The sequence below is a fragment of the Enterobacter cloacae complex sp. EB5 genome, assembly GCF_031432835.1.
Lineage (GTDB): Bacteria > Pseudomonadota > Gammaproteobacteria > Enterobacterales > Enterobacteriaceae > Enterobacter > Enterobacter hormaechei_C.
Genome location: NZ_CP133860.1, coordinates 1,257,883 through 1,315,553 on the forward strand (window position 1 = coordinate 1,257,883; position 57,671 = coordinate 1,315,553).

At 56.2% G+C, this 57,671-nt stretch carries 53 protein-coding genes, 1 pseudogene and 1 other annotated feature (2 of these 55 only partly in view); of the genes and pseudogenes, 15 read left to right on the top strand and 39 right to left on the bottom strand.

Annotation, left to right across the window (positions count from 1 at the left end):
- Positions 1-576 carry the final stretch of an autotransporter outer membrane beta-barrel domain-containing protein gene (locus tag RHN82_RS06030; RefSeq protein ID WP_057057036.1) on the top strand. 2,454 nt of this gene lie to the left of the window's left edge, so the window shows 576 of its 3,030 coding nt (coding positions 2,455-3,030); its start codon lies off the left edge, out of view; the stop codon is at positions 574-576.
- A gap of 48 nt (positions 577-624) precedes the next feature.
- On the opposite strand, the gene RHN82_RS06035 is transcribed toward RHN82_RS06030, so the two are convergent.
- The 10 genes and pseudogenes from RHN82_RS06035 to RHN82_RS06080 all read right to left on the bottom strand — a co-directional run.
- Complete coding sequence (locus RHN82_RS06035) at positions 625-858, bottom strand: YgdI/YgdR family lipoprotein (protein ID WP_003856439.1); 234 nt, start codon at positions 856-858, stop codon at positions 625-627.
- Positions 859-1,040: 182 nt separating this feature from the next.
- Positions 1,041-4,265: a carbamoyl-phosphate synthase large subunit gene (gene carB / locus RHN82_RS06040; protein WP_047051357.1), complete on the bottom strand. Its 3,225-nt coding sequence runs from the start codon at positions 4,263-4,265 to the stop codon at positions 1,041-1,043.
- Positions 4,266-4,283: 18 nt separating this feature from the next.
- A complete protein-coding gene (gene carA / locus RHN82_RS06045) occupies positions 4,284-5,432 on the bottom strand; it encodes a glutamine-hydrolyzing carbamoyl-phosphate synthase small subunit (RefSeq protein ID WP_047051359.1) in 1,149 nt (382 codons plus the stop codon).
- A gap of 454 nt (positions 5,433-5,886) precedes the next feature.
- Positions 5,887-6,708 carry a 4-hydroxy-tetrahydrodipicolinate reductase gene (dapB, locus tag RHN82_RS06050; protein ID WP_047051360.1) on the bottom strand — a complete coding sequence of 274 codons (822 nt, stop codon included), beginning with the start codon at positions 6,706-6,708 and terminating at the stop codon, positions 5,887-5,889.
- 205 nt (positions 6,709-6,913) lie between these two features.
- Positions 6,914-7,864, bottom strand: coding sequence for a 4-hydroxy-3-methylbut-2-enyl diphosphate reductase (gene ispH, locus RHN82_RS06055; protein ID WP_028015471.1), 951 nt, complete (start codon positions 7,862-7,864; stop codon positions 6,914-6,916).
- Position 7,865: 1 nt separating this feature from the next.
- Positions 7,866-8,315, bottom strand: a complete 450-nt coding sequence (gene fkpB / locus RHN82_RS06060) for an FKBP-type peptidyl-prolyl cis-trans isomerase (RefSeq protein ID WP_003856450.1) — start codon at positions 8,313-8,315, stop codon at positions 7,866-7,868.
- Positions 8,316-8,432: 117 nt separating this feature from the next.
- The gene (gene lspA / locus RHN82_RS06065) at positions 8,433-8,933 is read right to left on the bottom strand and encodes a signal peptidase II (RefSeq protein WP_047051362.1); all 501 of its coding nucleotides are present in this window, start codon (positions 8,931-8,933) and stop codon (positions 8,433-8,435) included.
- Complete coding sequence (gene ileS, locus RHN82_RS06070; protein WP_047051364.1) at positions 8,933-11,749, bottom strand: isoleucine--tRNA ligase; 2,817 nt, start codon at positions 11,747-11,749, stop codon at positions 8,933-8,935. The genes lspA and ileS overlap by 1 nt, the downstream gene beginning before the upstream one ends.
- Positions 11,750-11,794: 45 nt before the next feature.
- Positions 11,795-12,721: a bifunctional riboflavin kinase/FAD synthetase gene (gene ribF / locus RHN82_RS06075; RefSeq protein ID WP_003856456.1), complete on the bottom strand. Its 927-nt coding sequence runs from the start codon at positions 12,719-12,721 to the stop codon at positions 11,795-11,797.
- A gap of 7 nt (positions 12,722-12,728) precedes the next feature.
- A pseudogene (locus RHN82_RS06080) lies at positions 12,729-12,934 on the bottom strand (DUF2575 domain-containing protein); the annotation flags it as partial.
- A gap of 115 nt (positions 12,935-13,049) precedes the next feature.
- Between RHN82_RS06080 and rpsT the strand changes: the two are divergent.
- Positions 13,050-13,313, top strand: a complete 264-nt coding sequence (rpsT, locus tag RHN82_RS06085; RefSeq protein ID WP_003856458.1) for a 30S ribosomal protein S20 — start codon at positions 13,050-13,052, stop codon at positions 13,311-13,313.
- Positions 13,314-13,371: 58 nt separating this feature from the next.
- Here the strand turns inward: rpsT and nhaR are convergent, their stop codons facing one another.
- The 4 genes from nhaR to dnaK form a co-directional block, all read right to left on the bottom strand.
- Positions 13,372-14,271 carry a transcriptional activator NhaR gene (gene nhaR / locus RHN82_RS06090; RefSeq protein WP_003856462.1) on the bottom strand — a complete coding sequence of 300 codons (900 nt, stop codon included), beginning with the start codon at positions 14,269-14,271 and terminating at the stop codon, positions 13,372-13,374.
- 58 nt (positions 14,272-14,329) lie between these two features.
- Complete coding sequence (nhaA, locus tag RHN82_RS06095) at positions 14,330-15,505, bottom strand: Na+/H+ antiporter NhaA (RefSeq protein WP_047051366.1); 1,176 nt, start codon at positions 15,503-15,505, stop codon at positions 14,330-14,332.
- Positions 15,506-15,678: 173 nt separating this feature from the next.
- Positions 15,679-16,824, bottom strand: a complete 1,146-nt coding sequence (gene dnaJ, locus RHN82_RS06100; RefSeq protein ID WP_008502040.1) for a molecular chaperone DnaJ — start codon at positions 16,822-16,824, stop codon at positions 15,679-15,681.
- A gap of 87 nt (positions 16,825-16,911) precedes the next feature.
- On the bottom strand, positions 16,912-18,825 hold the full coding sequence (gene dnaK, locus RHN82_RS06105) for a molecular chaperone DnaK (RefSeq protein WP_017383818.1): 1,914 nt from the start codon (positions 18,823-18,825) through the stop codon (positions 16,912-16,914).
- A 295-nt stretch (positions 18,826-19,120) separates the two neighbouring features.
- Here dnaK and satP point away from each other — a divergent pair, with 295 nt between their 5' ends.
- Positions 19,121-19,687, top strand: coding sequence for an acetate uptake transporter (gene satP, locus RHN82_RS06110; RefSeq protein ID WP_047051369.1), 567 nt, complete (start codon positions 19,121-19,123; stop codon positions 19,685-19,687).
- Here satP and RHN82_RS06115 read toward each other — a convergent pair.
- The 3 genes from RHN82_RS06115 to tal form a co-directional block, all read right to left on the bottom strand.
- Entirely contained in the window at positions 19,664-20,986 is a 1,323-nt protein-coding gene (locus tag RHN82_RS06115; RefSeq protein WP_048982957.1) for an MFS transporter, read from the bottom strand. The genes satP and RHN82_RS06115 overlap by 24 nt on opposite strands.
- 122 nt (positions 20,987-21,108) lie before the next feature.
- Positions 21,109-21,696, bottom strand: a complete 588-nt coding sequence (mog, locus tag RHN82_RS06120) for a molybdopterin adenylyltransferase (protein ID WP_047052506.1) — start codon at positions 21,694-21,696, stop codon at positions 21,109-21,111.
- A 110-nt stretch (positions 21,697-21,806) separates the two neighbouring features.
- Complete coding sequence (gene tal, locus RHN82_RS06125; RefSeq protein WP_047052507.1) at positions 21,807-22,760, bottom strand: transaldolase; 954 nt, start codon at positions 22,758-22,760, stop codon at positions 21,807-21,809.
- Between the two features lie 262 nt (positions 22,761-23,022).
- Here tal and RHN82_RS06130 point away from each other — a divergent pair, with 262 nt between their 5' ends.
- Positions 23,023-24,456 (top strand): sodium:alanine symporter family protein, encoded by a 1,434-nt coding sequence (locus RHN82_RS06130; RefSeq protein ID WP_047052508.1) that lies wholly within the window; start codon positions 23,023-23,025, stop codon positions 24,454-24,456.
- A 66-nt stretch (positions 24,457-24,522) separates the two neighbouring features.
- A complete protein-coding gene (yaaA, locus tag RHN82_RS06135; RefSeq protein WP_022650381.1) occupies positions 24,523-25,296 on the top strand; it encodes a peroxide stress protein YaaA in 774 nt (257 codons plus the stop codon).
- Between the two features lie 31 nt (positions 25,297-25,327).
- Here yaaA and RHN82_RS06140 read toward each other — a convergent pair whose 3' ends face one another.
- The 7 genes from RHN82_RS06140 to yjjY form a co-directional block, all read right to left on the bottom strand.
- Positions 25,328-25,615: a DUF2502 domain-containing protein gene (locus tag RHN82_RS06140; protein WP_003856489.1), complete on the bottom strand. Its 288-nt coding sequence runs from the start codon at positions 25,613-25,615 to the stop codon at positions 25,328-25,330.
- A 246-nt stretch (positions 25,616-25,861) separates the two neighbouring features.
- Positions 25,862-27,148: a threonine synthase gene (thrC, locus tag RHN82_RS06145; protein WP_047052509.1), complete on the bottom strand. Its 1,287-nt coding sequence runs from the start codon at positions 27,146-27,148 to the stop codon at positions 25,862-25,864.
- Positions 27,149-27,151: 3 nt separating this feature from the next.
- Positions 27,152-28,081, bottom strand: a complete 930-nt coding sequence (thrB, locus tag RHN82_RS06150) for a homoserine kinase (RefSeq protein WP_022650380.1) — start codon at positions 28,079-28,081, stop codon at positions 27,152-27,154.
- 1 nt (position 28,082) lies between these two features.
- Positions 28,083-30,545 carry a bifunctional aspartate kinase/homoserine dehydrogenase I gene (gene thrA, locus RHN82_RS06155; RefSeq protein WP_047052510.1) on the bottom strand — a complete coding sequence of 821 codons (2,463 nt, stop codon included), beginning with the start codon at positions 30,543-30,545 and terminating at the stop codon, positions 28,083-28,085.
- Positions 30,546-30,569: 24 nt separating this feature from the next.
- Positions 30,570-30,687 (bottom strand) — a sequence feature (Thr leader region).
- Entirely contained in the window at positions 30,626-30,694 is a 69-nt protein-coding gene (gene thrL, locus RHN82_RS06160) for a thr operon leader peptide (protein WP_015572623.1), read from the bottom strand. (Overlaps the previous feature by 62 nt.)
- Before the next feature lie 211 nt (positions 30,695-30,905).
- Positions 30,906-31,592, bottom strand: coding sequence for a tRNA/rRNA methyltransferase (locus tag RHN82_RS06165; protein WP_047052511.1), 687 nt, complete (start codon positions 31,590-31,592; stop codon positions 30,906-30,908).
- 399 nt (positions 31,593-31,991) lie between these two features.
- Positions 31,992-32,132: a protein YjjY gene (yjjY, locus tag RHN82_RS06170; RefSeq protein ID WP_001541509.1), complete on the bottom strand. Its 141-nt coding sequence runs from the start codon at positions 32,130-32,132 to the stop codon at positions 31,992-31,994.
- Positions 32,133-32,227: 95 nt separating this feature from the next.
- On the opposite strand from yjjY, the gene arcA reads away from it, so the two are divergent.
- On the top strand, positions 32,228-32,944 hold the full coding sequence (gene arcA, locus RHN82_RS06175; RefSeq protein WP_003856501.1) for a two-component system response regulator ArcA: 717 nt from the start codon (positions 32,228-32,230) through the stop codon (positions 32,942-32,944).
- A 48-nt stretch (positions 32,945-32,992) separates the two neighbouring features.
- Here arcA and creA read toward each other — a convergent pair whose 3' ends face one another.
- A complete protein-coding gene (gene creA / locus RHN82_RS06180; RefSeq protein WP_003856503.1) occupies positions 32,993-33,463 on the bottom strand; it encodes a protein CreA in 471 nt (156 codons plus the stop codon).
- A 215-nt stretch (positions 33,464-33,678) separates the two neighbouring features.
- Between creA and robA the strand changes: the two genes are divergently transcribed.
- Positions 33,679-34,548: an MDR efflux pump AcrAB transcriptional activator RobA gene (gene robA / locus RHN82_RS06185; RefSeq protein WP_003856504.1), complete on the top strand. Its 870-nt coding sequence runs from the start codon at positions 33,679-33,681 to the stop codon at positions 34,546-34,548.
- On the opposite strand, the gene gpmB is transcribed toward robA, so the two are convergent.
- Positions 34,545-35,192 (bottom strand): 2,3-diphosphoglycerate-dependent phosphoglycerate mutase GpmB, encoded by a 648-nt coding sequence (gene gpmB, locus RHN82_RS06190; protein WP_047052512.1) that lies wholly within the window; start codon positions 35,190-35,192, stop codon positions 34,545-34,547. The genes robA and gpmB overlap by 4 nt on opposite strands.
- Before the next feature lie 49 nt (positions 35,193-35,241).
- Here gpmB and yjjX point away from each other — a divergent pair, with 49 nt between their 5' ends.
- Positions 35,242-35,757, top strand: a complete 516-nt coding sequence (gene yjjX, locus RHN82_RS06195) for an inosine/xanthosine triphosphatase (protein ID WP_015572619.1) — start codon at positions 35,242-35,244, stop codon at positions 35,755-35,757.
- Between the two features lie 27 nt (positions 35,758-35,784).
- On the opposite strand, the gene trpR is transcribed toward yjjX, so the two are convergent.
- Entirely contained in the window at positions 35,785-36,114 is a 330-nt protein-coding gene (gene trpR / locus RHN82_RS06200; protein WP_003856511.1) for a trp operon repressor, read from the bottom strand.
- A gap of 55 nt (positions 36,115-36,169) precedes the next feature.
- Positions 36,170-38,107, bottom strand: a complete 1,938-nt coding sequence (sltY, locus tag RHN82_RS06205; RefSeq protein ID WP_047052513.1) for a murein transglycosylase — start codon at positions 38,105-38,107, stop codon at positions 36,170-36,172.
- A gap of 226 nt (positions 38,108-38,333) precedes the next feature.
- Here sltY and ettA point away from each other — a divergent pair, with 226 nt between their 5' ends.
- Entirely contained in the window at positions 38,334-40,001 is a 1,668-nt protein-coding gene (gene ettA, locus RHN82_RS06210; RefSeq protein WP_003856515.1) for an energy-dependent translational throttle protein EttA, read from the top strand.
- Positions 40,002-40,129: 128 nt separating this feature from the next.
- Here ettA and RHN82_RS06215 read toward each other — a convergent pair whose 3' ends face one another.
- A complete protein-coding gene (locus RHN82_RS06215) occupies positions 40,130-41,029 on the bottom strand; it encodes a LysR family transcriptional regulator (protein WP_047052514.1) in 900 nt (299 codons plus the stop codon).
- A gap of 108 nt (positions 41,030-41,137) precedes the next feature.
- Between RHN82_RS06215 and RHN82_RS06220 the strand changes: the two genes are divergently transcribed.
- Positions 41,138-42,139: a zinc-binding alcohol dehydrogenase family protein gene (locus RHN82_RS06220; RefSeq protein WP_047052515.1), complete on the top strand. Its 1,002-nt coding sequence runs from the start codon at positions 41,138-41,140 to the stop codon at positions 42,137-42,139.
- 73 nt (positions 42,140-42,212) lie between these two features.
- Here RHN82_RS06220 and nadR read toward each other — a convergent pair whose 3' ends face one another.
- The 3 genes from nadR to serB all read right to left on the bottom strand — a co-directional run bounded on the left by nadR (position 42,213) and on the right by serB (position 45,910).
- Positions 42,213-43,445, bottom strand: a complete 1,233-nt coding sequence (gene nadR / locus RHN82_RS06225) for a multifunctional transcriptional regulator/nicotinamide-nucleotide adenylyltransferase/ribosylnicotinamide kinase NadR (RefSeq protein WP_003856522.1) — start codon at positions 43,443-43,445, stop codon at positions 42,213-42,215.
- Between the two features lie 35 nt (positions 43,446-43,480).
- Positions 43,481-44,866 (bottom strand): DNA repair protein RadA, encoded by a 1,386-nt coding sequence (radA, locus tag RHN82_RS06230; protein ID WP_047052516.1) that lies wholly within the window; start codon positions 44,864-44,866, stop codon positions 43,481-43,483.
- Between the two features lie 75 nt (positions 44,867-44,941).
- Positions 44,942-45,910: a phosphoserine phosphatase gene (gene serB, locus RHN82_RS06235; RefSeq protein WP_032647175.1), complete on the bottom strand. Its 969-nt coding sequence runs from the start codon at positions 45,908-45,910 to the stop codon at positions 44,942-44,944.
- A gap of 117 nt (positions 45,911-46,027) precedes the next feature.
- Between serB and RHN82_RS06240 the strand changes: the two genes are divergently transcribed.
- The 3 genes from RHN82_RS06240 to RHN82_RS06250 all read left to right on the top strand — a co-directional run bounded on the left by RHN82_RS06240 (position 46,028) and on the right by RHN82_RS06250 (position 48,674).
- Positions 46,028-46,672, top strand: coding sequence for a YtjB family periplasmic protein (locus RHN82_RS06240; protein ID WP_047052517.1), 645 nt, complete (start codon positions 46,028-46,030; stop codon positions 46,670-46,672).
- A gap of 39 nt (positions 46,673-46,711) precedes the next feature.
- Complete coding sequence (gene lplA / locus RHN82_RS06245) at positions 46,712-47,728, top strand: lipoate--protein ligase LplA (protein WP_047052518.1); 1,017 nt, start codon at positions 46,712-46,714, stop codon at positions 47,726-47,728.
- A 250-nt stretch (positions 47,729-47,978) separates the two neighbouring features.
- Positions 47,979-48,674: a DUF1120 domain-containing protein gene (locus RHN82_RS06250; protein ID WP_047052519.1), complete on the top strand. Its 696-nt coding sequence runs from the start codon at positions 47,979-47,981 to the stop codon at positions 48,672-48,674.
- A 53-nt stretch (positions 48,675-48,727) separates the two neighbouring features.
- Here the strand turns inward: RHN82_RS06250 and deoD are convergent, their stop codons facing one another.
- The 4 genes from deoD to deoC form a co-directional block, all read right to left on the bottom strand.
- Positions 48,728-49,447 (bottom strand): purine-nucleoside phosphorylase, encoded by a 720-nt coding sequence (deoD, locus tag RHN82_RS06255; protein ID WP_006810199.1) that lies wholly within the window; start codon positions 49,445-49,447, stop codon positions 48,728-48,730.
- Positions 49,448-49,572: 125 nt separating this feature from the next.
- Positions 49,573-50,796, bottom strand: a complete 1,224-nt coding sequence (gene deoB / locus RHN82_RS06260) for a phosphopentomutase (protein WP_003856540.1) — start codon at positions 50,794-50,796, stop codon at positions 49,573-49,575.
- 53 nt (positions 50,797-50,849) lie between these two features.
- The gene (gene deoA / locus RHN82_RS06265) at positions 50,850-52,172 is read right to left on the bottom strand and encodes a thymidine phosphorylase (protein WP_310399010.1); all 1,323 of its coding nucleotides are present in this window, start codon (positions 52,170-52,172) and stop codon (positions 50,850-50,852) included.
- Positions 52,173-52,271: 99 nt separating this feature from the next.
- Complete coding sequence (gene deoC / locus RHN82_RS06270) at positions 52,272-53,051, bottom strand: deoxyribose-phosphate aldolase (RefSeq protein ID WP_003856543.1); 780 nt, start codon at positions 53,049-53,051, stop codon at positions 52,272-52,274.
- A 262-nt stretch (positions 53,052-53,313) separates the two neighbouring features.
- Between deoC and RHN82_RS06275 the strand changes: the two genes are divergently transcribed.
- Positions 53,314-54,849, top strand: coding sequence for a YjjI family glycine radical enzyme (locus tag RHN82_RS06275; protein WP_047052520.1), 1,536 nt, complete (start codon positions 53,314-53,316; stop codon positions 54,847-54,849).
- On the top strand, positions 54,824-55,684 hold the full coding sequence (locus tag RHN82_RS06280) for a YjjW family glycine radical enzyme activase (protein WP_047052521.1): 861 nt from the start codon (positions 54,824-54,826) through the stop codon (positions 55,682-55,684). Before RHN82_RS06275 ends, RHN82_RS06280 begins: the two co-directional genes overlap by 26 nt.
- On the opposite strand, the gene RHN82_RS06285 is transcribed toward RHN82_RS06280, so the two are convergent.
- From RHN82_RS06285 to RHN82_RS06295, 3 genes are all read right to left on the bottom strand, one after another.
- Entirely contained in the window at positions 55,679-56,461 is a 783-nt protein-coding gene (locus RHN82_RS06285; protein WP_047052522.1) for a TatD family hydrolase, read from the bottom strand. The genes RHN82_RS06280 and RHN82_RS06285 overlap by 6 nt on opposite strands.
- Complete coding sequence (locus RHN82_RS06290; RefSeq protein ID WP_047052523.1) at positions 56,458-57,510, bottom strand: patatin family protein; 1,053 nt, start codon at positions 57,508-57,510, stop codon at positions 56,458-56,460. Before RHN82_RS06290 ends, RHN82_RS06285 begins: the two co-directional genes overlap by 4 nt.
- Before the next feature lie 122 nt (positions 57,511-57,632).
- On the bottom strand, positions 57,633-57,671 hold the 3' portion of the coding sequence (locus tag RHN82_RS06295; RefSeq protein WP_003856556.1) for a DUF1328 domain-containing protein. The gene runs 123 nt beyond the window's last position; 39 of the gene's 162 nt are visible here — the last part of the coding sequence; its start codon lies beyond the right edge, outside the window — the gene reads right to left on this strand; it ends in the stop codon at positions 57,633-57,635.

The window sequence follows — 57,671 nt, forward strand, 5'->3', positions numbered from 1 at the left end:
TACGCCACCTGGCAGGAAGATCAGAAATTACGTCTCGGCAGCTACGTTGATACCTGGGCCGCTTACAGCTGGTACAACAACAAGGTCACCAGCAACCGCAACGATGAAGACTACGATAGCGAAGGTTTCGCCGCGTCTGTTGAAGTCGGCCACGCGTGGGTTATCCAGTCTGAAAATGAACGTACCTGGAAGATCGAGCCGCAGGCACAGGTGATCTACAGCTATCTCGATCAGGAAAATCATACCGATCGCGACGGCGTACGCGTCACTACCCTGGACAATGACAGCGTCTTTGGTCGTCTCGGCGTTAAAGCAAGCTACTTCCAGCAGAAGGACGTCAAGGCCTGGCAGCCGTACGTCGCGGTTAACTGGTTGAAAGGTGCTGGTCAAAACGATCTGGCATTCAACGACGAGACCGTCAGCAACGATACGCCGGAAGATCGTGGTCAGTTAGAGCTGGGCGTAACCGGCAACCTGAACGAAACCACGACAATCTCCCTGCGTGCCAGCGGCGAGTGGGGTGAAAACAGCTATGCCGCCTACGGCGGTCATATTTTGTTAAACCATCGCTGGTAATCGATCATCCTGAAGCAAAAAAGCAGTGGCATGTGCCACTGCTTTTTTTTAGTTATCCAGCTCACCCATTGATTTAACCTGGTCACGGTTAATCTGTTCAGTTTGACCGGTTTCGGCGTTTTTGTACGATACCAGACCGGTATCGTCATCCACCTGCGGTTTCCCGTCAGTAACAATCGTTTTGCCATCGGTGGTTTTTACGGCCTGATTGGACGAACAGCCCGCCACGGTGAACATTGCGGTGGCAGCCAGAACGGAAGCGATCAGTAGTTTATTTTGCATGGTGTTTTCCCCTGCTCTCAGTTGAATTTTCGTTATCGACCTAACTATTTTAGGCTAACTGACTGAAAGCGGATGAAAAACCAGAAGGTTCTTAAGATGGGTAAAGAAAACCACAGGGCGGGTAAGCGAAGCGCCACCCGCCATTTGCCCGGCGGCGCTAACGCTTGCCGGGCCTGTGCAGATTACTTGCTAATCTGAGCGTGCATTTCCTGCACCGAAATCACCTTCTCGGTGGCATCCGCATTCAGCGCCATGGCCGTCGCGAAACCGCCGTTCAGGGTGGTGTCGTAATGCACTTTGTACTGGAGCGCGCTGCGGCGAATCAGCTTGGAGTCTTCAATCGCCTGGCGACCTGCGGTGGTGTTAATGATGTAGGTGTACTCGCCATTCTTAATGCGGTCCTGAATGTGCGGACGACCTTCATGCACTTTGTTCACCAGACGCGGGTTGATACCCGCTTCACCCAGCACAATCGCCGTACCGTGAGTGGCGTCCAGCTCGAAGCCCTGTTTCAGCAGCTTGGCGGCCAGGTCAACCACGCGCTCTTTATCGCCTTCGCGAACGGAGAGCAGCGCACGGCCAGATTTTCTCATGGTGGAGCTACTGCCCAGCTGCGCTTTGGCAAACGCTTCGGCGAAGGTACGGCCCACGCCCATCACTTCCCCGGTAGAGCGCATCTCTGGCCCTAACAGCGGGTCAACGCCCGGGAATTTGTTAAACGGCAGCACCACCTCTTTCACCGAGTAGTACGGCGGGATGATTTCTTTCGTGACGCCCTGCTGAGCCAGCGTCTGGCCTGCCATCACGCGCGCCGCCACTTTCGCCAGCGGAATACCGGTCGCTTTAGAGACGAACGGTACGGTACGCGCCGCACGCGGGTTGACTTCAATCAGGTAGACTTCGTTGTCTTTTACCGCGAACTGAACGTTCATCAGGCCGCGAACCTGAAGCTCGAAGGCCAGCTTCTGCACCTGCTGGCGCATCACGTCCTGAATCTCCTGGCTCAGGGTGTACGCTGGCAGAGAACAGGCGGAGTCACCGGAGTGCACGCCCGCCTGCTCGATGTGCTCCATGATGCCGCCAATCAGCACCATTTCGCCGTCGCAGATGGCATCCACGTCGACTTCAACCGCGTCGTCGAGGAAGCGGTCGAGCAGCACAGGCGCATCGTTGGAAACGCTCACCGCCGTCTGGAAGTAGCGACGCAGGTCCGCTTCGTCGTAGACGATTTCCATCGCGCGGCCGCCCAGTACATAGGAAGGACGCACCACCAGCGGGTAGCCGATCTCTTTCGCTTTCTCAACGGCCATTTCAATCGCGGTCACGGTGGCGTTCGCCGGCTGTTTCAGCTTGAGACGGTCAACCGCCTGCTGGAAACGTTCGCGGTCTTCCGCACGGTCAATCGCGTCCGGGCTGGTGCCGATAACCGGTACACCTGCTGCTTCCAGCGCGCGCGCCAGCTTCAGCGGAGTCTGGCCGCCGTACTGCACGATCACGCCTTTTGGCTTCTCGATGCGCACGATTTCCAGCACGTCTTCCAGGGTAACCGGCTCGAAGTAGAGGCGGTCGGAGGTATCGTAGTCGGTCGAAACGGTTTCCGGGTTACAGTTGACCATGATGGTCTCGTAACCGTCTTCACGCAGCGCCAGTGAGGCGTGTACGCAGCAGTAGTCAAACTCGATGCCCTGGCCGATACGGTTTGGACCGCCGCCCAGCACCATAATCTTGTCGCGGTCGACGGACGGGTTCGCTTCGCACTCGTCTTCATAGGTGGAGTACATGTACGCGGTATCGGTCGAGAACTCTGCTGCACAGGTGTCCACGCGCTTGTAAACCGGGTGCAGGTCATACTGGTCGCGCAGCTTGCGGATTTCCGCTTCACGCACGCCCGCCAGCTTAGCCAGACGCGCATCGGCGAAGCCTTTACGCTTCAGCATGCGCAGGAAGTCCGCGTCCAGGCCGTTGATGCCCAGCTCCGCCACTTTCTCTTCCAGACGCACCAGCTCTTCAATCTGCACCAGGAACCAGCGGTCAATGTTAGTCAGGTTAAATACGCCGTCGACGGACAGCCCCGCACGGAAGGCATCGGCGATGTACCAGATACGCTCTGCGCCCGCGTCTTTCAGCTCGCGGCGGATTTTGGTCAGTGCTTCCGGGTCGTCCAGGCTGACTTTCGGGTCAAAGCCGGTCGCGCCCACTTCCAGGCCGCGCAGCGCTTTTTGCAGGGATTCCTGCTGCGTGCGGCCAATCGCCATGACTTCACCAACAGATTTCATCTGGGTGGTCAGACGGTCGTTCGCGCCGGCGAATTTCTCGAAGTTAAAGCGTGGAATTTTGGTCACAACGTAGTCGATGGACGGCTCGAAGGACGCAGGGGTGCGGCCACCGGTGATGTCGTTCATCAGCTCGTCGAGGGTATAACCCACCGCCAGTTTCGCCGCCACTTTCGCAATCGGGAAGCCGGTGGCTTTGGAGGCCAGCGCGGAGGAACGGGACACGCGCGGGTTCATTTCGATAACAATCAGACGGCCGGTTTTCGGGTTCACCGAGAACTGCACGTTAGAGCCGCCGGTTTCCACGCCGATTTCACGCAGTACCGCCATCGAGGCGTTACGCATGATTTGGTACTCTTTGTCGGTCAGCGTCTGAGCTGGCGCAACGGTGATGGAGTCGCCGGTGTGGATACCCATCGCATCGAAGTTTTCGATGGAGCAGACGATGATGCAGTTGTCGTTTTTATCACGCACCACTTCCATCTCGTACTCTTTCCAGCCAATCAGCGATTCATCAATCAGCAGCTCTTTGGTTGGGGAGAGATCCAGGCCGCGCTCGCAAATCTCTTCAAACTCTTCGCGGTTGTAGGCAATGCCGCCGCCGGTGCCGCCCATGGTGAAGGAAGGACGGATGATGCACGGATAACCCACTTCAGACGCAACGGCCAGCGCTTCTTCCATATTGTGCGCGATACCGGAACGTGCGGTATCAAGGCCAATTTTCTTCATGGCCACGTCGAAGCGGCGACGGTCTTCTGCTTTATCAATCGCGTCGGCGGTCGCACCGATCATGGTCACGCCGAACTCTTCCAGCACGCCCTGACGCTCCAGCTCCAGCGCACAGTTCAGCGCCGTCTGGCCGCCCATGGTTGGCAGCACCGCGTCCGGACGCTCTTTCTCGATAATTTTGCGTACCACTTCCCAGTGAATCGGCTCGATGTAGGTCGCATCCGCCATTTCCGGGTCGGTCATGATGGTGGCCGGGTTAGAGTTCACGAGGATGACGCGGTAACCTTCTTCACGCAGGGCTTTACACGCCTGCGCGCCGGAGTAGTCAAATTCACAGGCCTGGCCGATGACAATCGGGCCAGCGCCAAGGATCAGGATGCTTTTTATGTCTGTACGTTTTGGCATGGTCTTCTCAGCTCCTGATTATTTAGCGGTCTTACGGTATTGCTCGATAAGTTCGATGAAGTGATCGAACAGCGGCGCGGCATCGTGTGGGCCCGGGCTGGCTTCAGGGTGACCCTGGAAGCTGAACGCAGGCTTATCGGTACGATGGATACCCTGCAAGGTGCCATCGAACAGTGATTTGTGCGTCACGCGCAGGTTAGCCGGCATCGTCGCTTCATCCACAGCGAAGCCGTGGTTCTGCGCGGTGATCATCACCGTGTTGTTGTCGATATCTTTCACCGGGTGGTTACCACCGTGGTGGCCGAACTTCATCTTGACGGTGTTCGCTCCGCTCGCCAGCGCCAGCAGCTGATGACCGAGACAGATGCCGAATACCGGGATATCGGTTTCCAGGAAGGCCTTGATGGCGTCGATAGCGTAGTCGCACGGCGCCGGGTCGCCAGGACCGTTAGAGAGGAAGATGCCGTCCGGGTTCATCTTCAGAACATCTTCCGCAGACGTTTGTGCCGGGACGACCGTCAGGCGGCAGCCACGGTCAACCAGCATACGCAGGATGTTGCGCTTGGCGCCAAAATCGTAGGCCACCACGTGGAACGGCAGCTCGCTTTCCGGTTTCGCTTCCGGCAGGTCGCCTTCCAGCGTCCAGCTTCCCTGCGTCCAGCTGTAGGCTTCAGCGGTGGTCACTTCTTTCGCCAGGTCCATACCGTTCAGTCCCGGGAAGGCTTTCGCTTTTTCCAGCGCCAGCGTCGCATCGAGGTTATCCCCTGCGATGATACAACCGTTTTGTGCACCCTTCTCGCGCAGCAGACGCGTCAGCTTACGGGTATCGATATCGGCAATCGCCACAATGTTATGGCGCTTCAGGTAAGAAGAGAGGTCTTCAGTGTTGCGGAAGTTGCTGGCAATCAGCGGCAGGTCGCGAATGACCAGGCCTTGCGCATGTACCTGAGAGGATTCTTCGTCAGCCGCATTGGTGCCGACATTGCCGATATGAGGATAAGTAAGAGTAACGATTTGGCGAGAATAGGAAGGATCAGTGAGGATTTCTTGATAACCGGTCATTGAAGTATTGAAAACGACTTCCCCAACCGCCGAACCCGTTGCCCCTATGGCCCGACCGATAAACTGGGTTCCGTCTTCCAGAACCAATAGCGCTGACTTAATCAAAACACCCTCCAGAGAATATTCACTCACTTTATTTGCATATTAATGCATAACCATGTCATGGATCAATGCAAATGTGTTGCCAGCGGATTTTTGGCAAACGGCGGCATTCTGGGGATTTGCTATGTAAAAGTCAACTTAAAACGGGAGTTTTGTATATTCTTTTGCAAGCCTGGCGTCTGGAATGGGATTTAATGGACAAAAAGATCAGGTAAATCATTCCGGAAAACGCTTGCGCGGCAGGTTTGTTAGAATTTTAGGGAGGTGGGCGACAAAAAGTGGACCAGATGGTCAAAATTTACATATATTTCACAGAAAAATGGCACAACAGTAAGCTTTATGCCGCCTAAGCGTTATTTTTTATCTAAAACGGATAAAATAAGAGGGCAATAAATTATTGCCCTATGCAATCAAGTAATTACGACTGCAATAACCACATCACGATGGGTAATATCGCTTACAAATTATTGAGATCAAGCACATCTCGCATATCAAAAAGACCCTTTTCCTTGGCGTTAAGCCACAAGGCGGCACGAACTGCACCATTCGCAAACGTCATGCGGCTTGACGCTTTATGGGTGATCTCAACACGTTCGCCAATATCGGCGAACATCGCTGTATGTTCGCCGACGATATCGCCTGCACGAACGGTTGCGAAACCAATTGTCCCGGGTACGCGTTCGCCGGTATGTCCTTCACGGGTATAGACCGCGCACTCTTTTAAATCTTTATCAAGTGCATGAGCAATCGCTTCGCCCATCGCCAGCGCCGTGCCTGACGGAGCATCAACTTTATGGCGGTGGTGTGCTTCAACAATCTCAATGTCGGTATAGTTGCCCATCACCTTCGCTGCCTTTTCCAGCAGTTTCAGCGTGACGTTAACGCCGACGCTAAAGTTCGCAGCGAAGACAATCGCAATGTCGGTGGCTGCGTCCTGAATGGCCTGTTTACCGGCATCATCGAAACCAGTGGTACCAATCACCATCCCTTTACCGTGCTGACGGCAAAACGCCAGATGAGCCAGTGTGCCTTCCGGACGGGTAAAGTCGATGAACACGTCAAAGTCTTCTTTCACCGCCTCAAGGCTGCTCTGCACGGTAACGCCTGTCTTGCCCGCGCCCGCCAGCTCGCCTGCATCGGCTCCCAGCAGGGATGAACCTTCACGCTCCAGCGCCGCGCCGAGTGCCACGCCATTCATCTGTAGTGCTGCCTGAATCAGCTGGCGGCCCATACGTCCACCCGCGCCCGCAATAGCAACGCGGATCTGTGCATCATGCATAGTTATTCTCTTACGTTAAAATGATGTAAACCGTTTTCAGATTAACCAGCCTTGGCAAAGCCTGCCAACTGAAAACACCGATAATTAGAATTTAACGTGAAACCGGCTTAAATATCAGTAAAAGACATGATTTTGTCGTCACGATAAAGTTTGGGGCAAAAAAAAGGCCAGCACAGGAGGTGCTGGCCTTTCATCAGATAAAGAACTATTCCACTTCTCGCGCGTCAATACGCAGCTCTTTCGGCACTTCGAAGACAATGTTCTCTTCACGGCCTTCCAGCGGCACCGCTTCGCCACCGCCCAGCTCTTGCAGACGGGCAATGACGTTCTGCACCAGAATATCCGGCGCTGAAGCGCCTGCGGTAACACCGACGCAGGCCGCGTTTTTTACCCACGCTTCCTGAATGTCCGTTGCGTCGTCGATCAGAAACGCCGCTTTCCCCATACGCTGCGCCAGTTCGGCCAGACGGTTGGAGTTAGAGGAGTTTTTCGAGCCGACCACCAGCACCACGTCCGCCTGTTCAGCCAGCGCGCGCACGGCTTCCTGACGGTTGGTGGTTGCGTAGCAGATATCATCTTTGCGCGGCCCGACGATTTTCGGGAAGCGCTGGCGCAGGGCGTCAATCACGTCTGAGGTGTCGTCCACGGAAAGCGTCGTCTGGGTCATAAACGACAGACGCGCTTCGTTTTTCACGTTCAGCGTCAGGACGTCTTCCGGTGACTCCACCAGATACATGCCCCCTTCCGGGTTGCTGTACTGGCCCATCGTGCCTTCCACTTCCGGGTGACCGGCGTGACCAATCAGAATTGACTCTTCACCGCGACGGCTGGCGCGCGCCACTTCCATATGCACCTTAGTCACTAACGGACAGGTGGCATCGAATACGGTCAGATCGCGGCTTTTCGCCTCGTTGCGTACCGCCTGGGATACGCCGTGCGCGGAGAAAATGAGGATTGCGCCGTCCGGCACTTCGCTGATCTGCTCAATAAAAATCGCACCGCGCTCGCGCAGGCTGTCGACCACGTAGCGGTTGTGCACCACTTCGTGACGCACGTAAATCGGCGCGCCGTAAATCTCCAGCGCGTTTTCAACAATGCTGATAGCGCGGTCTACACCGGCGCAAAAACCGCGCGGGTTAGCCAACAGGATCTGCATTTCAGGCCTCCAGCGCCGGATCGATCTCCAGCACTTCTACATCAAAATGAACGGTACGCCCGGCAAGCGGATGGTTGAAGTCAACGGTAATGGAGTCACCGTTGATTTCGCGGATCACGCCAGGCATTTCGCTGCCGTCCATAGCGGTAAAGAGCATAATCGCCCCGATTTCCGGTTCACCCGCATCCATAAACTCACGGCGCGAGAAATACTGGATCAGATCCGGGCTTGGCACACCGAATGCCGCATCCGGCTCCAGTGAGAACGCTTTTTTCTCGCCCTCTTTCAGACCCAGAAGCTGCTGCTCAAGGCCTTCAGACAGGGAGGTGTCACCCAGACGAAACAGCGCCGGTTTGCCATTGTTGCGGGTGGATTCGGCCGTGGAGCCGTCATCCAGCTTCAGCGTGAAATGAACGAGAACCGCGCTGTTGCTCTGTACGGATTTAGACATGCAAATTGCTCGCTTGTTTTGGGTCACCTGTTGCCCGGTGGCGCTACGCTTACCGGGCCTACGGGGGGCCACAAATTCTGTAGGCCGGGATCGCTACGCGTCACCCGGCTGGTTTTGTTACGCCTGCTCTTTCGCGGCCGGTTTAGGCAAGAAGCCTTCCAGCACGATTAACGCCGCACCGATGCAAATGGCGCTATCGGCGAGGTTAAAGGTCGCGAAGTGCCAGTCGCCGACGTAGAAGTCGATCATATCGACCACAAAGCCGTGCCACAGGCGGTCAAACAGGTTGCCCAGCGCGCCGCCAATGATCAGCGCGTAGGCGATGTTATTCAGCTTTTGCGTGGCCTTCGAGCGGTACATCAGCACCACCAGCACGACGCAGATACCGATAGCGATACCCGCGAAGAACCAGCGCTGCCAGCCACCGCTGTCGGCAAGGAAACTAAACGCCGCACCGTAGTTGCGGGCGTAGTGCAGGTTAAGCGACGGGAACAGCGGGACCGTATCCCCCAGAGCGAAATTCTGGAGGATCAGGAACTTGCTGCCCAAATCAATAATCAGCACCACTACCACCAGCCACAGCCAGCGCAGTCCTGTTGAACAGAGAGTTTTACTCATCAGGCAAACTTACGTTTTTCGCCGTCACCGGCGACGTTGCTTACACAGCGTCCGCAGATGTCTGCGTGTTCCGCCACCTGACCGACATCGGTAGTGTAATGCCAGCAACGCGGGCATTTCTCACCGTCGGCTTTGCTCAGTGCGACCTTCAGTCCTTTGAGCAGTTCGCTCTGCTGAGCATCAGCAGACGCCTCGGCATAATCCGCAACTTTCGCACCGGAGGTCAACAGGACAAATCGTAATTCATCGCCCAGCGCGGTCAGCTTCGCGGCCAGCTCAGGCTCTGCGTACAGGGTCACCGTCGCTTCCAGAGAGCCACCGACTTTCTTGTCAGCGCGCGCCTGCTCGATAACCTTGTTCACTTCGCCACGCACTTTCAGCAGCTCGTCCCAGTAGGCATCGTTCATCGCTTCGGTGCTGGAGAGATCGAACAGACCTTCGTACCACTCGCCGGTGAAGACATACTTCTCGCGGTCGCCCGGCAGGTAACCCCAGATTTCATCCGCGGTGAAGGACATGATCGGCGCCATCCAGCGTACCAGCGCCTCTGCGATGTGGAACAGCGCAGTCTGGCAGCTACGACGTGCCACGCTGTCCGCTTTCGCGGTGTACTGGCGGTCTTTGATGATGTCGAGGTAGAACGAGCCCATCTCGATGGAGCAGAAGCGCATCAGGCGCTGCACCACTTCGTGGAAGTCGTAAGATTCGTACGCTTTAACAATGTCTTCCTGCGCCGCTTTCGCGCAGCCCACCGCCCAGCGATCGAGCACGACCATCTCTTCCGGCTTCACCATGTCTTTTACCGGATCAAACCCGTTCAGGTTCGCCAGCAGGAAGCGCGCGGTGTTACGGATACGACGATAGCTGTCAGCGGCACGTTTCAGGATTTCATCAGACACCGCCATTTCGCCGGTGTAGTCGGTCGACGCCACCCACAGGCGCAGGATGTCCGCGCCCAGTTTGTTCATCACGTCCTGCGGAGAAACGGTATTACCGATGGACTTGGACATCTTACGGCCCTGACCATCCACGGTGAAGCCGTGAGTCAGTACCTGACGGTAAGGTGCTTTACCCTTCATGGCGGTGGAGATCATCAGGGATGACATGAACCAGCCGCGGTGTTGGTCGGAGCCTTCCAGATACATGTCGGCAGCGTGACCGGCGAACTCAGGGCGCACGTCAACGACAGAGGCGTGGGTTGAACCGGAGTCGAACCACACGTCCAGGGTATCTGGCACTTTCTCGTAGCTGTCTGCGTCAGCGCCCAGGATGTCGCGGGCGTCGAGATCCCACCACGCCTGAATGCCGTCAACTTCGACGCGCTTCGCCACTTCTTCCATCAGTTCCAGCGTATTCGGGTGCAGCTCCTGCGTCTCTTTATGTACGAACAGCGACATCGGCACGCCCCAGGTGCGCTGACGGGAGATACACCAGTCAGGACGGTTAGCCACCATGGATTCGATACGCGCCTGGCCCCAGTCCGGGATCCACTGCACGCCTTTGATCTCTTTCAGAGACTGCTCGCGCAGGCCTTTCTGGTCCATGCTGACGAACCACTGCGGGGTCGCACGGAAGATGATCGGCGACTTGTGACGCCAGCAGCACGGGTAGCTGTGCTGCATTTTCTCAACGTGCAGCAGCGCGCCGCTGGTGCGCAGCATGTCAACGATGATGTCGTTGGCTTTAAAGACGTTAATACCGTCCAGGGCCGGGTAGGTGCCAGGAAGGTAAGAGCCATCCGGACCGACCGGGTTGGCGATTTCCAGACCGTATTTCAGGCTGATGTTGTAGTCGTCTGGACCGTGGCCACCGGCGGTATGCACCGCACCAGTACCCGCGTCCAGCGTGACGTGGTCGCCCAGGATCCCCGGAACGTCGAAGTCCAGGAACGGGTGTTTGAAACGCATCAGTTCCAGCGCGTCGCCTTTTACGGTGCCCAGCACGGTGTAATCGGTGATGTTCGCGCGTTTCAGCACGCTTTCGACCAGGTCTTTCGCCAGGATAACCGCACGGCCATCAATCTGCACCAGCGCGTACTCAAACTCACCGGACAGGGAAATCGCACGGTTGGCTGGCAACGTCCACGGGGTGGTGGTCCAGATAACCAGCGAGATCGGGCCACTTACCCCAGGCAGACCAAATTTAGCTTTGATCGCATCCTGATCGACCGCTTCGAAAGCCACATCGATAGAAGGCGAGGTTTTGTCGTAATACTCAACTTCCGCTTCTGCCAGCGCAGAACGGCAGTCGACGCACCAGTGCACCGGCTTAGCGCCTTTGTGCAGGTGACCGTTGCCGATGATTTTACCCAGCGCACGGATGATGTTGGCTTCGGTTTTGAAGTCCATGGTCAGGTACGGATGCGACCAGTCGCCCAGCACGCCCAGACGGATAAAGTCAGCGCGCTGACCGTCAACCTGGGTGGCAGCGTATTCGCGGCATTTCGCGCGGAACTCAGCGGCGGTGAACTTCTCACCCGGCTTACCGTACTCTTGCTCCACTTTCAGTTCGATTGGCAGACCATGGCAGTCCCAGCCCGGAACGTAAGGCGAGTCATATCCCGCGAGTCCTTTGGACTTCACGATAATGTCTTTCAGAATCTTGTTTACAGAGTGACCAATATGAATGCTGCCATTCGCATATGGAGGGCCATCATGCAGAATGAAGGTTTTTTTGCCTTTTTTGGCTGCACGAATGATGCCGTACAGGTCATCATCGGTCCAACGCGCCAGCATTCCCGGTTCACGCTTGGCGAGATCGCCGCGCATCGGGAACCCTGTTTCCGGCAAATTCAGGGTTGATTTATAGTCACTCATCAGATTCTCGGTTCCGTATTTATCACGTAGGCAGTTAAGCCGGTTCTAAAGCCCAAAAAACTCGCGGGCCGTTAATTCATCTCGCGCGATTTGCGCCTTAAGTTCATCCAGCGAAGCGAATCGCTGTTCATTGCGTATTTTTTTACGCAGTATCACATCTATATGGCGACCGTAGAGGTCCATTACAACGTCCAGCAGGTGTACTTCTAACTGTTGACGCACACCGGCAACCGTTGGACGTGTGCCAATGTTGGCGACGCCGTAGAAAGGCTTCTCGCCCAGTCCTGCCACTTCCACCGCATAGACCCCTTTAACCGGGGAGACCTGACGACGCAGCGGTATATTCGCCGTCGGGAAACCTATCGTGCGGCCCAGCGCATCGCCATGGACCACGCGACCTGAAATTGTGAACGGGTGACCCAGCAGCGTTTCTGCCGTGTCCAGTTCATCGTTCGCCAGCGCCTGACGTACCGCCGTGCTGCTGACGCGCACGCCGCCCTCACAGAAGGTCATCGTGCTGGTGACGTCAAACCCGTACTCCAGGCCAGCCTTCTGTAATAACAAGAAATCGCCCTGACGACCAGCGCCAAAGCGGAAATCATCGCCCACGGCGAGAAACTGCACGCCAAGCTGCCTGACCAACAGGTCGCTGACAAAATTTTGTGCGGTCAGCGCGGCAAAACGACGGTCGAACCGTACGCACAGCACGTAGTCCACCCCTGACTCCGCCAGGTAGCGCAACTTTTCGCGCAGACGCGTCAGCCGCGCGGGGGATTTCTCGCCTGCAAACAGCTCCAGCGGCTGAGGCTCGAAAATCATCACCACGACGGGCAGGCCTCGCGCCTCGCCTTCTTTACGCAATCCCTGCAACAGCGCCTGATGCCCACGATGCACGCCGTCGAAATTACCAATGGTCAGCACGCACCCGTGCGGGGCTTGACTGAGATTATGTATGCCGCGTATCAGCTTCATGACTGGCTCAAAACAGTGAAAATCGCCAAAGTATACCTTGTACAGCGGTTAAGGTTAACCGGCGATTGTTCACGCTAAACAGAAAGCCGTATGATTTCATCACGCTGACCTTTCACAGCAAAAAAATCTGCCCGCGAACTGCGATTTTTACGCCGAAAAGCTGTATTCACGAACGACAAGCTGGTAGAATCCTGCGCCATCACTACGTAACGTAGCGTCGCCACATTAACGGCGCTTATTTGCACAAATCCATTGACAAAAGAAGGTATAGAGGGCATATTCCTCGGCCTTTGAATTGTCCACATAGATCATATTTGGGAGTTGGACCTTGGCTAATATCAAATCAGCTAAGAAACGTGCCGTTCAGTCTGAAAAGGCTCGTAAGCACAATGCAAGCCGTCGCTCTATGATGCGTACTTTCATCAAGAAAGTATACGCAGCAATCGAAGCTGGCGACAAAGCTGCAGCGCAGAACGCATTTAACGAAATGCAACCAATCGTGGATCGTCAGGCTGCTAAAGGTCTGATCCACAAAAACAAAGCAGCGCGTCATAAAGCAAACCTGACCGCGCAGATCAACAAACTGGCTTAATCGCCACTTGTTGTTGCTTGTTTGAAAGAACCCGCTTAACGCGGGTTTTTTTATGTCTTCAGATTGCCGGCGGCGTAAACAGCGCCGAGTAGTCGCGGTTGCAGATTCGCTGTACCGCCGGATGCTGAATCATCCTTTCGGCGAATATGGCGTGATACTCTTCCATCACGTTATCCACCCTGCCAATCTCGGTAATCTTGTCGTCTGAATAGAGATCGTGCGCATACAGCGTCGGGGCAACGAAGATAGCGTTGTGCGCCTCGCCAAAGGCTTTCATCAGCGCCGCATCGTCGAACTCACCGAGAATTTCTACGTTCAGCCCCTGCGAGTTAAACCAGTTCAGCAGCTTACGTCCGAGCATGGATCGTCTCCCCGGCACCAGTAAGCGACGCTCTTCCAGGCAAGCCGGAAACGGTTTTTCCGGCGGCGGATTGATGCACCAGAAACTGACGCCGCATTCGCCAATTTTCACCGAGAACAAGCCTTCCTGCTGCGTGGAGTCGATTGGGCAATCCGAGATAATCATATCCAGCTTATGCTGGCTCAGCTGTTCCAGCAGCATCTCGTGGGTGGACTCAAAGCAGCGCAGATGAATTTGCTCATCCTCAACGACGGCGGCATCCAGCACGCCGCTTACCAGCCGTTTCGACAACGCATCCGCCACGCCCACGTCAAAGAGGAGGTTAGACTCTTTGCGATAGTTAACGATATCCAGCATCTCCTGGCTCAGGGTGAACATCTTGTCCGCATAGCGGAACACCAGCTCACCCAGCTCGCTCGGCTCAATGCCACGCCCTTTCCGCTTGAAAAGCTTTCCCTGCAAGCGCTCTTCCAGGGCTTTGATTTGCCCGGTGATAGTCTGTGGCGTCAGGTAGAGCGCCTCTGCGGCGCCCACGACCGAGCCCTGCTTGTAGACATGCCAGAAGTAATAGAGATGGTTGTAGTTCAAATGAGACATCACGTTTTCACTCCCTGATAGTTTATCGGGAGAAGGCTTCCCTCCTCCCGGTTTCCCGTTATGCCCGGACAGCCTGTCCGGACAACTTCACCTTCAACAAGGTATAGCCGATAACCGCGGCCAGCAGCGACCCGATAAGAATGCCGAGTTTCGCCCAGACGATAAGCTCAGGCGCGTTTGCGCCAAACGCCAGCGTCGAGATAAAGATCGACATGGTGAATCCAATACCGCACAGCACGCCGACGGCCATAATCTGGCTAAAGGTGGTTCCGTTTGGCAATGACGCCAGCTTAAGCTTCAGCGCCAGCCAGCAGAACAGGCTGATACCCAGCGGCTTACCAATAAACAGACCGGCGATGATACCCAGCGGCAGCACGGAGGTGAGTCCGTCTAGGGTAACCCCGGCCAGGGAAACACCCGCGTTGGCAAACGCAAACAGCGGCAGGATCATAAAGCCCACCCACGGATGAAGCACATGCTCCAGCTGTCTGGCAGGCGATTTGCCGTCCTGCTCCTTCAGCGGAATAAAGAAGCCAACGATGACGCCCGCCAGCGTGGCATGCACGCCAGACTTCAGCACCGCCGTCCACAGTACCATCCCCACCAGAATATAAATCCCCGTGCGTCGGACGTTGAAGACGTTCAGCAATGCCAGCACCGCAATAGCCACGGCCGCCACGCTCAGCGACAGAACCGACAGATCGCTGGTGTAGAACAGCGCGATAATCACGATAGCGCCCAGGTCATCGATAATCGCCAGCGCCATCAGGAAAATTTTCAGTGCTACCGGGACGCGGCTACCGAGCAAGGCTAAGACCCCGAGCGCAAACGCGATATCCGTTGCGGCCGGGATCGCCCAGCCGCCACGCGCAACCGGATCCTGCCACGCAAACGCGAGAAAGAGCAATGCCGGAACGATCATCCCGCCAATCGCCGCGATCACCGGAAACGCCGCGCGCTGACGGCTGGCAAGCGAACCGATCACCAGCTCACGTTTAACCTCCAGGCCCACCAGCAGGAAGAACACCGCCATCAGCGCATCGTTGATCCACAGCAGCATGTTCTTGTTAATTTCCAGCGCCCCGACCTTCAGCTCGACGGGCGTTTCCAGAAATGCGTGATAGAGATCGCGCGTCATGCCCATATTGGCGAGCAGCATGGCGGCCGCAGCAGCAATAATCAGGATGACGCCGCCGGATGCCTCACTGCTAAAGAAACGGTGTAGTAATTTCACGTTTAAACTCTCTTTTACAACAATACCTCGGTAAAACCATAATATCAGCGCAAACAGATCGGTAAAAACAGATTAATATTGGTTATAGATTCAGTTTAACCGAGGTATAACGCTATAAAGCAAAAAGCCCGGAATCGCTTCCGGGCTTTAAAGGATAGTAACCAGCTGGCGGGTTAGCGGGTTAAATCGTCGAAGAATTTTTTGACGCCATCGAAGAAGCTTTTGGAGCGCGGGCTGTTTTTCTCACCCGTCGGGCCGCCAAAGCTTTCCTGAAGCTCTTTCAGCAGCTGTTTCTGCTTATCGTTCAGGCCGACCGGCGTTTCCACGACCACGCGGCATAACAGGTCACCCTGCGCGCCACCGCGAACGGATTTAACGCCTTTGCCGCGCATGCGGAACAGCTTGCCGGTCTGGGTTTCGCCAGGAATTTTCAGGTTAACGCGACCGTCCAGCGTCGGCACTTCGATTTCGCCGCCCAGCGCCGCCATCGCAAAGTTGATCGGCACTTCACAGTACAGGTTGTTACCTTCACGCTCGAAGATGGCGTGCTGCTTCACCTGAACCTGAACGTACAGATCGCCTGCCGGTGCGCCGTGCTCGCCGGCTTCACCCTCACCTGCCAGACGGATGCGGTCGCCCGTATCCACGCCTGCCGGGATCTTAACGGACAGCGTTTTGGTTTTCTCCACGCGACCGTGACCGTGACATTTGGTGCACGGATCTTTAATCAGCGTACCGCGACCATGACAGTGCGGACAGGCCTGCTGCACCGCGAAGAAGCCCTGGCGCATCTGCACCTGACCGGAACCATGACAGGTTGGGCAGGTCTGTGGCTGAGTCCCCGCTTTCGCGCCGCTGCCGTGGCAAACGTCACACTCTTCCAGCGTCGGGATACGGATCTCTTTGGTTACGCCACGAACCGCTTCTTCCAGCGTCAGGTCCATGTTGTAGCGCAGGTCTGCGCCGCGCGCCGCGCGCTGACGACCACGCCCGCCGCCGAAGATATCGCCAAATACATCACCAAAGATATCGCTGAAATCAGCGCCGCCGCCGAAGCCGCCGCCACCAAATCCACCGCCGCCCATGCCGCCCTGTTCAAAGGCCGCGTGACCATACTGGTCATAGGCCGCACGTTTTTGTGCATCGGTCAGGACTTCGTAGGCTTCTTTAATCTCTTTAAATTTGGCTTCAGCCTCTTTGTCACCCTGATTACGGTCAGGGTGGAATTTCATGGCCAGGCGCTTATACGCCTTTTTGATTTCACGCTCTTCCGCAGTTTTCGGAACGCCTAAAATCTCGTAATAGTCTTGCTTTGCCATTGGTTTTTTTAAGCCCCTTAACATGCGAGCACGGGCGTGGAGAATTCTCCTACGCCCGTGCCGATTACTTACCCTGCATCAGGGCGATTATTTTTTGTCTTTCACTTCTTCGAACTCAGCGTCGACAACATCGTCGTCTTTCGCGTTGTTCTGGGAAGCCTCAGCGCCCGCCTGCTGCTGTGCGTGCTGCTGCTGAGCGATTTCCATCAGCTTCTGAGAAACCTGTGCCAGCTCCTGCATCTTCGCTTCGATGTCCGCTTTGTCTTCGCCTTTCAGAGACGTTTCCAGCGCGCTCAGTGCAGTTTCGATCGCAGTTTTGTCTTCCGCTGGCAGTTTATCGCCCGCTTCTTCAACCTGCTTACGGGTGCTGTGCAGCAGATGGTCACCCTGGTTACGGGTCTGAACCAGCTCTTCGAACTTACGGTCGGATTCCGCGTTAGCTTCGGCATCACGAACCATTTTTTCGATTTCCGCTTCGTTCAGGCCAGAAGATGCCTTGATGGTGATCTTCTGCTCTTTACCGCTGTTTTTGTCTTTCGCAGACACGTGCAGGATACCGTCAGCATCGATGTCGAAGGTGACTTCGATCTGTGGCATGCCGCGTGGTGCCGGGTTAATACCGTCCAGGTTGAACTGACCCAGAGATTTGTTATCCGCCGCACGCTTACGCTCACCCTGAATCACATGGATGGTTACCGCAGACTGGTTGTCTTCAGCGGTAGAGAACACCTGGCTGTGTTTCGTCGGGATAGTGGTGTTTTTGTTGATGAGCGGAGTCATCACGCCACCCATGGTTTCGATACCCAGAGACAGCGGGGTAACGTCCAGCAGCAGAACGTCTTTCACTTCACCGGTCAGTACACCACCCTGAACCGCAGCACCGATAGCAACCGCTTCGTCCGGGTTCACGTCTTTACGTGGCTCTTTACCAAAGAATTCAGCAACTTTCTTCTGAACCATTGGCATACGAGTCTGACCACCTACCAGGATAACGTCCTGAATGTCAGACACGGACAGGCCAGCGTCCTGCAATGCAACTTTCAGTGGCTCGATAGAACGGTTCACCAGGTCTTCTACCAGGCTTTCCAGTTTCGCACGGGTCACTTTGATGTTCATGTGTTTTGGACCGGTCGCGTCTGCGGTGATGTACGGCAGGTTCACGTCGGTCTGCTGAGCGGAAGACAGCTCGATCTTCGCTTTCTCAGCGGCTTCTTTCAGGCGCTGCATAGCCAGCGGGTCGTTACGCAGGTCAATGCCCTGATCTTTCTTGAACTCGTCAACGAGGTAGTTGATCAGACGGGTATCGAAGTCTTCACCACCCAGGTGGGTATCACCGTTGGTTGCCAGAACTTCGAAGGTTTTTTCGCCGTCAACATCGTCGATTTCGATAATAGAGATATCGAAGGTACCACCACCCAGGTCGTAAACCGCGATAGTACGGTTGCCGACTTCTTTATCCAGACCGTAAGCCAGTGCTGCTGCGGTTGGTTCGTTGATGATACGTTTTACTTCCAGACCTGCAATACGGCCAGCATCTTTGGTTGCCTGACGCTGAGCATCGTTGAAGTAAGCAGGTACGGTGATAACAGCTTCAGTTACCGGTTCACCCAGGTAATCTTCCGCGGTTTTCTTCATTTTCTTCAGCACTTCAGCAGAGATCTGCGGAGGTGCCGTTTTGGTGCCTTTCACATCAAGCCATGCATCGCCGTTATCGGCTGCGATGATTTTGTAAGGCATGATGGAAACGTCACGCTGAACTTCTTCGTCCTGGAAGCGGCGGCCAATCAGGCGTTTGATCGCAAACAGGGTGTTTTGCGGGTTTGTCACGGCCTGACGTTTAGCCGGCTGACCAACCAGAGTTTCACCATCCTGGGTATAAGCAATGATAGAAGGCGTGGTGCGATCGCCCTCGGCGTTCTCCAGCACACGTGCAGTAGTGCCATCCATAATCGCTACACAAGAGTTGGTAGTACCCAGGTCGATACCAATAATTTTACCCATCTAAACGTCTCCACTAAAAATTCAGTCAACATGTGGTTGTGTACCTGTAATAAGGGCAGAACGTGCTTTTTCAACTGCCCAGATTTGATTTTTTTCAGGTCCACACACTGCGGTTGCTTACAAGATGGGGTCACAACGGCATCCATCAAGGGGGAAGGATAAAAAATTTTTTAATTTCACCCCGATGAGATCATAGACGGCGTCGATGCCGCCCATTATGATGCCGCGCCCCGTCAGGGAGAACTGGCGCGGGTTTAACCATTTCACCATATTAATGATGATTTTTTGAGGACTTATGGGCAACACTAAGTTGGCTAATCCGGCTCCGCTGGGCCTGATGGGTTTTGGCATGACCACCATTCTGCTGAACCTGCACAATATCGGGATGTTCCCGATGGACGGCATTATCCTGGCGATGGGCATTTTTTACGGCGGTATCGCACAAATCTTTGCGGGCCTGCTGGAATATAAGAAAGGCAACACCTTCGGCTTAACCGCCTTTACCTCTTACGGTTCCTTCTGGCTGACCCTGGTCGCAATTCTGCTGATGCCTAAAATGGGCCTGGCAGAGGCGGCAAACGCCCATTTCCTGGGCGTGTACCTGGGACTGTGGGGCGTGTTCACCCTGTTCATGTTCTTCGGTACCCTTAAGGCGAACCGCGCACTGCAATTCGTCTTCCTGAGCCTGACCGTCCTGTTCGCTCTGCTGGCCATCGGTCACCTGGCGGATAACGAAGGCATCGTTCACGTTGCCGGCTGGGTCGGTCTGGTGTGCGGCGCAAGCGCAATCTACCTGGCCATGGGTGAAGTGCTGAACGAGCAGTTCGACCGCACCGTATTACCGATTGGTGAAAAACACTGATCCCTCTGTCGTGCCCGCGTCGCGGGCACGACGTCCCTCTGACTGGCGAAGCCACACTCCCAAAACCAGCCCCATCAGCGATAACGCCAGCACGTACCACGCAGGTGCAAGGGGTGACACCCCCATCAACACCGTCACCACAATCGGCGTCAGCCCACCGAAAATGGCATACGAGACGTTATAAGAGAAAGAGATCCCGGTGAAGCGTACCTCTGGCGGGAAGGCGCGGACCATCACGTACGGTACGGCACCAACGACGCCCACGCACAGCCCGACGACACCGTACAGCAGGAACAGCTGTTCAGGATGGGAGCCCGCAAGATGATAAAATGCCCAGCTCGACGCGGCCAGCAGCAGGCTGCCGACAATAAAGGTCGCGCTGGCGCCGAAACGATCCGCCGCCAGCCCGGCGGCCAGACAGCCAAAGCAGAGCATAATTGTCGCGATACTGTTCGCCTGTAACGTCACGGCAGGCGCAAAACCGTACTGTTTTTGCAGCCAGACCGGCGACATCAAAATGACCACCACGATACCCGCAGACAGCAGCCAGGTCAGAAGCATCGACACCACTACCGCTTTTTTATGCCGCACCACCACGGTTTTCACCGGCAGTTCTTGCGCCAGCGCCTTCCGCTGCTGCATTTCCAGAAATATTGGCGTCTCCTGCAACCAGCGTCGCAGGTACATTGCCACCAGCCCGAACGCCCCGCCCAGCAGGAACGGAATGCGCCAGCCCCAGTCGTGAACGGCCTGTTGCGTCATGCTGGTATTGATGATGGTTGCAACCACGGAGCCAAGCAGGATCCCGATCGTCAGCCCTGCGGTCAGCGTTCCGCACGCAATGCCGATGCGGCGCACCGGGACGTGCTCAGCGACAAACACCCACGCGCCAGGCACTTCCCCGCCGATGGCCGCGCCCTGGAGGATACGCATCAGCAGCAGCAATAACGGGGCGATAATGCCCATCGACTCATAGGTAGGCAAAAGACCAATCGCCAGCGTCGGCACGGCCATAAGCAGGATGCTGAGGGTAAACATCTTCTTGCGCCCGACCAGATCGCCAAAATGCGCCATGACAATGCCGCCCAGCGGACGCGCCAGATACCCGGCAGCGAAAATGCCGAAGGTTTGTACCTGACGCAGCCATTCCGGAATATCCGCCGGGAAAAACAGCGCCCCCACGACGGCGGCGAAGAAGACAAAGATGATGAAGTCGTAAAACTCCAGCGCGCCGCCCAGGGCAGCGAGCGTGAGGGTTTTGTAGTCCTGGCGATTCAGAGGTCGGGTGTTATGTGACATAGCGAACCATTGTGCATGTGTTGTGGATTATTTTTTACAGCAATCGTAAAGAAAAAATTACTATATCGTAAATCCATTTACACGCTACTGCGGCTGGCGCTAATGTCACATTTTAATGATTTTCAGGAGATTGTTTCGCGGCGAGCGCTTTTAGGGCGAAATGCTGCTACCACATTGCCGTCAGTTTCAACGTACGGACCGTCAAGCAGTTGTATACAATACGGTACACTTGCAAAGATACCGTGGACAATAACGCTGCCGTCTTCCGCTTTAAGCCCTTCGAGGGTCTCTTTGATCGACTTCGGCTGGCCCGGCAGATTCAGGATCAGCGCCTGTTTGCGGATCACCCCGACCTGACGGGAAAGAATGGCCGTCGGGACAAAGTGTAGACTGATCTGGCGCATCTGTTCACCGAAGCCCGGCATTTCACGATCGGCGATAGCCAGCGTCGCGTCCGGCGTCACATCGCGGCGCGCGGGGCCGGTTCCGCCCGTCGTCAGCACAAGGTGGCAGCTCATCTCATCCACCAGTTCACACAGGGTTTGCTCGATGATCGGCTGCTCGTCCGGGATCAGGCGAGTCTGGATCTCAAACGGGGTAGTGAGCGCGCTGCCCAGCCACGCTTCCAGAGCAGGGATGCCTTTATCCTGATAAACACCGCTGGAGGCGCGGTCAGAAATCGACACTAAGCCGATGCGTAAGGTATTCATATCCATTCCATTCAAAAAGTACTGATTAAAGGGAATGATACACGCAGAGAGAAAATTCAGACAGAGGCGGGGGAAAGACGCGTGACCGGGAACCCGGTCACGCAGAATGATTACAGCAGGTCGCCGATCATTTTTTCCAGTTTTTCCTGGTCGATAGCAAACTTACGGATACCGTCCGCCAGTTTATCTACGGCCATTGGATCCTGGTTGTGCTGCCACAGGAACTCGGACTCGGTGATGCGCTCAGGGCGCGCTTTCACTTCGCCGGTGTAGGACAGTTTACGCTCGATAGCACCTTCGCTTTCTGCCAGCTCTTTCAGCAGCGCAGGGGCGATGGTCAGGCGGTCACAGCCAGCCAGCTCAATGATTTCGCCGACGTTACGGAAGCTTGCGCCCATAACAACGGTCTCATAGCCGTGCTGTTTGTAGTATTCGTAGATTTCAGTCACAGAAATCACGCCTGGATCTTCAGACGCCGCGTACTCTTTCTTGTCGGTGTTGGCTTTGTACCAGTCCAGAATACGGCCCACGAACGGAGAAATCAGGTATACGCCAGCTTCGGCACAGGCACGCGCCTGCGCGAAGGAGAACAGCAGAGTCAGGTTACAGTTGATGCCTTCTTTTTCCAGCTGCTCAGCGGCGCGGATGCCCTGCCAGGTCGACGCCAGTTTGATCAGGATACGATCGTTGCTGATGCCCGCATCGTTGTACAGTTTGATCAGGCGTTTTGCTTTGGCGATAGACGCGTCGGTGTCGTAGGACAGGCGAGCATCCACTTCGGTAGAGATACGGCCAGGAACGAGCTTCAGGATTTCCAGACCGATGTTCACTGCCAGTTTGTCAGTGGCATCCACAACCTGCTGCGCGCGGTCATTGCTCTGTGCTTTTGCCCAGGTCACCGCCTCGTCGATCAGTTTGCGATACTCAGGGATCTGCGCGGCGTTAAGGATCAGAGAAGGGTTGGTTGTGGCATCCTGCGGCTGGTACAGCTTCATTGCCGCGATATCTCCGGTGTCAGCGACGACAGTGGTGAACTGACGAAGGGAGGTCAATTTATCCGTCATGATAGTGTTTCTCTTTTAACGTGCCTTGGATAATTCACACTACCGACAGCTTGCCAGCAGCGGAAAAATGACAGGTTTACTTGTTAGGGGGATGTAACCGGTCTGCCCTGATGATAACACGAGTGAGAGGCAGCGCAACCGCAGACAGTGCGCTTAGGCAGAGTATGATAAACTCAGAATATTAACAGGCTGCTAAGTAACAGCATGCACAATCAGTGGTAGCGCTTACATATTCACTTTGGCATCAACAAGAGGGACGTTAGTGCCTGATTTCTTTTTCTTTATTAACGAAGTCCTCTGGGGTTCGATCATGATATACCTGCTTTCTGGAGCAGGTATCTGGTTTACGTGGCGCAGCGGTCTGATTCAGTTTCGCTATATCCGCAAATTTGGCAGAAGTCTGAAAAACAGCGTCACCCCACAGCCGGGCGGCCTGACCTCGTTTCAGGCGCTCTGTACCAGCCTTGCCGCGCGCGTCGGCAGCGGTAACCTGGCCGGTGTCGCGCTGGCGATCGGCGCGGGCGGTCCGGGCGCGATATTCTGGATGTGGGTGACGGCGATTATCGGTATGGCCACCTCCTTTGCTGAATGCTCGCTTGCGCAGCTCTACAAAGAAAAAGACGGCAAAGGTCAGTTTCGCGGCGGTCCCGCCTGGTATATGGCTCGCGGGCTGGGAATGCGCTGGATGGGCGTCCTGTTCTCGATCTTTTTGCTGATTGCCTATGGCCTTATTTTCAATACCGTTCAGGCAAATTCCGTCGCCCACGCGCTGCGCTTTGCCTTTAATTGTCCGGAGTGGCTGACGGGCGGCGCGCTTGCCCTTCTCACCCTGCTGACCATTGTGACCGGGCTAAAAGGGGTTGCCCGCCTGATGCAGTGGCTGGTTCCGCTGATGGCGCTGCTGTGGGTGTCCACCAGCCTGATGGTCTGCGCGATACATATTGACGAGGTGCCGAACGTTATCGTCACCATTTTCCAAAGCGCGTTCGGCTGGCGCGAAGCGGCTTCCGGCGCGCTGGGTTACACCCTTAGCCAGGCACTCACTGCGGGTTTTCAGCGGGGTATGTTCTCCAACGAAGCGGGAATGGGCTCCACGCCGAATGCCGCCGCAGCCGCCGCATCATGGCCTCCGCATCCCGCTGCGCAGGGCATTGTACAGATGATTGGCGTCTTCACAGACACCATTGTTATCTGCTCCGCCAGCGCGATGATCATGTTGCTGGCCGGTGCCGCTGAACAACCGTCCGGTAGTACGGCAGGCATTCATTGGGTACAACAGGCGCTGGTCTCCCTCGTCGGCGGCTGGGGCGCGGGCCTTGTCGCACTTGTCGTGGGACTTTTTGCCTTTAGTTCCATTGCGGTGAACTATATCTATGCCGAAAACAACCTTATCTTCCTGAAAGTCGATTCGCGTCTGGCCCGCAACGTCCTTCGCGCGGGTGTGCTGGGAATGGTTTTCGTCGGCTCCCTGCTCAGCATGCCGTTGGTCTGGCAAATAGCGGACGTCATTATGGCGCTGATGGCCATCACGAACCTGACGGCGATTTTGCTTCTTTCACCGGTTGTGGCGCTAATTGCGCGCGATTATCTGCGTCAGCGCAAGCTTGGCGTACAGCCCGTCTTTGACGCCTCACGCTATCCCGAAATCGAGTCACAAATTGCCCCTGGCACCTGGGATGATTTGCCGCGGCAATAACAGCTATCGATCAATTCAGGGCGATTTTTTGTTAAAGTCGCTCTAAATTTCCTGCAAGGACTGGATATGCTGATTCTGATTTCACCTGCCAAAACGCTCGACTACCAGAGCCCGCTCGCCACTGAGCGTTATACCCAGCCGGAATTGCTGGATTACTCGCAACAGCTGATCCACGAGGCGCGTAAGCTTTCGGCTCCGCAAATCGCTTCGCTGATGAGCATCAGCGATAAACTCGCCGACCTGAACGCCACCCGTTTTCATGAGTGGCAGCCTGACTTCACGCCCGCTAACGCCCGCCAGGCGCTGTTGGCCTTTAAAGGTGACGTCTACACTGGCCTGCAAGCAGAAACGTTTAGCGAAGCCGATTTCGATTTTGCCCAGCAGCATCTGCGCATGTTATCCGGCCTGTACGGGGTGCTGCGCCCGCTGGATCTGATGCAGCCGTATCGTCTGGAGATGGGTATCCGCTTGGAAAACGCCAAAGGCAAAGATCTGTACCAGTTCTGGGGCGATGTCATTACCGACAAGCTTAACGCGGCGCTGCAAGCCCAGGGGGACAACGTGGTGATCAACCTGGCCTCCGATGAGTACTTCAAATCAGTGAAGCCGAAAAAGCTGGATGCGGACATTATCAAGCCGGTGTTCCTCGACGAGAAAAACGGCAAATTTAAAGTGATCAGCTTCTACGCCAAAAAAGCGCGCGGTCTGATGAGCCGCTTCATCATTCAAAACCGCCTGACGAAGCCAGAGCAGCTCACCGGCTTTAACAGTGAAGGGTATTTCTTCGACGAGGCATCGTCAGGAAAAAACGAGCTGGTGTTTAAGCGTCACGAGCAATAAAAGACAACCCCGCCAGCTGGCGGGGTTTGTGTTAATGGTGCTTCCGGTCCGGGCCCGGGCGGCGCTCGTCATGACGGTGGTGATCGTCACGATCGCGATGTTCATCGTGCGGACGCCAGTGGTTATCGCGCCAGTCATAGTGTGCTTTCCACCAGTCATGGTCGCGCCAGCGGCCGCCATCCCAGTAGTGCCCGTTATTATCCCGATCGCCAATTTGCAGTTTTACCGCGGGCACGAGGGTGATCTCAGCTGCCTGCACCGCCATGGGAGCGACCAGCATCAGTGAAAGCGCGATAAGTGCAGGTTTCAGGGTAGACATAGGTGACTCCTTATTCTTCTTGCCCAACGTGGGCCGATGTAAGGAGAGTACGTGATGGGAACGGGGGATGTTATTCTCTGCAATCCTAAACGCTAAGTGACCGCATTTATTGGGAATTTCTGCTTTTTTCCTGCTGTTTTTCTCCTTAATTTCTCCATAAAAAAGCCGGGTGGCGCTGCGCTTACCCGGCCTACGTTCTGAGCCGTTGTAGGCCCGGTAAGGCGTAACCGCCACCGGGCAACAAACTTACGCTCGGGTCATCATCAGCTTACGCAGCGCGGCAAAGTCTGCGGGCAGTTCATGAGACAGCAGCGGCAGGTCGGCACGCTCGGCCAGCTCTTTTGGCAGCGGCAGCGTTTCCCCCAGGATCGCTTCCACACTCTCTTTGAACTTGGCCGGATGGGCGGTGCCGAGGAACAGGCCATACTCACCCGGTTGAAGCTGATCGCGCAGGGCACGATAGGCAATCGCCGCGTGCGGCTCAGAGGTATAGCCCACCGCTTTCAGCTCGCGCATGGTGGCTTTCGTGGTTTCGTCCGTCACCGCTGCGTAACCCAGATCGCCCAGACGCCAGACCTTACGGCGGAACAGCTCTTCCACACGCGGCCAGTTGTTAGGCTGTGACACATCCATCGCATTGGAGAGCGTGGCCTGCGTCGCGTTTGGCGCCCACTTCCCGTCTTTCAGGAAGCGTGGCACGGTGTCGTTGGCGTTGGTCGCCGCGATAAAGCGTTTCACCGGCAGCCCCAGAGATTTAGCCAGCAGGCCCGCCGTCAGGTCGCCGAAGTTGCCGCTTGGCACGGAAACCACCAGCTGATTGCGCGCCTCCTGCGGCAGCTGCGCCACCGCTTCGAAGTAGTAGCAGATCTGCGCCAGCAGACGGCTGATGTTGATGGAGTTGGCAGAGTTCAGCCCCAGCGCCGCCTTCAGCTCTTCGTCATCGAAGGCCTGCTTCACCAGCGCCTGACAGGCATCGAAATCGCCGTCGATCGCCACGGTTTCAATGTTGCCCCCAAGGGTGCAGAACAGTTTTTCCTGAAGCGGGCTGATTTTGCCTTTCGGATAGAGGATCACCACGCGGACGTTTTTCAGGCCGTAGAACGCATGGGCCACCGCCGCACCGGTATCGCCCGAGGTCGCGGTCAGGATGGTCACCGGTTTGTCGCCGCTGATGTGGGTCAGCATCTGCGCCATAAAGCGACCGCCGAAATCTTTGAACGCCAGCGTCGGGCCGTGGAACAGCTCCAGACAACCAACGTCAGGCTTCACCTGCTTCACCGGCGCCGGGAAAGCAAACGCCGCACGCACGCGCTCTTCGAGCAGTTCCTGCGGGATTTCGTCGCCGATAAACGCAGACAGAATTTTGGTGCTGCGGGTGACAAAGTCCTGCTTCAGCAGCTCATCGATGTCGGTCAGCTGAAATTCCGGCAGGTCGTGGGGGAAGAACAGCCCCTGATTTTTGCCCAGCCCCTGCGTTACCGCCTGCGCAAAGCTGACCTGCTCGTTATGATCTTTAAGGTTGTAGAGTTTCATTCGTTATCCCAGTACTCGTGCGCCAGCCGTGTCCAGACGGCAAATATGAACAAAGCCTTCCTGATTTTGCAGGTAGTGTTTAGAGAGCCAGTCCGCCACGCGCTGCGCGGTGTCTGGCTTGTCGCATAAGGCGAACAGCGTCGGGCCGGAGCCGGAGATGCCGCACGCCTGTGCGCCGATATCCATGGATGCCTGTCGCGCTTCGTTAAAGCCTGGCAGCAGCTTCGTGCGATACGGCTCGGCAATAACGTCTTTCATCAGTTTCGCCGCCAGCTGCGGCTGACGGGTGTAGCAGGCGTGAATAAAGCCCGCCAGATGACGCCCGTGGGCGATACAGTCCTGACGACGATACTGCGCCGGCAGGATCGCACGCGCTTCGGCGGTAGACACTTTAATGCCCGGATAGGCCAGCACCCACAGCCACTCATCAAACCCTGGCACCTGCTGGCTGATGATGCCATTTTCTTCGATCATCAGCTGCATGCCGCCGAGGAAGCACGGCGCAACGTTATCGTAATGAATGCTGCCGGAGATGCGCCCTTCCAGCTCGCCCATCAGCGCCAGCAGACGGCTGTTGTTCAGCGGCTTGCCGCAGTGCTCATTCATCGCCACCAGCGCGGCGACCACCGAGCAGGCGCTCGAGCCCAGCCCCGAACCAATCGGCATGCTCTTTTCCAGCGTCATGGCGACCGGCACGTTTTTGCCGATCTCCTGACAGAAGCGTTCCCAGCACTGATAAACGATATTCTCGCGCGGTTCAGACGGCAGCTTACTGGCGAAACGGCCGATGTTATTCAGGCTGAAGCGCTCTGCCGCCTCAACCGTAACCGTATCGCCCAGCAGCGAACCGTCCACCGGCGTTACCGCCGCGCCCAGCACGTCAAATCCGACGCTCATATTGGCGCTGGAAGCCGGGGCATATACTTTAACCATCTTAAACTCCTAACTTCCATGACAGGGTACGCAGCAGATCGGCAAACACGCCTGCCGCCGTCACATCATTCCCTGCGCCATAGCCGCGAAGCACCAGCGGCAGTGGCTGATAATAATGGCTGTAGAACGCCAGGGCGTTCTCGCCGTTTTTCACCTTGTACAGCGGATCGTTGCCATCCACTTCGGCAATCTTCACCCGGCAGACGCCGTCTTCTTCAATGTTGCCAACATAGCGCAATACCTTACCTTCATCACGGGCTTTCGCAACGCGTGCGGCAAAGGCGTCGTCAAGCTGCGGCAACCTGGCCATAAAGGCGCTGACGTCACCGCTGTCATCAAATTCTGCTGGCAGCACCGGCTCAATCACGATATCCGAAAGCTCCAGCTCGCGGCCGGTTTCGCGCACCAGGATCAGCAGCTTACGCGCCACGTCCATGCCGGAGAGATCGTCGCGCGGATCCGGCTCGGTGTAGCCCAGTTCGCGCGCGGCGCGGGTGGCTTCCGACAAGCTCATCCCTTCGTCCAGCTTGCCGAAGATAAACGACAGGGAGCCGGAGAGGATGCCGGAGAAACGCTGTAGTTCGTCGCCCGCGTTCAGCAGGTTTTGCAGGTTCTCGATGACCGGCAGGCCTGCGCCCACGTTGGTGTCATACAGAAACTTACGGCGCGACTTACTCGCCGCCAGCCGCAGCTGGTGATAGTAATCCATCGACGAGGTGTTGGCCTTTTTGTTCGGCGTCACCACGTGGAACCCTTCGCGCAGGAAATCCGCGTACTGATCGGCCACCGCCTGGCTGGAGGTACAGTCGACGATAACCGGGTTAAGCAGATGATACTCTTTCACCAGGCGGATCAGGCGGCCCAGGTTAAATGGCTCTTTCGCCTCTTCCAGCTCCGCCTGCCAGTTTTCCAGATTCAGACCGTGGACGTTAGTCAGCAACGCTTTCGAGTTCGCAATACCGCAGACGCGCAGATCGATATGTTTCTTCTTAAGCCACTCCTGCTGGCGCTTCACCTGCTCCAGCAGCGCGCCACCGACGCCGCCGACGCCCACCAGGAACAGCTCAATCACCTGGTCGGTGTTGAACAGCATCTGATGCACCACGCGCACGCCGGTAGTGGCGTCATCGTTATCCACAACAACGGAAATTGAACGCTCTGACGAGCCCTGGGCAATCGCCACGATATTGATATTGGCCCGCGCCAGCGCGGCAAAGAATTTAGCGGAGATACCGCGCAGGGTGCGCATTCCATCGCCGACCACAGAGATAATCGCCAGACGCTCCTGAATCGAGAGCGGCTCCAGCAGCTCTTCTTTCAGCTCCAGGTAGAACTCTTCTTCCAGCGCGCGACGGGCGCGCAGGCAATCGCCCTGCGGGACGCAGAAGCTGATGCTGTATTCGGAAGAAGACTGCGTGATCAGCACCACGGAGATCCCGTTGCGGGACATAGCGGCAAAGACGCGTGCCGCCATGCCGACCATGCCCTTCATCCCCGGGCCGGAGACGCTGAACATCGCCATATTGTTGAGGTTGGAGATGCCTTTCACCGGCAGGTCATCTTCATCCGCGCTGGCGCCAATCAGCGTGCCCGGCGCCTGGGGGTTACCGGTGTTTTTAATCAGGCAAGGGATCTGGAACTGGGCAATCGGGGAGATGGTACGCGGGTGAAGAACTTTAGCGCCGAAGTAGGAGAGCTCCATCGCTTCCTGGTACGACATCGACTTCAGCAGCCTGGCGTCCGGTACCTGGCGCGGATCGCAGGTATAAACGCCGTCGACGTCAGTCCAGATCTCACAACAGTCTGCGCGTAAACAGGCCGCCAGCACCGCAGCGGAGTAGTCAGAGCCGTTACGCCCCAGCACCACCAGTTCGCCCTTCTCGTTCCCGGCGGTGAAGCCTGCCATCAGGATCATATGGTCAGACGGGATTTTGCTCGCCGCAATGCGGCGTGTCGACTCGGCAATGTCGACGGTGGATTCGAGGTAATGCCCCACAGCCAGCAGTTTTTCTACCGGATCGATGACCGTCACGTGGTGACCGCGCGCTTCCAGCACGCCGGCCATGATGGCGATAGAGAGTTTTTCCCCCCGGCAAATTAGCGCCGCGTTGATGCTGTCCGGGCACTGACCAAGCAGGCTGATACCGTGAAGAACGTGTTTAATCTGGGCAAATTCGAGTTCAACGGTGCTTTTCAGCTGCGCCAGCGGGAAACCAGGCTGAGCGTCGGCCAGCCCCTGAAGCAGATCGGCGAAGATACGCTCGGCGTCGCTGATGTTTGGCAGTGCATCCTGACCACCGATGGTTTTTTCAATCATCGCCACCAGGTGGTTCGTGATTTTGGCCGGGGCAGAGAGCACGGTGGCAACCTGCCCCTGCCTGGCGTTGCTTTCCAGGATATCGGCAACACGCAGAAAACGTTCTGCATTTGCCACTGACGTACCGCCGAACTTCAACACTCGCATGGTTCTACCTCATTTCCTTTAGCCGAAAAAAAAGCCCGCACTGTTCAGGTGCGGGCTTTTTTCTGTTTTTCCTGTACGCGTCAGCCCGCATCGTTACCTGTGGTAATGATGATGGTTGTAGTAATGGTGGTGATGCTGATGCGTTTCATGGATGTTGTGTACTCTGTCATTATTATCTGTCTGTGCTCTATTCTTTTAGGGTTAAAGGATCGAGCCCCTTAAGTCAATGAATTTTTAATTTGATCACAATTCGGGACATTCTCACGTCCCGCTGCGGGCAGATTTATTTTCATCGGAATACCCCAGATGCAACCCCAGACATCAGCAGGATCGGCCATAATAAAAACCTATGACACTATTTTACTCGGCTAATTTTTTTTCAATATCATGAAGCAATCGGTGCAGCATTGCCGTGTCGCGCTGTTCAAGACGCCCCAGGCGCTGCTGTAACCAGTCCACCATTTTTTGATCGTCAGCGACGCCCAACTGCTCAAGAAGCTTATCTGCTCGAACACGCAGTGCCGCCAGCTGGTTTTCATCCGAAACTGTCACCGGTGGCTGAGAAATTTGCATTAAGGATGCTAATTGATAGCAATAGACCATCACCGCCTGCCCCAGATTGAGTGACGGATAATCCGCCACCATTGGCGCGCCCGTCAGCACGTCAGCCAGCGCCAGCTCTTCGTTAGTCAGCCCGGAATCTTCTCGCCCAAACACCAGCGCGGCTTTCTCCAGCCACTGGCTTTTTTCTTCCAGCATCGGCACCAGTTCAGCAGGCGTGGCGTAATAGTGAAACTTCGCCCGGCTGCGCGCGGTCGTCGCGACGGTAAACGAAATATCGTGTAGTGCGTCGGCGAGCGTAGCGTAAGTGGTTATATTATCAAGAATATCACCCGAACCGTGCGCCACCCAGCGCGCAGCAGGCTCCAGATGTGCGGTGCTGTCCACAATACGCAAATCGGTAAAACCCATAGTCTTCATGGCACGCGCCGCAGCGCCAATATTTTCAGCTCTTGCTGGCGCCACCAGCACAATCGACAGATGCATTTACGTTCTCTTTTTAATCAGTTAGCAGGTAAAAATGTGATTCAGTTCAACATATTACGCAGCACGAATTTACAATTTTGCAACACAAATCACCGAAATAGCGTTTCACAACAATTAAAAAAAGCTAAACTATTTTGTGACTGAACAATCAGTTAGAATGTTAACAGAAGCCCATTATCCTTATGTTTTGTAATGATAATGACCATATGAATACTCTTTTCTGATTGGATTCGTACCGTTTATCAATCAATGTCCGCAACTAGTTGGTTTATTGAAAAATTGTGACAAAGGCTAGCATTCAGCTACGATGATTTCATCAAACTGTTAACGTGCTACAATTGAACTTGATATATGTCAACGAAGCGTAGTTTTATTGGGTGTCCGGTGTCACTTAGCCTGTTATGTTGCTGTTAAAATGGTTAGGATGACAGCCGTTTTTGACACTGTCGGGTCCAAAGGGAAAGTACCCACGACCAAGCTAATGATGTTGTTGACGTTGATGGAAAGTGCATCAAGAACGCAATTACGTACTTTAGTCACGTTAGGCCGATCATGTTAATTTGCGACATGCATCAGGCAGGTCAGGGACTTTTGTACTTCCTGTTTCGATTTAGTTGGCAATTTAGGTAGCAAACATGCAGACCCCGCACATTCTTATCGTTGAAGACGAGTTGGTAACACGCAACACGTTAAAGAGCATTTTCGAAGCAGAAGGCTACGATGTCTTTGAAGCGACCGATGGCGCAGAGATGCATCAGATCCTTTCTGAAAATGATATCAACCTGGTGATTATGGATATCAACCTGCCGGGCAAAAACGGGCTTCTTCTGGCGCGCGAACTGCGTGAACAGGCGAACGTCGCGTTGATGTTCCTGACAGGCCGTGACAACGAGGTTGATAAAATTCTTGGTCTGGAAATCGGCGCGGATGACTACATCACCAAGCCGTTCAACCCTCGCGAGTTAACCATTCGTGCACGCAACCTGCTGTCCCGCACCATGAATCTGGGTACGGTCAGTGAAGAGCGTCGTAGCGTCGACAGCTACAAATTCAACGGCTGGGAACTTGATATCAATAGCCGTTCGCTGATTAGCCCGAACGGTGAGCAGTACAAACTGCCGCGCAGTGAATTCCGCGCGATGCTGCACTTCTGCGAGAACCCGGGCAAGATTCAGTCTCGTGCAGAACTGCTGAAGAAAATGACCGGTCGTGAGCTGAAGCCACACGATCGTACCGTTGACGTAACCATCCGTCGTATTCGTAAACATTTCGAATCTACGCCTGATACGCCGGAAATCATCGCCACGATCCATGGTGAAGGCTATCGTTTCTGCGGTGACCTCCAGGAGTAATCCTCCCGTCACGCAGTAAAAAACGGCGCTTTTGCGCCGTTTTTTTTATCAATGCCACGGCATAATCGGCACCGCGCTAATCGCGTTTTTCGGTGAGCCTTCCACGACTTTGTCCGAGTAGGCCAGATAAGCCAGGGTGTTACGCTTCGCGTCATAAAAACGGACCACCTGTAGCTTTTTGAACACCAGCGAGGTTCGTTTCTGGAATACGACATCGCCCTGCGCTTTGCCGTTTTTAATTTTGTCACTCAATTCCACCGGACCAACCTGCTGGCAGGAGATGGCCGCGTCAGACGTGTCTTCAGCCAGTCCCAGGCCGCCTTTAATCCCGCCGGTCTTCGCCCGGCTGACATAGCAGGTGACGTTTTTAACGTCCGGATCGTCAAAGGCTTCCACCACAATTTTGTGGTCCGGCCCAAACATTTTAAACACGGTATCCACGGAGCCAATTTGCTCCGCCTGCGCCACGCGTCCTGCCATCAGCGCCAGTGCTGCAAAGACTAAAACCTTGTATTTCATATTGTTACCATTCATAAAAAATTACGCTGAGCGATTATTCAACAGGTTAGATAAAAATGTAGCAAGATCACAGGATTAGAATATATCCGCACATAAATCACCACAAAAAGCATTTATGCGCAAAAAAAACACTGAATGCTAAAACGTCAAAAAATGCTATTATCCGCTAACCTGTAAACAGGCACCTGCGGCAGTTTTAAGGATGAGGATAGTATATGGATCAGGCTGGAATTATTCGCGACCTGCTCACCTGGCTGGAAGGTCATCTCGACCAGCCATTGTCACTGGATAATGTGGCGGCAAAAGCAGGCTATTCCAAGTGGCATCTGCAAAGGATGTTCAAGGATGTCACCGGTCATGCTATCGGTGCCTATATTCGCGCACGTCGTTTATCAAAGTCTGCTGTTGCGTTGCGCCTGACCGCGCGACCAATCCTGGATATTGCCCTGCAATATCGTTTCGATTCGCAGCAAACCTTCACCCGCGCCTTTAAAAAACAGTTCTCGTTAACGCCAGCGCTTTATCGCCGCTCGCCGGACTGGAGCTCCTTTGGTATGCGTCCGCCGCTGCGTCTGGGCGAGTTCGCGATGCCAAAATATGAAATCATCACCCTGCCGGAAACGCACCTGGTCGGCACCACGCAGAGCTACTCCTGCTCCCTGGAGCAGATCTCCGAGTTCCGCCATCAGATGCGCGTTCAGTTCTGGCGCGAATTTTTAAGCCACGCTCCGGCGATCCCGCCGATTCTGTATGGCCTGAACGAAACGCATCCAAGCCAGGAAAAAGATGACGAGCAGGAGGTGTTCTATACCACGGCGCTGACGCCTGACATGGCGAACGGTTACATTCATGGCTCGAAGCCAGTCGTGCTGGAAGGCGGCGAGTATGTGATGTTCTCATACGAAGGTTTAGGAACGGGCGTTCAGGAGTTCATCCTGACCGTTTACGGGACCTGCATGCCGATGCTGAATCTGAATCGCCGTAAAGGTCAGGACATTGAGCGCTACTATCCGGCGCAAGATGCTAAACCGGAAGAAGGCCCTATCAATCTGCGTATGGAATTCCTGATTCCGGTACGTCGTTAACGCTGCAATTCGTCCAGTGCAGGGGCATCAAGATGCGAAATGTCCCCTGCCATCTCAACCACCCACCCCGATGCCAGCCAGGCACTTTCCTGATAGTCGATACGGGAAATGGAGCAGTTGCGCAGACGCAAACGGCGCTCGGCGTAAGCCGGCAGTCCCAGAATGGTGCTTACCAGGCAACCCAGCGCGATACCGTGGCTCACCAGCAGCGGTCGGCTACCTGCCGGGAGTTTCAGGCACTCGGCCAGCGCGGCATGCATGCGCACGCTCAGCTCCTGCATGGATTCCCCCTCAGGGATGCGACCATCTTCAGTGCCGTTCACCAGCGTGCGACGCCAGCCTTCTTCGGTTTCCGTCAGCGTATCGATAGGACGTTTTTCCAGCACGCCCATATCCAGCTCGCGCAGGCGCGGTTCGAGGATAACGTCGCAGCCACAGGCATCGGCGATGATGCGTGCCGTCTGCTGCGTGCGGCCTAAATCACTGGAGATGACGTGAGTGATACCCAGCGTTCTGGCGCGCTCCGCCACCTGCCACGCTTGCTGCACACCTTTGTCGGTGAGAGGACTGTCTGACTGGCCTTGAATACGTCGCTCGGCGTTCCACTGCGTTTCACCGTGGCGAACAAGGTATACCTGTAACATGCTTTTTTTCCGTTATACTGCGATGAATTTTTTTTAATCGAGCTTAATTATGCACCATGTTGTCTCTGCTACCACCAATCCTGCCAAAATTCAGGCAATTCTAAGGGCATTTGAAGAGATCTTCGGCGAAGGATCCTGCCATATTGACGCCGTCGGCGTCGAGAGCGGTGTGCCAGAACAGCCGTTTGGCAGCGAGGAAACACGCGCTGGCGCACGAAATCGCGTGGCGAATGCAAAAGCCGCCGCGCCAGACGCTGACTTCTGGGTCGCGATTGAAGCAGGTATCGACGAAGGGGCGACCTTCAGCTGGGTTGTCATTGAAAGCCGTGAGCAGCGCGGCGAAGCGCGTTCTGCCACGCTGCCGCTGCCGGAGGTCATACTGGAGAAAGTCCGCGCGGGTGAGGCGCTGGGGCCGGTAATGTCGCACTACACCGGCATTGATGAGATTGGTCGTAAAGAGGGGGCGATTGGCGTCTTTACGGGTGGCAAGCTTACGCGTTCAGGCGTTTACCACCAGGCCGTTATCCTGGCGTTAAGTCCGTTCCATAACGCGATTTATCGTTAAGTTTGTAGGCCGGATAAGGCGAAGCCGTCATCCGGCGTTTTTCAGCAATACCGCTTCCAGCCACTGGCGCAGTTCAACCGGCGCCGACTTCAGGCTGTTTGAACCCCGTGTGATGGTCGCGATACCCGCGCCCAGCTCGTTTTTCAGCTCGCGCTGGCTCATTTCGCCGCGCAGCAGTTCCTCAATAATACGTACCCGCGTGCCCAGCGCTTCACGTTCGTCTGGCGTCAGCATCAGCTGTAGCAACGGTAAATGCAGATCTTTGTCATAAGACTGGCGGAGCAACTCCACAAAACGAAGCCACTCCTGATGACGCTGTTCGGCCATGGCCGAGGAATACGGGGAATGCTGGGTCATGTTATGCTGCCTCTTGTACTCATTAGCGAGTACAGCATAACACAACCCGCGCCGATCAGTAACGTCTCTGCCACTCGGCATCGCTCATCAGGGTATCTTTCTGCCCCATGAAGTAGCGATAGTAGGCGTCATACGCCAGCACGTTCTTCACATAGCCGCGCGTTTCCGAGAACGGAATGCTCTCGACAAACGCCACGGCGTCGATACGCCCTGCGCTGTTGCCAAGCCATGTCCGCACGCGGCCAGGCCCGGCGTTGTACGCCGCTGACGCGAAGATACGGTTATTACCGAACTGCTGATAGACGTACTGCAAGTAGCTGGTACCGATGTTGATGTTAGTCTCCGGCTCCAGCAGCTGGGACGGGCTGCTGTAGCCTGGGATATTAAACATCTTCACCGTGTGCGTCGCGGTGCCCGGCATAATCTGCATCAGGCCGCTGGCACCCACCGGAGAACGCACTTTCGGGTTCCAGGCGCTCTCCTGACGGGCGATCGCCATCGCGTAGCTTTGCGGAATATCTTTGCCGCTGGTGTAGCGATCGAACAGATCCTTATAAGCCAGCGGGAAACGCTCTTCGAGATGATCCCACAGTTTGCCGGCGATCGTCGCCTGCACGCTCAGATCCCACCAGCGATTATCAAACGCATAGCGGGCAAGCTGCGCTTTCTCATCGGTGGTACGGCTGGTGACCAGATTAGCCCACTCGCTGCGCGCGGTATTATCCAGATTCCAGTACATCAGCTCGCGCACGCGCGCCATTTCCGGACCCTGCGTCAGCGCCGGGTTCGCGTTGGCTGGCGCTTTGTCGATCTTCAGGGTGTACTCCTCGCCCAGACGCTGCGCCGCCGCCATCGGGTAGAATCCGCGCTGCTGCATCAGGGAGTGGAGGATCTCTTTGGCTTCATCGTCACGACCACGCTCCAGCAGCAGGTCTGCCTGCCAGTAACGCCATTCATCTTTCTCTTTGGCATCCATCGGCAGACGCGCCAGCCAGGTATTGAGGCCACGACGATCGCCCGTTCCCAGCGCCATGCGCACGCGACGCTCCACCAGCGAGACAGAGTTTGAACGCATCACCGCATCGTCACGCCAGCGCGCCTGTTCGTCAGTGACATCTGTTCCCATCAGTCGCCACGCCACGATATCGCGCAGCTCCTGGGTTTGATCGTCATTAAGCTGCTGGGCCTGCGCCAGCTGCGGGATCATCAGCCGTGCGTTTTCCACATCATCACGCGCCACGCTGGCAAAGGCCACCGCCGCCATCTGGCGGGTAAAATCGGTCGCGCCGGTAGTACGCGCAAACGTCAGCACGGTATTGGGATCGTTTGCCAGACTGATAACGGCCGAGGCAATGGTCTGATAATCCGCGGGCATCTGGCCCGCCAGCACGGAGACCAGCCGGGTGTTTCCGGCCTTCATCGCCAGGCGAATACGTTCCAGGTAAGAGAGCGGATCCTGCTTGCCCGAGGCGCGCCAGGCGCTGAACAGCGGGTCACAGGCGTTTGGCTGGCTTTTGCCCGTCAACCACAGCTCTTTCGCACCGGCCCAGGCTTCCTCCTGCTGACCAGTCGCCCATTTCGCATAATAGTAATTACACTGCGCTTCCGTTGCGCCCGGTTTATCCGGGCTGAAAGCCAGCAGGCCGCGCCAGTCTTCGCGACGGGCCAGCTCGTTCACAAACCGGGACTTCAGGGTGCGCGCAGGCGGCAGGGTCGGGTTCGCCTGAATGAAGTTATTCACGGTGACGGTCGGTTGATTCATGAGATCGTCCGTGATCTGGCGATACTCAAGATACGGATACAGCGGATAATCCTTCAGCGTCGGCATCAGCGCCTGAACGGTATCCATCTGCTTGTTGTCCCATGCCTGTTTAATCTGGGCATAGCGGTTACGTTGTTCATCCAGTGAATCGGCATGCACCGCCTGGCTTACCGCCATTACGCATACGCTGGCAGCCAGCAGACGCCAGACCACCCGTTTGGCTTTTTCCACAAGCTCTTCCTCATTGTTTTTCGTCAGTTGCAGCGTCTTGCCACGTCAAAGTTACATCAACTTATGCTAACCAGGCATCCCACAACGCGCCACGTCATGGACACTTTTTTACCTTTCTTGCGCGTTTTAACACTCCCGACGTTCCTGGCTGGGATTAGGGCGTGAAAAAGGCTACACTTCGAGGCTGAAATTCATTCTCATCACGATAAAAGAGGCGAAGTCCAACGTGGCTCAATTCGTTTATACCATGCATCGTGTCGGCAAAGTTGTCCCGCCGAAACGTCATATTCTTAAAAATATCTCGCTGAGCTTCTTCCCGGGCGCAAAAATCGGTGTTCTGGGTCTCAACGGTGCCGGTAAGTCCACCCTGCTGCGCATCATGGCCGGCATCGATACAGACATCGAAGGTGAAGCCCGTCCGCAGCCTGGCATCAAGATCGGCTACCTGCCGCAGGAACCTCAGCTGAACCCGGAACACACCGTACGTGAATCCGTTGAAGAAGCGGTATCCGAGGTGGTTAACGCCCTGAAAGGTCTGGATGAAGTGTATGCCAAATACGCCGAGCCGGATGCGGACTTCGACAAGCTTGCTGCACAACAGGGCAAATATGAAGAGATTATCCAGGCGCACGACGGTCACAACCTGAACGTGCAGCTGGAGCGAGCGGCCGATGCCCTGCGCCTGCCAGACTGGGATGCGAAAATCGCTAACCTGTCCGGTGGTGAACGCCGCCGCGTGGCGCTGTGCCGTCTGCTGCTGGAAAAACCAGACATGCTGCTGCTCGACGAACCTACCAACCACCTGGATGCCGAATCCGTGGCGTGGCTGGAGCGCTTCCTGCACGACTTCGAAGGCACCGTGGTGGCGATTACCCACGACCGTTACTTCCTTGATAACGTGGCAGGCTGGATCCTGGAGCTGGACCGCGGCGAAGGTATTCCGTGGGAAGGCAACTACTCCTCCTGGCTGGAGCAGAAAGATCAGCGTCTGGCGCAGGAAGCCTCTCAGGAAGCGGCGCGTCGTAAGTCTATCGAGAAAGAGCTGGAGTGGGTGCGTCAGGGCGCGAAAGGCCGTCAGTCCAAGGGCAAAGCCCGTCTGGCACGCTTCGAAGAGCTGAACAACACTGAATACCAGAAACGTAACGAAACCAACGAACTGTTTATTCCACCTGGCGCACGTCTGGGGGATAAAGTGGTGGAAGTGACTAACCTGCGTAAGTCCTACGGCGACCGCGTGCTGATCGACGATCTGACCTTTTCCGTACCGAAAGGCGCTATCGTCGGCATCATCGGTCCGAACGGCGCGGGTAAATCCACCCTGTTCCGCATGATGTCCGGTCAGGAACAGCCTGACAGCGGTTCCATCACCCTGGGTGAGACTGTGAAGCTGGCCTCCGTGGACCAGTTCCGCGACGCAATGGATAACAGCAAAACCGTGTGGGAAGAGGTTTCCGGCGGTCTGGATATCATGCGTATCGGCAACACCGAGATGCCAAGCCGCGCTTACGTTGGCCGCTTTAACTTCAAGGGCACCGACCAGGGCAAACGCGTGGGCGAGCTGTCCGGCGGTGAGCGCGGTCGTCTGCACCTGGCGAAACTGCTTCAGGTTGGCGGCAACGTTCTGCTGCTTGATGAACCTACCAACGACCTGGACATCGAAACCCTGCGCGCGCTGGAAAACGCCCTGCTGGAGTTCCCGGGCTGCGCGATGGTTATCTCGCACGACCGCTGGTTCCTGGACCGTATCGCAACCCACATCCTGGACTACCAGGACGAAGGTAAAGTGGAGTTCTTCGAAGGTAACTTCACCGAATACGAAGAGTACAAGAAACGCACGCTGGGCGCCGACGCGCTGGAGCCGAAGCGTATTAAGTACAAGCGTATTGCGAAATAAAAGCAAAACGGCAACTTCGGTTGCCGTTTTTTATGTTTGTACCCTCTCCCCGTGGGAGAGGGCCAGGGTGAGGGCATCAGGCCGCACAGTGTGTAGGCCGGGTAAGGCGAAGCCGCCACCCGGCTTTTTTATTTGCCCACGTAATACCGCTTCACCTCATCAAACTGCATCGCAAAGTCGATATAGCTCATCAGCGCAGGCGAATTGAGCTTACGGCTCGGGTAGGCCAGCCACAGATCGTTTCCCTCAACGCTCCACGCCGACAGCACCTTCACCAGCGCGCCCTTTTCGATCTTATCTTCCAGCAGGAATGCGGGTAATAGCGTGATCCCCGCCCCGGCAATGGCGCATTCCCGGGCGTACACCAGGTTATCCGTCATGTGGGCGTTATCCGGCAGGTAGCGGTAATCCTCATTCTCGCTTCGCAGAAGCCACTCCGACCATGACCGGTGCGTAATGCAGCGGTGATCCACCAGCTGTCGGGGATGAATTAACGGCTCCCGGCGTGCCAGGTAGTGGGGCGAGGCCAGCATATAGCGCGGACAGTGCCCAATCATGCGGCCAATCAGGGAAGAATCCTGCGGTTTGCCGGTGCGCAGCGCCACGTCAAAGCCAGACTCGACCAGATCCACCACATCGTCTGAGATCGACACATCCAGCGACACGTCCGGATAGCGAAGCTGGAACTCGGCATTCATATGCGCCAGCAGCGTCGCGCCAATTCCCGCCGGACAGGTGATCCGCAGCCGCCCGCTGGGGTTTTCGCGCAGCCGCTGAATGGCATACTCCGCGCGCTCACTGGCCGCCAGCATCTCGCGACAGTGCACCAGATAGTGCTCGCCCGCAAACGTCAGGCTTATTCTGCGCGTGGTGCGGTTAAGCAGACGGATCCCCACCTGCTGCTCCAGCTGGCTAATGCGCTGGCTGACGCTGGATTTCGGCAGTTCCGCCTTCTGCGCCGCCGCGGTAAAGCTGCCCATCTCCGCCACCAGCGCAAACAGCGCCATATCCTGAAGCTGTTTAAACATGTTTGTTCACCCTGTACGAACGCTGAGTTCTTGATTGTCCATCTTATCATGCAGCTGACCACTTAATAGACTAGCCTCAACAAAACGCATGCCATTGAGGAGCACACCATGTCAGTGAAAGCCATTGCCGTTAGCCCGGAAAATCCCTCCACCTTCGTTGAAATCACCCCGCCGATGCCGCAGCCCGGCGAACACGATCTGCTGGTGGAGGTGAAAGCCGTCTCCGTAAACCCGGTAGATACCAAGGTACATGCAGGCATTGCTAAAAGCGGACTGAAGGAGCCGCGCATTCTCGGGTGGGATGCCAGCGGTATCGTCAAAGCCGTTGGGGCTGGCGTCACCGGATTCAAACCGGGTGACGAAGTGTGGTACGCGGGGGACATCACCCGCCCGGGCAGCAATACCACGCATCAGCTGATCGATGCGCGCATTGTCGGGCACAAGCCTGCCAGCCTCGGCTGGGCGGCAGCCGCTGCACTACCCTTAACCGCGCTCACCGCGTGGGAAGGCCTGTTTGAACGGCTGAAGATTCAGGATGCCGATGCAGATAAAACGCTGCTGATTATTGGCGGCGCGGGTGGAGTCGGATCGCTGGCGATCCCGTTTGCGAAGCACAACAGCAAGGTGAAGATCGTCGCAACCGCTTCACGAGAAGATTCCGCCCGGTGGTGCCGCGATCGCGGGGCTGACATTGTTGTAAATTACCACGACCTGAAGGGAGAACTGGCGAAACAGGGACTCACCTTTGTGGATTACATTTTTATCCTCAACGACACCGACGAGCACTGGGATGCGGTCAGCGATCTGATTGCCCCTCAGGGACACATTTGTTCCATCGTTGAAAATGCGCATCCGCTGAACCAGGACAAGCTGAAATCTAAATCTGCCGCCCTGCACTGGGAGTTTATGTACACCCGCAGCATGTACCAGACTGCGGATATGGCGCGTCAGGGTGAGATTTTAAATGAGGTAGCGAAGCTGGTGGATAACGGCGTGGTGGAAAGCTCGCTCAGCGAAACGCTGCACGGGCTAAGCGTAGAAAGCATTACCGAAGCGCACCGCAAGGTGCTGGAGGGGCATATGCGTGGGAAGGTGGTGGTTGAGTATTGAACCCTCACCCCGGCCCTCTCCCAAAGGGAGAGGGAGATTAAAGTCCCCTCTCCTAGTGGGAGAGGGGAAGTTATTAACCCTGCTCCCCCATCATCTCCTTCACCAGCTCGACGCAGCGCAGGAAACGGGTGTCGTAATCCGACTCTTCCACATGCACAAACTCAACGTTGTTCTCATTGAGCATCTCCACCAGCATGGTCTGGAACTCACGCCTGTCCACCGAGCTGCCCAGGCTGCGCATGCCGTCGGCCACCCACGGGGTGTTGTTTTCCAGCAGGATCACCAGGTCAAAGCGGTATTCGTCAATCAGCGCCTGCACGAACGGGTGCTCGCGTCCTTCGTACTTTTTGCAGAACGCCTGCGTGGTGACGAAATCGGTATCAATAAAGGCGACTTTATTGGCATATTTCACCGCGAAATCAATGTACTGGGCATGACCGAGCGCGATTTTGTCGTAGTCGGAATACTGCAACGCCATCTCGTCGCCGCCAAGGTGTGAGAAGACGTAATCGCGGCCATACTCCCACGCGCTGGTGGTGTTGAAGATGTTCGCCAGCTTATTCACCAGCGTCGATTTCCCGCTCGACTCTCCGCCGAGGATCGCCACCGTACGCACGAAGAACGGCTTCACCTCGGTCGGGATGTAGTCCCAGTAGCGGAACGGGTTCTCGCGGATCTGCGCCCCGCTGATGTTCATGAAGGTGCGTTTAGGATCGATCAGCACCGTTTCGATGCCCAGATGCTCGCGGAACTGCGGCGCGTCAGACTCTTCAGAGGTGTAGATCCAGTTAGGCGCAATGCCCTTCTCTTCCATAAACGCTTTGATGCCGTTGCTCCACACGTCCCAGCCGTGCGGATAGGGCTCCATGCCCTCTTCGTTGAAAGCATGAATGCGTATATTTTTCTGGTACTTAAAGGTCTGAAGTAGCCAGCGCAGGCGGTCCGGCACGGTGGGCTGCTGCGACATGGCGCTGTCTTCAAACAGCTGGCGATCGCGGGTTTCATCATAACCCATGATGATATGCAGCTCGTCGACCTGGCTACAGGCGCGCTGGATCAGATAGATATGCCCGGTATGCAGCGGGTAGAACTTACCGAACACCACGCCGATGTTCTTTTGCATCCGCGGAAATTCAAGCCCCAGAAAACGGTGCAGCGCTTCCAGTTTCTGCGCGCTGGGGCTTTTGATTTTGGCGTTCAGCAGTTGGCTCAGGTAGCCCTTGGTCATGCCGCTGGCGTCCGCCACCTGCTGCAACGTGCAGCCCTTCTGGCGGATAGCGGTCTTGATGTAGTCAAATGATGACATAAATTACGGTGCCTCCTGCAAAATCGAATACGTAATTATAAGTCGTCAAAGACATTTAACGCATCTGCGAGTTTTTTAACGCCAAAAACCTTCATCCCTTCCGGGATTTTTTTCGGCACGTTGGCGGCCGGAACAATCGCGCGGCGGAAGCCATGTTTTGCCGCTTCGGAGATACGCTCCTGACCGCTCGGCACCGGGCGGATCTCGCCGGCCAGCCCCACCTCGCCAAATACCACCAGATCCTGCGGCAACGGTCTGTCGCGCAGGCTGGAGACCATCGCCAGCAGCAGCGCCAGGTCCGCGCTGGTTTCCGTCACCTTCACCCCACCAACCACGTTAACGAACACATCCTGATCCGCCATTTGCAGACCGCCGTGACGGTGCAGCACCGCCAGCAGGATCGCCAGGCGGTTCTGTTCCAGACCGACCGCCACGCGCCGCGGGTTGCCCATCATCGAGTGATCCACCAGCGCCTGAATTTCAACCAGCAGCGGACGCGTCCCCTCCCACAGCACCATCACCGAACTACCGGACGTGATCTCGTCGCCACGGCTCAGGAAGATGGCGGACGGGTTGCTGACTTCGCGCAGCCCCTGCTCGGTCATGGCAAACACGCCCAGCTCATTCACCGCGCCAAAGCGGTTTTTATGGCTGCGCAGGGTACGAAAACGGGAATCCGCATCGCCGTCGAGCATCACCGAGCAGTCGATACAGTGTTCAAGCACTTTCGGGCCGGCCAGCGAGCCGTCTTTGGTGACGTGGCCCACCATCACTATCGCTACGCCGCGCGTTTTGGCAAAGCGCGTCAGGTAGGCTGCGGTTTCACGCACCTGCGCCACGCTCCCCGGTGACGACTGAATGTCAGCCATATGCATCACCTGAATGGAGTCGATCACCATCAGCTTCGGCTGCTCTTCTTCGGCGATCATGCAGATCTGCTCGATGCTGGTTTCCGAAAGCATATTCAGGTTGCCGGTCGGCAGGCCGAGGCGGTGAGCGCGCATCGCCACCTGCTGGAGTGACTCTTCGCCCGTGACGTACAAGGTTTTCATCTGTTCGGCGAGCTTGCAGAGCGTTTGCAGCAGCAGGGTCGATTTACCCGCGCCCGGGTTACCGCCGATCAGAATGGCGCTGCCCGGCACTACGCCACCACCGAGCACGCGGTCAAATTCTTTGAATCCGGTGGAAAAGCGCGGCAGCGCCTCAAGGCTGATATCCGAAAGTTTTTGTACCTTCGACACGCCTGCATTGCCCGCATAGCCGCTCAGCCGTTCATTGCGGGCCACGCTCGGCGAAGCCGCCACACCACGCACTTCGGTGATGGTGTTCCAGGCATGACAGGCGCTGCATTGCCCCTGCCAGCGCGGATAATCCGCACCACATTCATTACAGACAAATGCGCGTTTTGGAGCTTTCGCCACGGTTTACCTCGTTATTTCTGTGCGGTCTGCGCGCCGGGTGGCGCTGACGCTTACCCGGCCTACAAAAGCAGGCCGCTATTTTTGATTAATGCTGCCGGAGAGAATGCAGAACACCCCCATCAGATCAGCATGACGGATAGTGACTTCCGTCTTTTCATTCACTTTCGGCTTGGCATGGTAGGCAATACCCAGCCCGGCAACTTTGATCATCGGCAGATCGTTCGCGCCATCGCCGATGGCGACGGTCTGCTCGACCGGAATGTCATATTTCTCCGCCAGACGCGTCAGCGTATTAGCTTTGTACTGCGCATCCACGATGTCGCCGATGACCTGTCCGGTGAGTTTGCCGTCCATGATCTCCAGCTCGTTTGCCACCACGGTGGTCAGACGCAGCTTGTCACGCAGGTAGTCGGCAAAGAAGGTGAACCCGCCGGAGGCAATCGCCACTTTCCAGCCGAGCGTCTCCAGCTTGAGCACCAGCTGCGTCAGCCCCGGCATCAGGGGCAGTTCATCGCGCACCTGACGCAAAATGTTAGCATCGGCCCCCTTCAGGGTCGCCACGCGCTGTCTCAGGCTGGCGGTAAAATCCAGCTCGCCGCGCATCGCGCGCTCGGTGACTTCCGCCACCAGCTCGCCGCTGCCCGCCAGTTTAGCGATCTCGTCAATACATTCGATCTGAATGGCGGTGGAGTCCATGTCCATTACCAGCAGGCCGGGCGTTTTCAGGTGCGGAATTTTGCCGAGCGGGGCAACGTCCAGCCCGGCGTCGTGCGCCAGACGCGTGGCGCGCTGCGTCAGGGAACCCGCCAGGCGAATGACCTGATAATCTTCCACGCACCAGGCCGCAACGATGACCATCGCTGCGCCCAGTTTGGTTTGATACTGGGTGAGGCGTTGCTTATCCAGGCCGCGTCCGTACAGCAGCCAGCCGCTACGGCCAGCGTGGTAATCGAGAGGCATCACCTCATCGCCACTTAAAGAGAGCGGCAATCCTGGCCATAAAGAGACATCCGTTGGCAGGTCGCACCAGGTAATGTTCGGCATTGAAGCTCCTGTAATTTCGTTCGCGCCGGAAGGTTCCAGAGGGAAAATAACGCATGAGGCTACCCTGTAACCATCACTTCTGGCAACATTAAGCCGTAAATTTTAAGCAGGTGGAATATGGCTCGCGCAAAACTGAAATTCCGGCTTCATCGCGCCGTGATTGTCCTGATCTGTCTCGCACTATTAGTGGCGCTGATGCAGGGGGCATCCTGGTTTAGCCAGAATCACCAACGACAGCGTAACCCGCAGTTTGAAGAGCTGGCCCGTACCCTGGCGCGCCAGGTGACGCTCAACGTTGCGCCGTCTATGCGCACCGAAACGCCGGATGATAAGCGGATAGCCCAGGTATTGCGCCAGCTTACGGAAAACAGCCGTATTCTGGATGCAGGCGTGTACGATGAACAGGGCGACCTGATTGCCCGCGCGGGTGAGCATGTCGACGTGCGCGACAGGCTGGCGCTGGACGGCAAAAAAGCCGGGGGTTATTTCAACCAACAAATCGTCGAACCTATTCAGGGCAAGAATGGTCCGCTTGGCTATTTACGTCTGACACTCGACACCCACACCCTGCCAACCGAAGCCAAACAGGTGGATAACACCACCAATATTTTGCGCCTGATGCTGCTGCTCTCGCTGGCGATTGGCGTGGTACTGGCGCGTACGCTGCTGCAAGGCAAGCGCACCCGCTGGCAGCAGTCACCGTTCCTGTTAACCGCCAGCAAGTCGGTGCCCGAAGAGGAAGAGAGCGATAAGAAAGAATAGTGGTAAAGTAGGCGGATGATTCGGAAAAGGAACTCTGCCATGACGACGTTACGCCTGCTTATCTCTGACTCTCACGATCCCTGGTTTAACCTGGCGGTGGAAGAGTGCATCTTCCGCCAGATGCCCGCCACCCAGCGCGTCCTGTTTCTCTGGCGCAACGCTGATACGGTCGTTATTGGCCGCGCGCAAAATCCGTGGAAAGAGTGTAACACCCGCCGTATGGAAGAGGACAACGTCCGCCTGGCGCGCCGCAGCAGCGGCGGCGGTGCGGTGTTTCACGATCTGGGCAACACCTGCTTTACCTTTATGGCGGGCAAGCCGGAATACGACAAAACCATCTCGACCTCCATTGTGCTTAACGCGCTCAATTCGCTTGGCGTGACGGCTGAAGCCTCGGGACGTAACGATCTGGTCGTGAAAACGCCTGAAGGCGACCGGAAAGTGTCAGGCTCAGCCTACCGCGAAACGATGGATCGCGGTTTTCATCACGGTACGCTTTTATTGGATGCGGATCTCAGCCGACTTGCGAATTACCTTAATCCCGATAAGAAAAAATTGCAGGCCAAAGGAATTACGTCGGTGCGCGGGCGTGTAACTAATTTAGTGGAATTATTACCGAATATTACGCATGAAAAAATCTGCCATGCTTTGCGCGAGGCATTTTTTACGTATTACGGCGAACGCGTCGAGGCGGAAATTATCTCCCCGCATCATACACCGGATCTGCCTAATTTTGCCGAAACCTTTGCCCGCCAGAGCAGCTGGGAGTGGAACTTCGGCCAGGCGCCTGCCTTTTCGCATCTGCTGGAAGAGCGCTTTACCTGGGGCGGTGTGGAGCTGCACTTTGACGTGGAAAAAGGTCATATTACCCGCGCGCAGATGTTTACCGATAGCCTGAACCCCGCCCCGCTGGAGGCGCTGGCCGCACGCCTGCAAGGATGTCTCTATCGCGCCGACAGGCTTCAGGAAACGTGCGATGCCCTGCTTAGCGATTTTCCCGCACAACAGACGGAGCTGCGGGAGCTCTCGGCGTGGATAGCGCATACAATCAGGTAAACGTGACGGGCAATGATACGCGCCCTGTTATTGCCCGCCGCCACGTCTCCAGTCCCTGTACACCGATCTTCTTCATTCTGTATTTGTATTCATTCCGGTTATTTTATAATTGGGAATTATAACATTCACTTCTTATTTTATTTCTTCTGAACTGCCCATTCACGACAATTAAATCGACTGTTTCGCGCACAACTAACAAAATAACGACTCTGGAAAGCTTTTTCCGCAAATAAAACGTTAAGGATTAACGATGAAAAAAATATTACTGGCAACCTCGGTTGCTTTGGCTCTGTCTACATCAGCCTATGCAGACTCAACGGCAGTGTTAAAGCTGACCGGCACGCTGACTAACGCAGCCTGCACCCCTTCTCTGAGCAATGGCGGCGTGGCGGATTATGGCCGGATCATGCTGAGCGATCTCTCTGCTACAGATACAAACCAGCTCGGTAATAAAGATATCACCTTCTCCATTAGCTGTACTTCTCCAACGAAAGTGGCCTGGACCATCGTTGACGATCGCGCTGATTCAATGCAAACGGGGATAACCCTCACTAATGTAGGCTGGAGTAATAGTACGTCGTGGAGCGATTCAAACCACTTTGGTGTAGGTAAGACGGCAGGCGGTGTCAACCTGGGCGTCTATGCAATCAATATCAATGCCAGTGCAGTCACGGCAGACGGCCTCATCGAACAAGGCCTGCATGGATGGACAGTTCCAGGCAATGGGAATGCCTGGGCCTATATGAACTCTTCAAACGAGCTGGTTAAACCGTCGGAATATATATATACCGTCGCGTTGAAATCGGACGCGTTAAGCCCGATGTCGTTCTCCAATGCCGTCTTCCCGTTACGCGTTTCCCTGGCAATCCAGGGCACCGACACGCTGGCGATTACGGATGATACAAATATTGACGGCCAGGCCACGATCAGCCTTGTCTACCTGTAAAACGCTGTGATGGCAGAAAAAAGAGTGTAGCGTTCGCTACACTCTTTTTTTATTTACGCTTTATCGCCCAGCAGAACGGATTCCAGCGCGATTTTGATCATGTCGTTGAAGGTGGTCTGACGCTCGGCAGCGGTCGTCTGCTCGTGGGTACGGATATGGTCAGACACGGTGCAGATGGTCAGCGCTTTCGCACCGAATTCAGCCGCCACGCCGTAGATACCGGCCGCTTCCATTTCCACGCCCAGAATGCCGTATTTTTCCATCACGTCGAACATGTCGCCTTCTGGCGAGTAGAACAGATCGGCAGAGAACAGGTTGCCCACGCGTGCGTCAACACCCAGCGCTTTTGCCGCGTCAACCGCGTTACGCACCATGTCAAAGTCAGCGATAGCCGCAAAGTCATGATCTTTAAAGCGGATGCGGTTGACTTTAGAGTCGGTGCACGCGCCCATGCCGATCACCACGTCACGCAGCTTAACGTCCATGCGCACCGCGCCGCAGGAGCCAACACGGATGATTTTCTTCACGCCGAAATCGGTGATCAGCTCTTTGGTGTAGATGGAGCAGGATGGGATACCCATGCCGTGACCCATCACGGAGATTTTGCGGCCTTTATAGGTGCCGGTGAAGCCCAGCATGCCGCGCACGTTGTTCACTTCACGCACGTCTTCGAGGAAGGTTTCTGCAATGTGCTTCGCGCGCAGCGGGTCGCCCGGCATCAATACGACGTCAGCGAAATCACCCATTTCTGCATTAATGTGAGGAGTTGCCATCTTCAGTTCCTTTTACATTGTTGTTTTTGCCGGGTGGCGGCTACGCCTTACCCGGCCTACATTCTGTTCTCCCTCTCCCACAGGGAGAGGGCCGGGGTGAGGGCATCAGGCCGCACCCAATCCGTTTAGAACATAGCCTTGCCATATTCCATGTCAGACGTACCAAAGTATTTCGCAATCGTCTGGCCGATGTCCGCGAAGGTTTCACGGTGACCCAGCGAGCCCGGTTTGACTTTCGGGCCGTACACCAGCACCGGAATGTGCTCACGGGTGTGGTCGGTACCGGTCCAGGTCGGGTCACAGCCATGGTCCGCGGTCAGGATCAGAATGTCATCTTCACCCACCAGCTCCATCAACTCAGGCAGACGGCGGTCAAACAGTTCCAGACCCGCAGCATACCCGGCGACGTCGCGACGGTGGCCCCAGGAGGAGTCGAAGTCCACGAAGTTGGTGAAGACAATGGTCTTATCGCCCGCTTCTTTCATCTCTTTGATGGTGGCGTCGAACAGCGCATCCAGACCGGTCGCTTTGACCTTTTTGGTAATGCCGCAGTTGGCGTAAATGTCCGCGATTTTACCCACGGAAACCACGTGGCCGTCTTTCTCATCGACGAGTTTTTGCAGCACGGTCGGCGCTGGTGGCTCCACGGCCAGATCGTGACGGTTGCCGGTACGCTGGAAGTTACCCGCTTTGTCGCCGATAAACGGACGCGCGATAACGCGGCCAATGTTGTAGCCGCCTTCGGTCAGCTCTTCACGGGCGATCTCGCACAGCTCGTACAGTTTATCCAGGCCAAACGTCTCTTCATGGCAGGCAATCTGGAACACGGAGTCAGCAGAGGTATAGAAAATCGGTTTACCGGTTTTCATGTGCTCTTCGCCGAGCTGATCCAGAATCACGGTACCGGAAGAGTGGCAGTTGCCGAGGTAGCCCGGCAGGTTGGCGCGCTTCACCAGCTTATCGAGCAGCTCCTGCGGGAAGCTGTTCTCGTGATCGGAGAAGTAACCCCAGTCAAACAGCACCGGCACGCCGGCGATTTCCCAGTGGCCGGACGGAGTATCTTTCCCGGAAGAAAGTTCGTGCGCCCACGCGTAGGCGCCCACCACTTCCGCGTTACCGTCCATACCGGCTGCGATCTTACCGGTAGAGCCTTCATGCGCTTTTACCAGCCCCAGACGGGTCAGGTTTGGCAGGTTCAGAGGGCCTTTACGACCGTTGTCCGCTTCGCCTTTTGCACAGGCTTCCGCGATGTGACCCAGGGTATCGGAACCCACGTCACCAAATCGTTCTGCATCTTCGGTTGCGCCGATGCCGAATGAGTCCAGCACCATAATAAATGCACGTTTCATAATTGTTCTCCGTACTTAGTGCTTCATAAAAATGCGATCAGATCAGTATACCGCTATTCAGTGATACGACGATAGACCGTCGGTGTGGTTTCCGGTGCTTTATCGTCAAGAGATATTGCCGCCTTCACTGCTTTCGCCGCGTCCTGCCAGCTGGCTTCGTCTTTCGCGTGGATCACCGCCAGCGGACGTTGGCCGTCAACGCTGTCGCCCAGACGGGCCATATCGGTAAAGCCGACGCTGTAATCAATGGTGTCCGATGCCTGACGACGACCGCCGCCCATAGACACGACAGCCATGCCGAGCGCGCGGGTATCCATAGCCGAGACAAAGCCTTCGCTGTCCGCATAGACCGCTTTGCTGAGCATCGCGGTGGGCAGGTATTTCGCGTAGTTTTCCACGAAGTCGGTCGGGCCTTTCTGCGCCGCCACCATCCGACCAAAGATCTCCGCCGCTTTGCCGTTGTCCAGCACCGCCTGAAGCTTCGCGCGGGCTTCCGCGTCGTCTTTGGCAAGCTTGCCGGAGATGAGCATCTCAACGCACAGCGCCATGGTGACGTCGAACAGACGCGGGTTACGGTATTCGCCTGTTAAGAACTGCACGGCCTCGCGGACTTCAACCGCGTTACCGGCGCTGGAGGCCAGCACCTGGTTCATGTCCGTCAGCAGTGCGGTGGTGCGCACGCCCGCGCCGTTGGAAACGCCAACAATCGCTTCGGCCAGCGCCTCAGAGAGTTCATAGGTCGGCATAAACGCGCCGCTGCCCACTTTCACATCCATCACCAGCGCGTCCAGACCTTCCGCCAGTTTTTTGGCAAGGATAGAGGCGGTGATCAGCGAGATAGAGTCTACGGTCGCGGTAATGTCACGCGTCGCGTAGAAACGCTTGTCTGCCGGAGCAAGAGAGCTGGTCTGGCCGATAATCGCCACGCCAACGTCTTTAATAATCTCGCGGAAGCGGTTGTCATCCGGGAAGATATCGAAGCCCGGAACGGCTTCCAGTTTGTCGAGCGTACCGCCGGTATGACCCAGGCCGCGCCCCGAAATCATCGGGATGTAACCGCCGCAGGCTGCCACCATCGGGCCAAGCATCAGGGAAGTCACGTCGCCCACGCCGCCGGTGGAGTGTTTGTCCACAATCGGGCCGTTGAGGTTGAGGCTTTTCCAGTCCAGAACGGTTCCTGAATCTCGCATCGCCATGGTCAGCGACACGCGCTCAGGCATCGACATATCGTGGAAGAAAATGGTCATCGCCAGAGCCGCAATCTGCCCTTCAGAGATGGTGTTATCACGAATGCCGTTGATAAAGAAGCGGATTTCTTCGTCGCTTAATGCATGACCATCACGTTTTTTACGAATAATTTCTTGTGCGAGAAACACGGTAACCTCCATGCGGAATCGGGTGAATGGCGGCGGGTATGTTGACCCGCCCCACGATCCTGTAGGCCGGGTTAGCGTAGCGCCACCCGGCAATTCAACTTAGTAGCTGCTTGCGCTCTTACCGTCACCGTGACCCAGCGCTTTCAACAGGCTGGCCAGCAGGCTGGACGCGCCGAAGCGGTAGTGGCGGGAGTCCGCCCAGTCGGCGCCGAACAGCTCGTCGGCAATCGCCAGGAACTGCTGCGCGTCTTCCGCGGTACGCACGCCGCCCGCCGGTTTGAAGCCAACGGTTTTGGACACGCCCATATCACGGATGACTTCCATCATGATGCGTGCGCTTTCCGGGGTAGCGTTGACCGGCACTTTACCGGTAGAGGTTTTAATGAAATCCGCGCCCGCTTTGATAGAGATTTCAGACGCTTTACGAATCAGCGCCTCTTCTTTCAGCTCGCCGGTTTCGATGATCACTTTAAGCAGCACGTTTGCCGCCGCACACGCGTCTTTACAGGCTTTCACCAGGTCAAAACCGACCTGCTCGTTGCCGGCGATCAGCGCGCGGTACGGGAATACCACGTCAACTTCGTCTGCGCCGTACGCAATCGCCGCGCGGGTTTCTGCCAGCGCGATCTCGATATCGTCATTGCCGTGCGGGAAGTTGGTTACGGTGGCAATGCGCACGTCCGGCGTGCCCTGCTCTTTCAGCGTTTTGCGGGCAATCGGGATGAAGCGCGGATAGATACAGACGGCGGCGGTGTTACCCACTGGCGTTTTCGCCTGATGGCACAGGGCGATGACTTTTTCATTGGTGTCGTCATCGTTCAGGGTGGTCAGGTCCATCAGTTTCAACGCGCGCAGGCTGCTTGCAGTTAAATCGGTCATAACATTCTCCAACGGCAGTGCCGTATAAATTTTACCTTGCGGGTCTGTGAGTATTCTAACATTCACCCGCATCCACACTTCGACATTCATCACAGTTAATGAAAACTGTGTGCAAATTTGCATTACTGTAATGAGATCTTCTTCAAATTTTAGTGCGTTAATTGCTGACTAAATCGGCGATATCCCCGTTCTGATCAAAAGCGCCACCAGGCTGGCTTCCTACAATTCGTTCACTATCCGCAGAACAACCAAGGAAGTGAACATGCCCGACGCCCTGCAACAACGTTGCCAGCACATTGTGACCAGCCCGATGTTAACCCCGGAACAAAAACGTCATTTTCTGGCGCTGGAAGCGGAGAACAATCTGCCCTATCCCGCCCTGCCAGAGGCGGCCCGCGCTGCGCTGGACGAGGGATTCATCTGCGACATGTTCGAAGGCCATGCGCCATACAAACCGCGCTACGTGCTGCCGGATTACGCTAAATTCCTGGCTAACGGCTCAGAATGGCTGGAGCTGGAAGGGGCGAAAGATCTGGATGATGCCCTCTCGCTGCTCACTATCCTTTATCACCATGTTCCGTCCGTCACATCGATGCCGGTCTATCTGGGCCAGCTCGATGAGATACTCAGCCCCTATGTTAAAATTCTAACACAGGATGAAATCGATAGCCGAATAAAACGTTTCTGGCGTTACCTGGACAGAACCCTGCCCGATGCGTTTATGCATGCCAATATCGGCCCGGCGGATACGCCTGTCACCCGAGCCATCCTTCGTGCAGATGCCGAACTGAAGCAGGTTGCGCCGAACCTGACCTTTATCTACGACCCGGATGTTACCCCCGGCGATCTGCTGCTGAGCGTGGCGAAAAACATTTGTGAATGTAGTAAGCCGCATATTTCTAATGGCCCGGTGAATGATAAAATTTTCACAAAAGGTCGCTATGGCGTGGTGAGCTGTTACAACTCCCTGCCGCTGGCGGGCGGCGGCAGCACGCTGGTGCGCCTTAACCTGAAGGCGATTGCGGAACACAGCTGCTCACCGGAAGACTTTTTCACCCGTACCCTTCCCCACTACTGCCAGCAACAAATCGCGATCATCAATGCGCGCTGCGATTTTTTATATGAACAATCCGGCTTCTTTGAGAATAGCTTCCTGGTGAAAGAGGGGCTGATTGATGCCGATCGTTTTGTGCCGATGTTTGGCATGTACGGTCTGGCTGAAGCGGTGAATGTGCTGTGCGAGAAAGCAGGTATTACGGGACGTTACGGTAAGAACGAACAGGCCAATGCGCTGGGCTACCGCATCAGTGAACAGCTTGCGGCGTTTGTTGAAAACACGCCGGTGAAACACGGCTGGCAGCGCCGCGCGATGCTGCATGCCCAGTCGGGGATCAGTTCCGATTCTGGCACCACGCCGGGTGCACGTCTGCCGTACGGCGACGAACCGGACCCTGTCAGCCACCTGCTGGCCGTGGCGCCGCACCATCAACACTATCATTCGGGGATCAGCGATATTCTCACCCTGGATGAGACGGTTAAACGCAATCCTCAGGCAGTGGTGCAGCTGTGCCTGGGGGCGTTCAACGCCGGTATGCGTGAGTTCACCGCGAATGTAGCCGGAAACGACCTCGTGCGCGTCACCGGGTATATGGTGCGGCTCTCCGATCTGGAGAAATACCGGGAGGCCGGCTCGCGCACCAACACCACCTGGCTCGGCGAGGAGGCCGCGCGCAATACCCGTATTCTGGAACGGCAGCCACGCGTGATAAGCCATGAACAACAGATGCGCTTTAGTTAGTCAGGTCATACCCTTCTCCTGCGTGGACGGGCCGGGCAGCCGCCTGGCGCTGTTCCTCCAGGGCTGTAACCTGCGCTGCAAAACCTGCCATAACCCGTGGACGATAGGGCGCTGCAACGACTGCGGCGACTGTGTGCCCCACTGTCCGCATGATGCGCTGACGATTCAGGCAGGGCGCGTCTGGTGGCAGGAGAGTCACTGTCAGCAGTGCGACACCTGTCTGCATCTGTGTCAGCAACAGGCGACACCGATGGCGCAGCGCTATAGCGTCGAGGAGATCCTCTCCCGGATTCGCACGTCCGCGCCGTTTATTGAGGGCGTGACCGTCAGCGGGGGTGAGGCCACCACGCAACTGCCGTTTGTGGTTGCGCTGTTCACCGCGATGAAAGCCGATCCGTCCCTGCGCCATCTGACGTGCCTGGTGGACAGCAACGGTCTGTTAAGCGAAACCGGCTGGCAAAAGCTGTTACCGGTGTTTGACGGCGCGATGGTGGATCTGAAAGCCTGGGGTAATGAACATCACCTTTTTCTGACCGGACGCGAAAATACGCTGATCAAGCAGAGCATCCGTTGGCTGGCCGATCGTCATCGCCTGACGGAGCTGCGCCTGCTGGTGATCCCCGATCGGTGTGATTATCTGCATCATCTGCCATCGCTGACCGCTTTTATCCACGCGTTGGGGAACGTTCCGGTGCGGATCAACGCGTTTCATGCCCATGGGGTTTACGGGGAGGCGGCGCGATGGCGGAGCGCCACGCCGGAGGACATCGAGCCGCTGGCGCAGGCCCTGGAACGGCAGCAAATCACGGTGATCCGCCCGGCCCTTTATCTATAGCGTGATGCCGAAGACCGCGCGGGTATTTTCCAGCAGCGCGCTGGCAATCACATCTTCAGGCTCCTGACGCAGCTCACACAGCACATAAAAAACGCGCGCCGCCTGCTCCGGGCGGTTGGGCTGGCCCTGAAAACCATTCAGCGGCATGTCAGGCGCATCCGTTTCCAGCAGGAGCGAGGTCAGCGGGAGCTGCGCCATCACATCACGGGTTTTGCTGGCACGCGGATAGGTGATGGTGCCGCCGACGCCAATCTTATAGCCCAGCTCGATAAAACGCTGCGCCTGCTGAAGGCTTCCAGCGAAACCATGGACCACGCCCCTGCGCGGCACGTCGATGCGCTTCAGGTGCATCGCCAGTTTGTCATGGGTACGTCTGGAGTGGAGGATCACCGGCAGATCGTGGCGCTTCGCCAGCCGGAGCTGCGCGTCCAGGATCGTCTGCTGGCGTTCAAACTGCGGATCTTCACGATAGAGATCGAGGCCGATCTCACCGATGGCGACCAGCTTCGTATCCGCGTTTTGCAGCGTGGCATCCAGCCTGTCGAGATGGTCATCAAGATGGTGCTCAATAACGATCGGATGCAGACCCAGCGCGGCATACAGCGCATCGTGCTCCCGGGCAAGCGCCATAACTTTGTCGAATCTCGCCGCTTCAATAGCGGGCACAATAATGGCTCTCACACCGGCCTCAGCCGCGCGCGCGATACTGGATGTTTCCTCCCCGCTAAACGGCGGGAAATCAAAGTGGCAATGGGTATCGATAAAGCAGTGCGTCACGCCAGATCCTCGTTATCGAGTAAGCCATCGTTGGCCTGCGGCGCGTCCACCAGCGGCATCGCCACCGCGTCATTGGCCACAACGGCAGGCGGCAAAATGATGCTTTTATGCCGATGAAGAGGCGGTTGCTCCGCCAGCATTTTCCCGACGGTCGCCAGGAAGTACCGCCCGCACAGCCGCCCCGTTTTGTAATCCATACGCAACGCAGGCAGCCGACTGCCCAGCGCTATGCTCAACAGCGGCTTAGGCGGATAAATTTCAAAGATGCGCAGCTTGCCCGGTGGTTTTTCAATAAAACGCTGCATCGCGCCGTAGGTGGTTTCATGCTGCTTCGCGATATTCACCAGCGGTTGCAGGCTGCTGTCGCCCAGCCAGCGTTCCATCCGCTTAAACCACTGTGGGGTGTAATACATCTGCGAAGGCACCGTGCGGATCACCACAATGGTTTTTGCCCCGCGCCGCGCCGCCTCCTGTACCGGCACCGCGTCGCTGATACCGCCGTCAAGATAGCTTATCCCCTCCAGCAGGGCGCCGGTGCGGTAGAATCCCGGGATCGCGCTGGATGCGCGGATGATATCCAGCCAGTTCTCTTTCTGCGGCGAAAAGTAACCCGGCGAATAGTCATCGCCACGGCTGGCGCACATCCAGAACTCTTTGCCGGTATCGAACAGTCGTGACGCGGTATCCATGGCCAGCGGCATCTGGCTGGAGGTGGCATCCAGTAACCAGTCGAGATCGATCAGGTTCCCGCCGCGCACGAAGCGTACCGGATTGAAGAATTCTTTCGAGGTGGTGTAGCGCATAATCACTTTGCGCGCATAGCCGGGCTGGTTGCAGACATAGGCGGAGAGGTTCTGCGCCCCGGCAGAGGTGCCGAAATAGAGATCGAACGGGTTGAATTGCGCGCGCATAAATTCGTCGAGCACGCCAGCGGTGAAGATACCGCGCTGCCCGCCCCCTTCACAGACCAGCGCAAGCTGGCCTGCATGAAACGGTTTTAACGTCAGCGGCGCAATATTGCCGAGCGTAACGGGAATTCGTTGCCCCACCTCTGCCTTCCTGTTTTCATTATTTTGATGAGACACAGTAACGCACTTTCCCGGTGGTTCTCAAACGAGAAAAAGCCAGTCACGAGGACTGGCTTGAGTTTGTTTAATAAATATTGCGTTTGCTACGGGCGACGTCGACCCGTAAACAGGCTGACCAGGAA

Coding starts and splice junctions, on each gene's coding strand:
- RHN82_RS06215 (WP_047052514.1), bottom strand. CDS start 41,029: ATGTTTAAACAGCTTCAGGATATGGCGCTGTTTGCGCTGGTGGCGGAG.
- lplA (WP_047052518.1), top strand. CDS start 46,712: ATGACGACGTTACGCCTGCTTATCTCTGACTCTCACGATCCCTGGTTT.
- ribF (WP_003856456.1), bottom strand. CDS start 12,721: ATGAAGCTGATACGCGGCATACATAATCTCAGTCAAGCCCCGCACGGG.
- RHN82_RS06280 (WP_047052521.1), top strand. CDS start 54,824: ATGAACAACAGATGCGCTTTAGTTAGTCAGGTCATACCCTTCTCCTGC.
- satP (WP_047051369.1), top strand. CDS start 19,121: ATGGGCAACACTAAGTTGGCTAATCCGGCTCCGCTGGGCCTGATGGGT.
- thrA (WP_047052510.1), bottom strand. CDS start 30,545: ATGCGAGTGTTGAAGTTCGGCGGTACGTCAGTGGCAAATGCAGAACGT.
- dapB (WP_047051360.1), bottom strand. CDS start 6,708: ATGCATGATGCACAGATCCGCGTTGCTATTGCGGGCGCGGGTGGACGT.
- arcA (WP_003856501.1), top strand. CDS start 32,228: ATGCAGACCCCGCACATTCTTATCGTTGAAGACGAGTTGGTAACACGC.
- thrC (WP_047052509.1), bottom strand. CDS start 27,148: ATGAAACTCTACAACCTTAAAGATCATAACGAGCAGGTCAGCTTTGCG.
- RHN82_RS06250 (WP_047052519.1), top strand. CDS start 47,979: ATGAAAAAAATATTACTGGCAACCTCGGTTGCTTTGGCTCTGTCTACA.
- RHN82_RS06275 (WP_047052520.1), top strand. CDS start 53,314: ATGCCCGACGCCCTGCAACAACGTTGCCAGCACATTGTGACCAGCCCG.
- deoD (WP_006810199.1), bottom strand. CDS start 49,447: ATGGCAACTCCTCACATTAATGCAGAAATGGGTGATTTCGCTGACGTC.
- RHN82_RS06115 (WP_048982957.1), bottom strand. CDS start 20,986: ATGTCACATAACACCCGACCTCTGAATCGCCAGGACTACAAAACCCTC.
- yjjX (WP_015572619.1), top strand. CDS start 35,242: ATGCACCATGTTGTCTCTGCTACCACCAATCCTGCCAAAATTCAGGCA.
- thrB (WP_022650380.1), bottom strand. CDS start 28,081: ATGGTTAAAGTATATGCCCCGGCTTCCAGCGCCAATATGAGCGTCGGA.
- lspA (WP_047051362.1), bottom strand. CDS start 8,933: ATGAGTAAAACTCTCTGTTCAACAGGACTGCGCTGGCTGTGGCTGGTG.
- RHN82_RS06220 (WP_047052515.1), top strand. CDS start 41,138: ATGTCAGTGAAAGCCATTGCCGTTAGCCCGGAAAATCCCTCCACCTTC.
- yaaA (WP_022650381.1), top strand. CDS start 24,523: ATGCTGATTCTGATTTCACCTGCCAAAACGCTCGACTACCAGAGCCCG.
- nadR (WP_003856522.1), bottom strand. CDS start 43,445: ATGTCATCATTTGACTACATCAAGACCGCTATCCGCCAGAAGGGCTGC.
- RHN82_RS06035 (WP_003856439.1), bottom strand. CDS start 858: ATGCAAAATAAACTACTGATCGCTTCCGTTCTGGCTGCCACCGCAATG.
- serB (WP_032647175.1), bottom strand. CDS start 45,910: ATGCCGAACATTACCTGGTGCGACCTGCCAACGGATGTCTCTTTATGG.
- RHN82_RS06240 (WP_047052517.1), top strand. CDS start 46,028: ATGGCTCGCGCAAAACTGAAATTCCGGCTTCATCGCGCCGTGATTGTC.
- deoB (WP_003856540.1), bottom strand. CDS start 50,796: ATGAAACGTGCATTTATTATGGTGCTGGACTCATTCGGCATCGGCGCA.
- carB (WP_047051357.1), bottom strand. CDS start 4,265: ATGCCAAAACGTACAGACATAAAAAGCATCCTGATCCTTGGCGCTGGC.
- tal (WP_047052507.1), bottom strand. CDS start 22,760: ATGACGGATAAATTGACCTCCCTTCGTCAGTTCACCACTGTCGTCGCT.
- dnaK (WP_017383818.1), bottom strand. CDS start 18,825: ATGGGTAAAATTATTGGTATCGACCTGGGTACTACCAACTCTTGTGTA.
- RHN82_RS06165 (WP_047052511.1), bottom strand. CDS start 31,592: ATGCATCTGTCGATTGTGCTGGTGGCGCCAGCAAGAGCTGAAAATATT.
- trpR (WP_003856511.1), bottom strand. CDS start 36,114: ATGACCCAGCATTCCCCGTATTCCTCGGCCATGGCCGAACAGCGTCAT.
- ileS (WP_047051364.1), bottom strand. CDS start 11,749: ATGAGTGACTATAAATCAACCCTGAATTTGCCGGAAACAGGGTTCCCG.
- robA (WP_003856504.1), top strand. CDS start 33,679: ATGGATCAGGCTGGAATTATTCGCGACCTGCTCACCTGGCTGGAAGGT.
- deoC (WP_003856543.1), bottom strand. CDS start 53,051: ATGACCGATTTAACTGCAAGCAGCCTGCGCGCGTTGAAACTGATGGAC.
- mog (WP_047052506.1), bottom strand. CDS start 21,696: ATGAATACCTTACGCATCGGCTTAGTGTCGATTTCTGACCGCGCCTCC.
- fkpB (WP_003856450.1), bottom strand. CDS start 8,315: ATGTCTAAATCCGTACAGAGCAACAGCGCGGTTCTCGTTCATTTCACG.
- RHN82_RS06140 (WP_003856489.1), bottom strand. CDS start 25,615: ATGTCTACCCTGAAACCTGCACTTATCGCGCTTTCACTGATGCTGGTC.
- creA (WP_003856503.1), bottom strand. CDS start 33,463: ATGAAATACAAGGTTTTAGTCTTTGCAGCACTGGCGCTGATGGCAGGA.
- nhaR (WP_003856462.1), bottom strand. CDS start 14,271: ATGTCTCATTTGAACTACAACCATCTCTATTACTTCTGGCATGTCTAC.
- dnaJ (WP_008502040.1), bottom strand. CDS start 16,824: ATGGCAAAGCAAGACTATTACGAGATTTTAGGCGTTCCGAAAACTGCG.
- ispH (WP_028015471.1), bottom strand. CDS start 7,864: ATGCAGATCCTGTTGGCTAACCCGCGCGGTTTTTGCGCCGGTGTAGAC.
- gpmB (WP_047052512.1), bottom strand. CDS start 35,192: ATGTTACAGGTATACCTTGTTCGCCACGGTGAAACGCAGTGGAACGCC.